The 57,083-nt window shown below is 66.8% G+C and carries 49 protein-coding genes and 1 pseudogene (1 of these 50 cut by a window edge); 16 read left to right on the top strand and 34 right to left on the bottom strand.

From position 1 onward, the window contains the following. Positions 1 to 48: 48 nt before the first annotated feature. Both LJ656_RS06655 and LJ656_RS06650 read right to left on the bottom strand, forming a co-directional pair. The gene (locus LJ656_RS06655) at positions 49 to 1,911 is read right to left on the bottom strand and encodes an HAD family hydrolase (RefSeq protein ID WP_230508479.1); all 1,863 of its coding nucleotides are present in this window, start codon (positions 1,909 to 1,911) and stop codon (positions 49 to 51) included. A gap of 61 nt (positions 1,912 to 1,972) precedes the next feature. Beyond that, positions 1,973 to 2,278 (bottom strand): hypothetical protein, encoded by a 306-nt coding sequence (locus LJ656_RS06650; RefSeq protein WP_230508478.1) that lies wholly within the window; start codon positions 2,276 to 2,278, stop codon positions 1,973 to 1,975. Between the two features lie 198 nt (positions 2,279 to 2,476). Between LJ656_RS06650 and LJ656_RS06645 the strand changes: the two genes are divergently transcribed. Genes LJ656_RS06645 through LJ656_RS06635 form a run of 3 tightly spaced genes read left to right on the top strand, consistent with a single transcriptional unit; the run spans position 2,477 to position 5,013 of the window. Continuing rightward, positions 2,477 to 3,907 (top strand): cytochrome ubiquinol oxidase subunit I, encoded by a 1,431-nt coding sequence (locus LJ656_RS06645; RefSeq protein ID WP_230508477.1) that lies wholly within the window; start codon positions 2,477 to 2,479, stop codon positions 3,905 to 3,907. Then, positions 3,888 to 4,904, top strand: coding sequence for a cytochrome d ubiquinol oxidase subunit II (cydB, locus tag LJ656_RS06640; RefSeq protein WP_230508476.1), 1,017 nt, complete (start codon positions 3,888 to 3,890; stop codon positions 4,902 to 4,904). The genes LJ656_RS06645 and cydB overlap by 20 nt, the downstream gene beginning before the upstream one ends. Position 4,905: 1 nt before the next feature. After that, entirely contained in the window at positions 4,906 to 5,013 is a 108-nt protein-coding gene (locus LJ656_RS06635; RefSeq protein WP_230508475.1) for a DUF2474 domain-containing protein, read from the top strand. Positions 5,014 to 5,052: 39 nt separating this feature from the next. Here LJ656_RS06635 and LJ656_RS06630 read toward each other — a convergent pair whose 3' ends face one another. After that, entirely contained in the window at positions 5,053 to 5,274 is a 222-nt protein-coding gene (locus LJ656_RS06630) for a DUF2795 domain-containing protein (RefSeq protein WP_230508474.1), read from the bottom strand. A gap of 258 nt (positions 5,275 to 5,532) precedes the next feature. Here LJ656_RS06630 and LJ656_RS06625 point away from each other — a divergent pair, with 258 nt between their 5' ends. From LJ656_RS06625 to LJ656_RS06615, 3 genes are all read left to right on the top strand, one after another. After that, entirely contained in the window at positions 5,533 to 6,033 is a 501-nt protein-coding gene (locus tag LJ656_RS06625) for a YciE/YciF ferroxidase family protein (RefSeq protein WP_230508473.1), read from the top strand. Between the two features lie 413 nt (positions 6,034 to 6,446). After that, positions 6,447 to 6,746 (top strand): hypothetical protein, encoded by a 300-nt coding sequence (locus tag LJ656_RS06620; protein WP_230508472.1) that lies wholly within the window; start codon positions 6,447 to 6,449, stop codon positions 6,744 to 6,746. Positions 6,747 to 6,890: 144 nt separating this feature from the next. Beyond that, complete coding sequence (locus tag LJ656_RS06615; protein ID WP_230508471.1) at positions 6,891 to 7,433, top strand: DUF4142 domain-containing protein; 543 nt, start codon at positions 6,891 to 6,893, stop codon at positions 7,431 to 7,433. Positions 7,434 to 7,590: 157 nt separating this feature from the next. Here LJ656_RS06615 and LJ656_RS06610 read toward each other — a convergent pair whose 3' ends face one another. Next, a complete protein-coding gene (locus tag LJ656_RS06610) occupies positions 7,591 to 7,794 on the bottom strand; it encodes a CsbD family protein (RefSeq protein ID WP_230508470.1) in 204 nt (67 codons plus the stop codon). Between the two features lie 303 nt (positions 7,795 to 8,097). On the opposite strand from LJ656_RS06610, the gene LJ656_RS06605 reads away from it, so the two are divergent. The 3 genes from LJ656_RS06605 (at position 8,098) to LJ656_RS06595 (ending at position 9,778) form a co-directional block, all read left to right on the top strand. Further along, the gene (locus tag LJ656_RS06605) at positions 8,098 to 8,817 is read left to right on the top strand and encodes a hypothetical protein (protein ID WP_230508469.1); all 720 of its coding nucleotides are present in this window, start codon (positions 8,098 to 8,100) and stop codon (positions 8,815 to 8,817) included. A gap of 136 nt (positions 8,818 to 8,953) precedes the next feature. Continuing rightward, a complete protein-coding gene (locus LJ656_RS06600; protein ID WP_230508468.1) occupies positions 8,954 to 9,424 on the top strand; it encodes a DUF3597 domain-containing protein in 471 nt (156 codons plus the stop codon). Between the two features lie 81 nt (positions 9,425 to 9,505). After that, entirely contained in the window at positions 9,506 to 9,778 is a 273-nt protein-coding gene (locus LJ656_RS06595; protein ID WP_230508467.1) for a hypothetical protein, read from the top strand. A gap of 68 nt (positions 9,779 to 9,846) precedes the next feature. Here the strand turns inward: LJ656_RS06595 and LJ656_RS06590 are convergent, their stop codons facing one another. The 5 genes from LJ656_RS06590 to LJ656_RS06570 form a co-directional block, all read right to left on the bottom strand. Further along, positions 9,847 to 10,641: a DeoR/GlpR family DNA-binding transcription regulator gene (locus LJ656_RS06590; RefSeq protein ID WP_230508466.1), complete on the bottom strand. Its 795-nt coding sequence runs from the start codon at positions 10,639 to 10,641 to the stop codon at positions 9,847 to 9,849. Positions 10,642 to 10,715: 74 nt separating this feature from the next. Beyond that, positions 10,716 to 11,717: a 4-hydroxythreonine-4-phosphate dehydrogenase PdxA gene (pdxA, locus tag LJ656_RS06585; protein WP_230508465.1), complete on the bottom strand. Its 1,002-nt coding sequence runs from the start codon at positions 11,715 to 11,717 to the stop codon at positions 10,716 to 10,718. A gap of 50 nt (positions 11,718 to 11,767) precedes the next feature. Further along, entirely contained in the window at positions 11,768 to 13,048 is a 1,281-nt protein-coding gene (locus tag LJ656_RS06580) for a four-carbon acid sugar kinase family protein (protein ID WP_230508464.1), read from the bottom strand. Beyond that, positions 13,045 to 14,043, bottom strand: coding sequence for a 2-keto-3-deoxygluconate permease (locus tag LJ656_RS06575; RefSeq protein ID WP_230508463.1), 999 nt, complete (start codon positions 14,041 to 14,043; stop codon positions 13,045 to 13,047). Before LJ656_RS06575 ends, LJ656_RS06580 begins: the two co-directional genes overlap by 4 nt. A gap of 236 nt (positions 14,044 to 14,279) precedes the next feature. Next, on the bottom strand, positions 14,280 to 15,524 hold the full coding sequence (locus LJ656_RS06570) for a J domain-containing protein (protein WP_230508462.1): 1,245 nt from the start codon (positions 15,522 to 15,524) through the stop codon (positions 14,280 to 14,282). A 69-nt stretch (positions 15,525 to 15,593) separates the two neighbouring features. On the opposite strand from LJ656_RS06570, the gene LJ656_RS06565 reads away from it, so the two are divergent. Both LJ656_RS06565 and LJ656_RS06560 read left to right on the top strand, forming a co-directional pair. Further along, positions 15,594 to 15,887, top strand: a complete 294-nt coding sequence (locus tag LJ656_RS06565) for a CppA family protein (protein ID WP_230508461.1) — start codon at positions 15,594 to 15,596, stop codon at positions 15,885 to 15,887. 209 nt (positions 15,888 to 16,096) lie between these two features. Next, the gene (locus LJ656_RS06560; protein ID WP_230508460.1) at positions 16,097 to 16,363 is read left to right on the top strand and encodes a hypothetical protein; all 267 of its coding nucleotides are present in this window, start codon (positions 16,097 to 16,099) and stop codon (positions 16,361 to 16,363) included. Positions 16,364 to 16,372: 9 nt separating this feature from the next. Here LJ656_RS06560 and rpoD read toward each other — a convergent pair whose 3' ends face one another. The 3 genes from rpoD to LJ656_RS06545 form a co-directional block, all read right to left on the bottom strand. Continuing rightward, positions 16,373 to 18,370 (bottom strand): RNA polymerase sigma factor RpoD, encoded by a 1,998-nt coding sequence (gene rpoD / locus LJ656_RS06555; RefSeq protein WP_230508459.1) that lies wholly within the window; start codon positions 18,368 to 18,370, stop codon positions 16,373 to 16,375. Positions 18,371 to 18,673: 303 nt separating this feature from the next. Continuing rightward, positions 18,674 to 18,928 carry a hypothetical protein gene (locus tag LJ656_RS06550; RefSeq protein ID WP_230508458.1) on the bottom strand — a complete coding sequence of 85 codons (255 nt, stop codon included), beginning with the start codon at positions 18,926 to 18,928 and terminating at the stop codon, positions 18,674 to 18,676. 60 nt (positions 18,929 to 18,988) lie between these two features. Further along, a complete protein-coding gene (locus LJ656_RS06545; RefSeq protein WP_230508457.1) occupies positions 18,989 to 20,221 on the bottom strand; it encodes an acyltransferase family protein in 1,233 nt (410 codons plus the stop codon). A gap of 306 nt (positions 20,222 to 20,527) precedes the next feature. Between LJ656_RS06545 and LJ656_RS06540 the strand changes: the two genes are divergently transcribed. Continuing rightward, entirely contained in the window at positions 20,528 to 21,112 is a 585-nt protein-coding gene (locus LJ656_RS06540) for a glutathione binding-like protein (RefSeq protein WP_230508857.1), read from the top strand. Positions 21,113 to 21,118: 6 nt separating this feature from the next. Beyond that, positions 21,119 to 21,334, top strand: a pseudogene (locus tag LJ656_RS06535) (MFS transporter); the annotation flags it as partial. A 43-nt stretch (positions 21,335 to 21,377) separates the two neighbouring features. On the opposite strand, the gene LJ656_RS06530 reads toward LJ656_RS06535, so the two are convergent. The 17 genes from LJ656_RS06530 to LJ656_RS06450 form a co-directional block, all read right to left on the bottom strand. Beyond that, positions 21,378 to 22,283 carry a LysR family transcriptional regulator gene (locus LJ656_RS06530; protein WP_230508456.1) on the bottom strand — a complete coding sequence of 302 codons (906 nt, stop codon included), beginning with the start codon at positions 22,281 to 22,283 and terminating at the stop codon, positions 21,378 to 21,380. A 77-nt stretch (positions 22,284 to 22,360) separates the two neighbouring features. Then, on the bottom strand, positions 22,361 to 25,027 hold the full coding sequence (locus LJ656_RS06525) for an excinuclease ABC subunit UvrA (protein ID WP_230508455.1): 2,667 nt from the start codon (positions 25,025 to 25,027) through the stop codon (positions 22,361 to 22,363). A 207-nt stretch (positions 25,028 to 25,234) separates the two neighbouring features. Beyond that, complete coding sequence (locus LJ656_RS06520) at positions 25,235 to 26,323, bottom strand: lactonase family protein (protein WP_230508454.1); 1,089 nt, start codon at positions 26,321 to 26,323, stop codon at positions 25,235 to 25,237. Between the two features lie 118 nt (positions 26,324 to 26,441). After that, positions 26,442 to 28,748, bottom strand: coding sequence for a putative bifunctional diguanylate cyclase/phosphodiesterase (locus LJ656_RS06515; RefSeq protein ID WP_230508453.1), 2,307 nt, complete (start codon positions 28,746 to 28,748; stop codon positions 26,442 to 26,444). A gap of 469 nt (positions 28,749 to 29,217) precedes the next feature. Then, a complete protein-coding gene (locus LJ656_RS06510) occupies positions 29,218 to 29,661 on the bottom strand; it encodes a DUF6691 family protein (RefSeq protein WP_230508452.1) in 444 nt (147 codons plus the stop codon). A gap of 1 nt (position 29,662) precedes the next feature. Further along, entirely contained in the window at positions 29,663 to 30,097 is a 435-nt protein-coding gene (locus LJ656_RS06505) for a YeeE/YedE family protein (protein WP_230508856.1), read from the bottom strand. 124 nt (positions 30,098 to 30,221) lie between these two features. After that, a complete protein-coding gene (locus LJ656_RS06500) occupies positions 30,222 to 30,533 on the bottom strand; it encodes a hypothetical protein (protein ID WP_230508451.1) in 312 nt (103 codons plus the stop codon). A 66-nt stretch (positions 30,534 to 30,599) separates the two neighbouring features. Further along, a complete protein-coding gene (locus tag LJ656_RS06495; protein ID WP_425605906.1) occupies positions 30,600 to 32,039 on the bottom strand; it encodes an alginate export family protein in 1,440 nt (479 codons plus the stop codon). 5 nt (positions 32,040 to 32,044) lie between these two features. Further along, positions 32,045 to 32,980 (bottom strand): VOC family protein, encoded by a 936-nt coding sequence (locus LJ656_RS06490; protein WP_230508450.1) that lies wholly within the window; start codon positions 32,978 to 32,980, stop codon positions 32,045 to 32,047. Between the two features lie 48 nt (positions 32,981 to 33,028). Further along, positions 33,029 to 33,754, bottom strand: coding sequence for a YoaK family protein (locus LJ656_RS06485; protein WP_230508449.1), 726 nt, complete (start codon positions 33,752 to 33,754; stop codon positions 33,029 to 33,031). After that, a complete protein-coding gene (locus LJ656_RS06480) occupies positions 33,736 to 33,990 on the bottom strand; it encodes a DUF1427 family protein (RefSeq protein ID WP_230508448.1) in 255 nt (84 codons plus the stop codon). The genes LJ656_RS06485 and LJ656_RS06480 overlap by 19 nt, the downstream gene beginning before the upstream one ends. Positions 33,991 to 34,059: 69 nt before the next feature. Further along, positions 34,060 to 34,722 (bottom strand): HD domain-containing protein, encoded by a 663-nt coding sequence (locus LJ656_RS06475; protein ID WP_230508447.1) that lies wholly within the window; start codon positions 34,720 to 34,722, stop codon positions 34,060 to 34,062. A gap of 50 nt (positions 34,723 to 34,772) precedes the next feature. After that, positions 34,773 to 35,183 carry a DoxX family protein gene (locus LJ656_RS06470; protein ID WP_230508446.1) on the bottom strand — a complete coding sequence of 137 codons (411 nt, stop codon included), beginning with the start codon at positions 35,181 to 35,183 and terminating at the stop codon, positions 34,773 to 34,775. A 17-nt stretch (positions 35,184 to 35,200) separates the two neighbouring features. Next, on the bottom strand, positions 35,201 to 37,093 hold the full coding sequence (locus LJ656_RS06465; RefSeq protein WP_230508445.1) for an amidohydrolase: 1,893 nt from the start codon (positions 37,091 to 37,093) through the stop codon (positions 35,201 to 35,203). 90 nt (positions 37,094 to 37,183) lie between these two features. Further along, positions 37,184 to 37,819, bottom strand: a complete 636-nt coding sequence (locus LJ656_RS06460) for a hydrolase (protein ID WP_230508444.1) — start codon at positions 37,817 to 37,819, stop codon at positions 37,184 to 37,186. Positions 37,820 to 38,080: 261 nt separating this feature from the next. After that, the gene (locus LJ656_RS06455) at positions 38,081 to 39,073 is read right to left on the bottom strand and encodes an alpha/beta fold hydrolase (protein WP_230508443.1); all 993 of its coding nucleotides are present in this window, start codon (positions 39,071 to 39,073) and stop codon (positions 38,081 to 38,083) included. Between the two features lie 211 nt (positions 39,074 to 39,284). Then, entirely contained in the window at positions 39,285 to 42,206 is a 2,922-nt protein-coding gene (locus LJ656_RS06450; protein WP_230508442.1) for an ATP-binding protein, read from the bottom strand. A gap of 273 nt (positions 42,207 to 42,479) precedes the next feature. Here LJ656_RS06450 and LJ656_RS06445 point away from each other — a divergent pair, with 273 nt between their 5' ends. Further along, complete coding sequence (locus LJ656_RS06445) at positions 42,480 to 44,060, top strand: cation:proton antiporter (protein WP_230508441.1); 1,581 nt, start codon at positions 42,480 to 42,482, stop codon at positions 44,058 to 44,060. A gap of 14 nt (positions 44,061 to 44,074) precedes the next feature. On the opposite strand, the gene LJ656_RS06440 is transcribed toward LJ656_RS06445, so the two are convergent. Beyond that, the gene (locus LJ656_RS06440) at positions 44,075 to 45,778 is read right to left on the bottom strand and encodes an FAD-dependent oxidoreductase (protein WP_230508440.1); all 1,704 of its coding nucleotides are present in this window, start codon (positions 45,776 to 45,778) and stop codon (positions 44,075 to 44,077) included. Between the two features lie 333 nt (positions 45,779 to 46,111). On the opposite strand from LJ656_RS06440, the gene LJ656_RS06435 reads away from it, so the two are divergent. Next, on the top strand, positions 46,112 to 47,026 hold the full coding sequence (locus LJ656_RS06435) for a helix-turn-helix transcriptional regulator (protein WP_230508439.1): 915 nt from the start codon (positions 46,112 to 46,114) through the stop codon (positions 47,024 to 47,026). A gap of 58 nt (positions 47,027 to 47,084) precedes the next feature. Here LJ656_RS06435 and LJ656_RS06430 read toward each other — a convergent pair whose 3' ends face one another. The 4 genes from LJ656_RS06430 to LJ656_RS06415 are packed head-to-tail and all read right to left on the bottom strand — an operon-like array spanning position 47,085 to position 56,507. Further along, positions 47,085 to 48,254 carry a hybrid sensor histidine kinase/response regulator gene (locus LJ656_RS06430; RefSeq protein ID WP_230508438.1) on the bottom strand — a complete coding sequence of 390 codons (1,170 nt, stop codon included), beginning with the start codon at positions 48,252 to 48,254 and terminating at the stop codon, positions 47,085 to 47,087. Then, on the bottom strand, positions 48,251 to 50,761 hold the full coding sequence (locus LJ656_RS06425) for a PAS domain S-box protein (protein WP_230508437.1): 2,511 nt from the start codon (positions 50,759 to 50,761) through the stop codon (positions 48,251 to 48,253). The genes LJ656_RS06430 and LJ656_RS06425 overlap by 4 nt, the downstream gene beginning before the upstream one ends. A 32-nt stretch (positions 50,762 to 50,793) precedes the next feature. Further along, on the bottom strand, positions 50,794 to 55,812 hold the full coding sequence (locus LJ656_RS06420) for an AAA family ATPase (RefSeq protein WP_230508436.1): 5,019 nt from the start codon (positions 55,810 to 55,812) through the stop codon (positions 50,794 to 50,796). Between the two features lie 14 nt (positions 55,813 to 55,826). Next, the gene (locus LJ656_RS06415; protein ID WP_230508435.1) at positions 55,827 to 56,507 is read right to left on the bottom strand and encodes a response regulator transcription factor; all 681 of its coding nucleotides are present in this window, start codon (positions 56,505 to 56,507) and stop codon (positions 55,827 to 55,829) included. 350 nt (positions 56,508 to 56,857) lie between these two features. Between LJ656_RS06415 and LJ656_RS06410 the strand changes: the two genes are divergently transcribed. Continuing rightward, a protein-coding gene (locus LJ656_RS06410; protein ID WP_230508434.1) for an ATP-binding protein crosses the window boundary here: on the top strand, positions 56,858 to 57,083 show its 5' portion. 1,268 nt of this gene lie beyond the right edge of the window; 226 of the gene's 1,494 nt are visible here — the first part of the coding sequence; its start codon is at positions 56,858 to 56,860; its stop codon lies off the right edge, out of view.

Here is a 57,083-nt window from a genome sequence, read left to right as displayed (position 1 = left end):
GATGCGCGGCGAGCACTGCGGATTTCACTGTGAATTTCGCTGCGGATTTCACTCCGCCGAATCGAGCGGCGGCGCTTGCGACTGCGGCTCGTCCGGCGCGCCTGTCAGCACGGCGGGCAGCGACGGATTTTCCGGCTGCGTATAGCGCTCGTGAATCGCGGCGCGGATCCGCGCGAGGCTCTCAGCGGCATCGAGCGAATCGTCCTGCTCGATCGTGCGCGCGTCGGCGGCGAGTTCCGCATCGCCGATTTCCTGTTCGAACCAGCGCGAGTAGTCGCCGCGTCGTCGATGGAATTGCCACGTATCCGGGTCCACTCCTTCGGCGATTTCGATGAACAGCACGAGGTTGTGCGCGCGCAGATTCAGCGCGTTGTGCTCGCCGCGAAAATAGAAACTGCGCTCGGGAATCAGCAGTCCCTCCGCGTATTTGCGGCGATGCCGGCGCTTTTCCTTGCGCCCCGGTTCGAGCCGTACGAGTTGCGGTGGCTCGGCGGCGCCGACCCGCCACCACAATGCGTCGCCCTTCGCGAGCGGCGGGTCATTCCCGCTCGACGGTGGCGGCGCCTGACCGCTCGCCGCCGCGAAGCGCTGCAACGCCGCGCCGGCGTCCTCGCCCATCGCGAGCACGGTGCCGACCTGGCGCAACAGCGCGGGTGCAAGCTGTTCGGGTGTGACCGTGACGACGAGTGCGGTTTCGAGCACGTCAGGCAGCGCCTGGTTGGCGCCCGCCCACACCGCCGGGAACAGATGGTGCGCCTCTTCGAACACCAGCCAATGCGGGCGCCCGGTACGGGTACGCAGACGCTGCACCTGCAGCAGCAGGTTCGCGCAGAACGCCGGCCGGTCGGACGCCGGCACGCGCAGCAGATTGACCGCGACCGCCGCCCGGCCAGGACGGGTGAGCAGTTGAACCGCTTCCTCAAGCGACGGCGCGCTGCGCGCATCGCCGATCGCAATCGTGTCGTCGTCGCTGCCGTAGTCGCCCTCGGGATCGACGATGCACAGCTGACAGCCCGCCGCGCCGAGCCGCTCCAGCAGCCCGGCGGTCGCGGTCGACTTGCCGCAACCGGACGAGCCGACCAGCAACGCGACCGTGCCGTACGTGGGCAGCCACGCTAGTTCGGGCTCCTTTGCTTCGCCGGCGGCGGCGATGCTGGTTGCGGCTGCGCCGGTCGCCGGCGCGTGCGCATCGCGCCGCGTGCCGAGCAGCACGCGGTTGCGCGGCGACGCGTCGGCCACGCTGCGCAGATCGTCGGCGAGCAGCGCGTCGACCAGTTCCGCGACACCCGCGCCCGCCGCCGCATGCGTGACGTAGTCGGCGTGCTTCTTCAGCTCCGGCAGCGCGTTCGCGACCGCGACCGCGACCCCGCACGCGCGCAGCAGCGCGTGATCGTTCTCGGCGTCGCCGATCCCCACCACGTTCAGCGCCGACAGTTCGAGATCGGCGAGCGCCGCGCCGAGCCCGCTCGCCTTCGACACGCCCGGCGCGACGATCATCACCGCGTCGCCGTTAAAGACGATCTGTAGTTCGAGGCCGAGGTCGCGAATCACGTCGAGCGCGACATGCTCATGCGGCTTCACGGTCGCGACCAGCGTCTCGCTGATGCTGTACGCACGCGGCGCGCGGCGCCGCAATTCGGCGACGAAACTCTCGGGCGGCGCCGGCGCGAGTAGCCGCCGCGAACCGTCGTCCGGGCAATACAGCACGCCGCCGTTTTCCGCGACCACACGCGAAAACAGTTCGAGCCGCGGGCAGATGGTGAGCAGGTCGTCGAGTTCGCGGCCGCTCACCAGAATCGCGTGACGGCCGGACGCGCGCAGCCGTTCGAGCGCCGCCCAGGTCGACTCGGCGACCTGGCCGTCGGTTGCGAGCGTGTTGTCGTAATCGGTCGCGAGGGCGAAAAAGCGCATGGCGGATCCTTCGCGTTGGGGTTGCGGTTGGCGGGTTGCGGTTGCGCGGTTGAACGTGCGACTACAGCGGTCCCGGCAGATTGCCGGCTGCATCCGGTTGGTCGCGTTCGTCGGCGTTGCCGAGAGAGTGATCGTGCAGCTTCGTTTCGTCGCGATCGCGCGGCACGAGCTTGTCGACGTCCTGTTCGGCGACGTCGTTCAGCTTGTTGCCACCCGGAGCGCGCGGCTTCGCTTGTTCGGCAGGTTCGGCAGGTTCGGCGTTGCCGGATGGTTCGGTGCCGCTCTGCCGCGCTTCGTCATCCTGACGATCGGCGCGCTGGTCCCGCGGCTCGCGCGGGGTGTCCGAGGCGTTGGTGGTGTCTTTCATCACGGCTCCTGAAGGCAAGTCATACCGCGCTCGAGCAAGCGCTATACCGCGCAACGCGTTCAAACGGTATGACGCTTGCTCGCCTGCATGCTTGCCAGCTTGCGCACCCCGCCGCGCGAGGCAGGCATAACCGCCGCCACCGCGCGGCACCGCGTATTTCCGCTTCGCGGATGCGCGTCACCTGGTGCCACGACGTCGATGCCCGTTACCGCCGTCACCCTCGCCCGCGCGCAATTCGGCTTCACGATTGCGTTTCACATCATCTTCCCGGCGATGTCGATCGGCCTCGCGAGCTATCTCGCGGTGCTCGAAGGCGCGTGGCTCGCCACAAAAAGGCCGGTGTTTCTCGCGGTTTACCGCTACTGGCTGACGATCTTCGCGGTCGTGTTCGGCATCGGCGTGGTTTCGGGCCTCGTGATGTCGTACGAATTCGGCACCAACTGGGCCGGCTTCGCGTTTCGCGCGGGCCCGGTGGTCGGCCCGCTGATGGGCTACGAGGTGCTGACCGCGTTCTTTCTCGAATCGGGATTTCTCGGCGTCATGCTGTTCGGGATGAAACGGGTCGGCCCGCGTCTGCACTTTGTCGCCACACTGCTGGTCGCGCTCGGCACGCTGACGAGCGCGTTCTGGATCCTCGCGGTCAATTCGTGGATGCAGACGCCGCAGGGCTATACGATCGTCGAGGGCCGCTTCTTCCCGGCCGACTGGTCGCGCATTATTTTCAATCCGTCGTTTCCGTTCCGGCTCGCGCATATGGTGCTGGCCGCGTATTTAAGTGTTGCGTTCGTGGTCGGCGCGGTCGGCGCATGGCATCTGTTGCGCGAGCCGCGCAACGAATGCGCGCGGCTGATGGCGTCGATGGCGCTGTGGATGGCCTGCATCGTCGCGCCGGTGCAGATGCTGGTCGGCGACGCGCACGGGATCAACACGCTGAAGCATCAGCCCGCGAAAATCGCCGCGCTCGAAGGCGACTGGACCGCGCGCCCCGGCCAGCCGCTGATTCTGTTCGGGATGCCGAACATGCGCACGGAGACGACCGATTACGCGGTTGAGATTCCGCACCTGGGCGCGCTCGTTCTCACGCACACGTGGAGCGGCTCGATTGCCGGACTCAAATCGTTCCCGCGCGACGAGCGGCCGTTCTCGCCGGTGGTGTTCTGGGCGTTTCGCGTGATGGTCGGGCTCGGCATCCTGATGACGCTGCTCGGCCTGACGAGTCTCCTGCTGCGCTGGCGCAAAACGCTCTACAGCGCGCGCTGGCTGCATCACCTGCTGGTCGCGATGGGACCGGCCGGGCTGATCGCGCTGCTGTGCGGCTGGACCGTCACCGAGGTCGGCCGTCAGCCGTATACCGTCTACGGTCTGCTGCGCACCGCAGACAGCGTGTCGCCGATCGCGGCGCCTGGAGTCGCGGTCTCGCTCGCGAGTTTCGGCATCGTCTATGCGATCGTGTTCGGCGCGGCGGTCGTATTCCTGTTCCGGCTGATGGCGGTGCGGCCCACGCTGGAAACACCGGGACCGGCGAAGACCAAACCGCATCGCAGCGCCGGCATCACCCCCGGCCCCGCGCAACAGCAAGCGGGTTCGTCCAATCCAGCAGAGGCCACCGATGACGACCGGAATCTTTGATCTCGCGATGGTATGGGCCGCGATCCTCGCGTTCGCGGTACTCGCGTACGTGCTGCTCGACGGCTTCGATCTGGGCGTGGGCATCCTCTTCGTGGTCGAGCATCGGCGCGACGATCGCGACGTCATGGTCAATTCGATCGCGCCGGTGTGGGACGGCAACGAGACGTGGCTGGTCCTCGGCGGCGGCGGACTGTTCGCGGTGTTCCCGCTCGCTTACGGCGTGATCATGCCGGCGCTGTATCCGCCGGTCATCGCAATGCTGCTCGCGCTGGTGTTTCGCGGTGTCGCGTTCGAATTCCGCTTCCGCGCGATCGGACGCGGCCGCGCGTGGTGGGACCTCGCGTTCTGCGGCGGCTCGGCGCTCGCCGCGCTCTGCCAGGGCCTCGTGCTCGGCGGACTGCTGCAAGGCATTCAGGTGTCCGGCTATTCATACGTGGGCGGCTGGTGGGACTGGTTGACCGGCTTTACCGTATTGTGCGGTCTCGCGGTGATGGCCGGTTACACGCTGCTCGGCTCGTGCTGGCTGATCTGGCGCACCGAGGGCGGCCTGCACGAGCGTTGCCGCCGGCACGCGCGCGCGATGGCGGTGACAGTGCTCGCGCTGATCGTGATCGTCAGTCTGTGGACCCCGATGCTGAAAAACTCGCTGTCCGCGCGCTGGTTCCGCTGGCCCGATCTGCTGTTCACCGCATGGGTGCCGGTCCTCGTCGCGCTGCTCGCGTTCGGCTTTTTCCGCAGCCTGTCCGCACGACGTCATCTCGCGCCGCTGCTGTTCTCGTACGGCATCTTCGTGCTGTGTTACGTGGGACTGCTGATCAGTCTCTATCCGTACCTGGTGCCGCCGTCGATTTCGTTCCGCGATGCCGCCGCGCCGCACGCGAGCCTGCTATTCCTGCTGGTCGGCGCCGCGATCACGGTGTCGATGATCATCGCCTACACCGTGTACGGCTATTCGGTGTTCAAGGGAAAAATGCGCGCGGGCGAGGGGTACCACTGAGATGTGGCGCCGCCTCGCATGGTTCGGCGGATTGTGGCTGGCCGGCGTGGTTGCGGTCGCGACCGTGGCCGGCCTGTTGAAGTTGCTGCTGCATGCGGCTACGCACTAGGCCACGCACCCGGCGGCGGGTCCTGCGGGAGTCGGAACGCTATTCGTTGCCGACGCCTTTCGAAACGTCCGCGGGGCTTTGATACTGCTGGTCCGGCAGGCCCTGCAAGCGACGCATCGTTTCTTCATCGGCGCCGTTCGCCTGCGCGGTCTCGATCAGGCTGTTCTTGTCGGCTGGATACGACGCGCCTTTGAGCGCCTTTTGCACGTCGATATACGGATTGAGCGGGCGTTCGCCCGTGGTCGAGCGGGATTCGGTCATTTCGTTCCCTGATTGAATGGGTTGGATTGCAGCGATTCCTGTTGCGGATCGCCGATAGCCGGCGTTTCTGGAATGGGCGTCTATTACATCGCTGTCTCCGTGGCCGGATGGGACGGCGCCGCGGCTCGACAGCGAGCATTCGCGGCGATGTCCGGGCCGCGCATCCGCCGTGCCTGTCACGCGACGCGCGCGCATCGGTGCGATGGGGCACGCGATCTGCTCAACAGCGTTCTCACACTTTTCCCGAGGAGATGAACCATGACTCAGCGCAAGACGGTCGACGACCTTTTCGTTCACATGCTCTCCGACATCTACAGCGCGGAAAAACAGCTCACCCGCGCGCTCGCCAAGCTGTCGCGAACCGCATCGGATCCGCAGCTGTCCGACGCGTTCAAGACGCACCTCGAAGAAACGCAAGGCCAGGTCGAGCGTATCGATCAGGTTGTAGAAAAAACCGGTATCAAGCTGAAAAGAATGAAGTGCGTCGCAATGGAAGGCCTGATCGAAGAGGCGGCGGAACTCATCGATGAAATGGAGAAGGGACCGGTGCTCGATGCCGGACTCGTGGCGGCCGCGCAAAAAGTCGAGCATTACGAAATCGCTTCATACGGTAGCCTGTGCGCGCTCGGCAAGCAGCTCGGCCAGATGGAGGCGGTCGAACTGCTGAGGGCGACGCTCGAGGAAGAAAAAGCCACCGACCTGAAGCTCTCCGAGTTCGCCGAAAAGGCCGGTAACGAGAAGGCAAAGCAACAGAAGTAACGCCTGGCTCGCAAGCGGGCGCGCGTCACTGCGCGCCCGCTTCGTCGTTTACGGGTGCCGGCCCGCGCCGGGGACCGCAACATAAACACGGCAAAAACACGGCAAAAAAAGCGGTCAGTCGACACTCGACATGACCGCATCGATACTTCTAGAGAACGAGGTTCCCCGGAGTCCAGTCAGGGAACACCTTCAGTGTAGAAGAGCGTGCGAGGTATTGCAGCGTCCGTATCTCGCGGCAAACGAACGGCAGCGCGATCGTTTGCTGTACGCGATTTCGGCAGCGCTTCAGCGATTGGACGTGCATCTGGAACGGATGCCTATCCCGGACAGACGTGCTCCGCGTTGCGCCCCCCTTGTGCGCCCCTATCATGCGGCGCTGGCCAAGCGCTTCGCGCGTGTCCGCGGCACGCGGTATGCGCGACGATGCGATGCGCCCGGCCGGATTTACCCGTCGCCGGGCGTATCTCGGAGTCGTCGACGCCATGCTGCTGCAATTGACCATCTATCACGCGGGAGCGCCGCGACTGCTCGCGTTGTGCAGGGCGCTGGAACTGCGGGGCGTGCGTATCTGCGGCCGGATCGAACAGCGCAGCGAACGCCACATCGACGTGCGGATCGTGACCTCCGACAGTTCCACGGTCAGTACGGTGTGCCGGCAGCTCGTCGAATGCGGACTCGCCCAGACGGTACTCGCTCAGCGGCTCGACGTTTGATCGAACGCGTCGACGCTGACGCTCAGCCCGCCATCGTGCGTGCCGTTCACGATCTAACCGAAGGTACGCCGCTTGCGCAGCTTTCAGCGAAGCGCGTCACCTGTCCGCTTCAATTCCCCCTCTGACTTCGTCCAAGGAGAAAACATGAAGCGCATTACCGCAATTGCCGCCATCTGCTGCGGCCTCGCCGCCGTTCCGCAGATTGTCGTCGCGCAGACTCAGGCGGCCTCGACCACCGCGGCCAATCCGCTACCGTCGCCCGACAAGGATTTCGTGCAGGCCGCGAGCATGTCGTCATCGACCGAGATCGACGCGGCCAAGCTCGCGTCGAAGAACTCCAGCGATAAGGACGTCAAATCGTTCGCGCATCACATGATGCTCGATCACACCAAGCTGACGATGCAATTGAAGATGGCCGCGCCGCATGGCGTCACCGTGCCGAAAGACAATTCCGACCAGGCAGTACTCGACTCGCTAAAAAATCTGAAAGGCAAGGACTTCGATACCGCCTACATCCAGAAGGTCGGTTTGCAGGGACACGAGCAGGCGCTGACCGCGTTCAAAAAGCAGATTTCGGACGGCCAGAACGCGGACCTGAAGAAGGCCGCGCAAAAAGCGCTGCCGACCATCGAAGAGCACTACAAGATGGCGCAGGATCTGGCAGCCAAGAAAGGCGTCACGCAGTAGCAGCGTTCGGATATTCGTCGCTAACTCGTGGAAGCCCGGTTCGGACGACGCACCGCCGCCGGGTGCGCAACGGGCCGGCGACGCTTGCCGGAGAAGCTCCGCCGATGCGTCGCCGCGCGCCCGTGACCGCCTCAGATGCTGACGGCGCGGCGCCCGATCAAAGATTCGACGGATTGCCCGGATCGACCTTACCCTTGTCGATGTTCTCTTTCTGATCGCCGAGATCCTTGCGGTTATCGCCGTTCGTGATTTGCACTTCGCCTTTCACTTTGCGGTCCTCGTTGCCGGTAATCGAGCCGACGCCCTTGTTGACGTAACCCTTTACCTCTTCCTTGAGGCCTTCTCGCTGGTCCTTGTTCATCACATCTCCCGGTTAAAAATGGTATTGGCTAGCGGCGCCTGCGGCAGCCTCCGCTGTCACGCCGACAGGTCGTCTTTGCTATCCGGCTCGACGTCCTTCGGATTGTCGAGATAACCGCGCGAAACAAGCGCTGACGAGCGGGCTGAACACTGCCGGGACGCTCCGCTATTCCCAGCAACCGGCGTGCCCCCAGGTTCAGCAAGATCACCTTCGCGATGTCGTGCGGCGTCGCCTTTTAGCGGCACAGCAGTTGCTCGTCAGCAGCGCCGGCACCGACGCGGTGTCTTTACCTGGGAGAACATCATGAGACTCTTGACGACCAGCGACGGCCTGCCACGGCTGTCATGGGGGGCCATCATCGCGGGGGTGATCCTGTCGATGATCGTATATCTGGTGTTGACCGTACTCGGTACCGCCATCGGCGCCACGCTGATCTCGCCGATGTCCAGGCCCGACACATTGCGCGGCTTCGGATTCGGCTCCGGTGTGTGGGTCATCGTCACGACGGTGCTCGCCGTGTTCGTGGGTTCTTATTACGCGGGCCGCTGCGCAATCGTGCTCGGATGGCTTCATGGGCTGCTCGCGTGGGCTGTGATGACGCTTCTGGTCGTCTATGGGATGACGTCGCTGATCACCGGCGCGGTAAGCACCGCGGGCAGCATTGCGGCGACCGGCGCGCAAGTGGGTGCGCAAGTGGGCGCGGCCACCGCGAATCAGACGGCCGGCGGCAATCAGGCGATCGACAACGCGAAGCAGCAGCTTCAGGCCGCTGTCGCATCGGCGGCTTCGGCCGCGTCGGGTCCGGATGCGGAACAGAATGCGCGGCAGGCAGCGGAGACCGCCGCGCGCGGCGTCGCACGCGCCAGCTGGTTCTCGTTTGCTGCGCTGATCGTCGGCGCGATCATCGCGATCGTTTCGGGAGCCGCAGGCTTTCGTCATCAGCCGCTTGTCGAGGAAGGCGGCGGCTCAGCGCCCGAGCGCGCCGCGCGCCGCGCAGCCGCTGCGCAGCCGCGGGGCGGCTGAACCGCGCAGACGCCGGCTCGTGCCCGGGGGTCGTCACGCGCGTGAGTTCTGCGCCTGTCGCGGCGTCGCCGCGGCACGATCGTTGCGAACCGGAAAGTCCGGCCGGACAGCCTCCACACTTAGCAAGGAGCGACACATGAGCATCTTCTCGACGATCCTGAACAAGATTTTTCCGCACGACCATCCCGCCAATACAGGGTCCGCAGCCACTACGCCTGGCGCAAGCTCAACCGCGGCCGCGGCCGCACCCGCATCAGCGCCAGGCAGCGCCGCCGCGTCCAACACCGGAGCATCGACACCATCAACCGCCCAGGCCCAGGCTACCCGCCCGTCCGTCACCCCGATGCCCGAGGTCGACGTCGAAGCGGTTCTGGTGAAGATGCAGGCAAGCAGCGGACAACAACTGAACTGGCGCACATCGATCGTCGACCTGCTGAAATTGCTGGGACTCGACAGCAGTCTCGAAGCACGCAAGCAGTTGGCGTCGGAGCTGCACTACACGGGCAATCAGGAGGACTCCGCAGCAATGAACGTCTGGTTGCATCGGCAGGTGATGCAAAAGCTCGAGGAAAACGGCGGAAAGTTGCCCGACGGGCTGAAAAGCTGAACGCGCGTGACGGCGGCCCGGCGCAATCAGTATTCCGCTGCGCCGCGTTTCACGCCTGGGAGAAGAGCTATGAAGCAAGCTATGAAGCAAGCCATGAAGCGGATCACGATAGCAGCGAATGTCGGTGCGATGATTTTCAGTACTTGCGTGTTTGCTCAGACCGGCAACAACGCAAAGTCGGCGAGCCACGGCACGCAACAGACCCAACCGGGGCGGGCCGGCGAAGACATGAGCCGGGCCGCGGATCCCGCCAAGCCGCAGGCCGCGAGCGGGACTTTGATGGACAAGCGGCAGAAAGCCATGTCAGCGGAGGGAGCGTCCGGGGCTAGCGCAACGGGACAGATGAAACAATAAGGACCGCAAAGCAGGCACGCGACCTGACGCGCCCGGCACAACTTGTCGAAGTGCGCGCATCACACAGATCAGGAAATTGCCGACACCCCAATTGCCCCCGCCAATTCAACCGTCACCTCGTCGCGCTCGCGAAACGGCGCCAGCGAAGCTTCGTCCGCCAGCGCCGAGGTGAGCAGCCGCCAGTCACGTAGCAGCGGCGTCCAGTGCTGCTGACGCGCGCGGCCAAGCTTTGTCGAATCGGCGAGCACGATCACTTCCGCGGCGCGGGCAATGATGCACTCCTTCAGCCACGCCTGCTGCGCCGATGCCTCGCACAAACCGAATTGCGCGACCACGCCGTCGGCACCGAGGAACGCCGCATCGATCGTGAGCCGGCCCAGCGTGAGTTCGGCGATCGGCCCGAGCGTGCTCATACTCGAACTGCGCAGTTCGCCGCCGATCAGCGTCAGCCGTACGCCCGGCGCATTCGCAAGCGCCATCACCGCGAGCAGGTTGTTGGTGACGACATGCAGATCCGCACGGGTCGCCAGATGGCGCGCCAGCGCGGCGCAGGTCGTGCCGCCGTCGAGCAGCACGGTCGCGCCTTCGCGAACGTGGGCGGCGGCGGCCTGCGCAATCGCTTCCTTCTGCTCGCGTTGCGCCCCCTTGCGCTCCTCGAGCGACGCTTCCGGCTCGTGAATACCGACCTGCGCGGTCGCGCCGCCGTATGTGCGCACGAGCCGCCGCTGTTTTGCGAGCACCGTCAGGTCGCGCCGGATCGTCGCTTCCGACACATCCAGCGCGGCGCACAACTCTTCGACGCTGGCGTCGCGAGCCCTGACAAATTCAAGAATGGCCTGATGGCGTTCGATGGTCTTTTTCACTTCGTCAGCAGCGTCTCAAGGGGGTTCGATTCTACCCGAGCCGCGACGCGCGCCTGGCCGTGGCGGCCGTGGCTTCAGTGACGCCGCGTCGCCAGTTCCGCGCCCTGGCGCAGCGCTTCGAGCATGCTGCCTTCGTCGACGATGCCCTTGCCCGCGATATCGAACGCCGTGCCGTGATCGACCGAAGTACGGATCACGTCGAGCCCCACCGTGACGTTCACGCCCGCTTCGAGGCCGAGCACCTTCACCGGGCCGTGCCCCTGGTCGTGATACATCGCGACGACCAGATCGAAGTCGCCCCGGCCCGCGCGGAAGAACAGCGTGTCGGCCGGCAGCGGGCCGGTCACGTCGAGACCTCGCTCCTGCAACAGCTTGACCGCCGGGATGATCTTCTCTTCCTCTTCGCCATAACCGAACAGGCCATTTTCGCCCGCGTGAGGATTGATCCCGCACACGCCGATGCGCGGCTTCGCGATACCCGCCTTCACGAGCGTTGCGTTGCCGCGCTCGATGGTCCGTTGCACGAGACCCGGCTCGATCTTGCGGATCGCGTCGATGATGCCGATGTGCGTGGTCACGTGGATCACGCGCAGTTGCGGCGCGACCAGCATCATCGACACTTCGTCGACGCCGGTCAGATGCGCGAGCATTTCCGTATGCCCCGGATACTTGTGACCGCCCGCATGCAGCGCTTCCTTGTTCAGCGGCGCGGTGCAGATCGCATCGATCACGCCCGCCTGCGCGAACTGCGCCGCGCGCTTGATGTACTGATACGCGGCATCGCCGGCCACCGCGGACAGCTGTCCGAACGGCAGATCGTCGGGAATCAGCCCGAGGTCGATGCAGTCGATCGTGCCCTGCTCGTAGCGCGCCTGCGCGGGATCGTCGATACGGCGCACTTTCATCTGGCCGCCGACGATTTCGTTGGCGAGTTCGAGGCGCTTCGCGTCGCCGATCACGAGCGGACGGCATTGCGCGTAGACCGACTGATGCGCGAGGCTCTTGACGACGACTTCAGCGCCGACGCCAGCCGCATCGCCCATCGTGATGCCGATTACAGGAAGGTAGTTGCTCATGATGTGATCTCGTTATGCCTGAGGGTTTGCTGCTTTTTCATTCACGGACATCAGCGCGGTGCTGCGCCCGGTTCGGTTTCGTTACGCAAGGTCAGCCATGCCGCGTACAACGCGTGATCGGTGCCGAATGCGCCGGCCTTCGTGACGATGCCGGGGCAATGTTCGCGCGCGCCGCCGAGCGGACGCGCGACGGCGACGCCGGCCTCGACCTCGGCCAGCAGTTGCAGACTGCCGATTTGCGCGGCCGCGAGCATCGCGCGCGCGGTCTCGCCGCCGGTCGCAATCAGTCCGCCGGCCTTCGTAAAGTGCGGCGCGACCAGTTGCGCGAGCGCCGTCGACAGTTGCATGCCTTCGGCGGGATCGAAGCCGTCGTCGCGGCCGATGCGCAGTAGCAGATCGCAACCGGCGCGCAGCGACACGGCGATCTGCTGCTGCAACGCATGCCAGTCGGGATGGCTCGCGCCCGAGCGCAGCACGGGCGGCGGCACGATCAGTTCCTCGACGCCGCCCCGCTCGCGCAGCAACGCGCACTGGCGCTCGCTCACCGCTGACAGGCTGCCGACCAGGATCAGGATCGGCCCACCGGGAAATGCTGCTTGGCCGGGGGCACCACCGGCCGCGCAACCGGCCGTGCCGTCCGCCCGGTCACGCGTTTCGAGCGTCGCGATCTCGCGCGCAAGACCGCCGGAGCCGACCCAGAAAAACGGCGCCCGGCTGCGCAGGCAGGCCGTCGCCAGGGTATGCAGCGCCTGCTCGGTCTGCGTATCGACGACCAGCGCCTCGACGCCGCGCGCGGCCAGCGCGTCGATGCGCAGCGCCAGTTCCTGCGGCTGCTCGCGCAGCGCCTCAGCGTCCAGCCACTGCGTGAGCAGACCCGCCTGCGTCAACTGGGTGGCGATATCGGCGGACACACCCGCATGTTCGAGTTGCCAGGTGGCCGTCGTTTCGAGCGGCTCGCCGTGGACGAACACGCGACCGCCCTGCACCGTGCGCCCCATCGCCGGAAACGCGGGCGCGACGATCGCCACCCCGGCGAGCGGCTGCAGGCCCGCTACTTCGGCCGCCCAGTTGCCGCGCAGCGTCGAATCGATTTTCTTGTAGAGCCGCTGGTCCGACGAGCTCATCTCCGCATAGGCGGCGCGCGTGCGCGCGGCCGCGGCGTCGGGCGTCAGACGACGCGTATCGGTGTCGACGGCGATCGTGTCGACGCCTTCATGCGCGTGCTCGCGCGTCGCCCGCAGCGTGACGACCGTGCGATGCCCGGCGTGCGCAAAGCCGATTGCGCAGTCCGCGGCACCCGACAGGTCGTCCGCGATGATCAGCAATTTCATCGCGCGAGCCCCGGGCGATTCTCCGCGCGAAGCCGCGCCTGGCGCTGCTGATAGCGCTTTGCGATCGACGCGGTCAGGATCGGCGACAGGATCGCCGTCACGACCACGCAGGCGGCGACCAGCAGCGTCGCGCTCTTGGCCGCTTCGTTGTACACAGGATTGGCCGCGGCGACCAGCGCCGGCACGGCGGCCGCATTGCCCGCCGTATTGGCGGCGGCCACGCCCGCGACGCCGGTGCCGCCCGTCAGACGGTCGGCCAGATACAGCGGAATGCCTGTCACGATCACGACCGCGATGCCCAGGCCGATTCCAAGCAGACCCGCCTGCCACACCTTGTGCAGATCGAGCCCCGCGCCGAGCGCGAGCGCAAAGAACGGAATCATCACCGGTACGGCCTTCGCGAGAAAGTCGCGCATGTCGCGATCGAGGTTGCCGAGCAGCATGCCGAGCGCGAGCGGCAGGATGCTGCCGACCAGCGTTTGCCACGGAAACGCGGACAGGCCCGCGACGCCGAGCGACACCATGGTCAGGAACGGTCCCGATTCGAGCGACATCAGCGTGTACGCGCCGACGTCTTCGGATTTGCCGTACTGGCCCATCAGCGCCATGTAGAGGCCGCCGTTCGTGTCGTTCATCGCCGCGACGACCGCAAGGGTCGAAATGCCGGCGAAGAGCCCCGACGAAATCGGCTGTTCGCCGATCAGGCGGCCGAGAATCACGCCGACGAGCATCGCCGCGCCGACCTTCGTCGCGAGCAGCGCGCCGCCCTTCTTCAGCAGATACGGCGTCGCTTTCACACTGATGCTCGCCCCCATGCACACATAGAACACCGCGAGGATCGGCAACGCGCCCGTGAACAGCGCATTGGTGAACGAGCCGAAGAATTTCGGCATGCCGGGCAGGAACGTCGCCACCATCGAGCCGATCAGCAAAGGCACGATCATCATGCCGCCGGGAACGCGCTCTATCGAGCGTTTAATAGGAATCTGGGCCATGCATGTCTCCTGGCGTTATTCGGCGCGTTGATTGTTCCGCGCACGGAAGCTATGTGGAAGTGATCGAACCGATCAAACCCAAGTGTAATCGTCGCAGGCTGAATGCGCAAATCAATCACCAGGATGATCGCAACGATCATCCTGGTGAGGGGTGACTGGTTAAAGGGGGACAGGAAGGCGGGAAGGATGCGGCCGGGACGCGACCTCAACGGCGCCGTTGCCGCACGGATGGTCCGTCAGAAATCCGCTTCGGCGATGGGCACCGGCCGCGCGGTGCCGTCGGCCGCCGGGTACAGCGTGATCCTCGGACCGGCGGCCTCGGCTTCCGACGCCGCGCCTTGCTCGGGCAGATTGAACGTTTCCGACTTGAACAGGCTGCCCGTCATCACGTCCTGATAGCGGATGTCGTAGTTCCCGGGCGTGATATCCGACAGCGTGAAGCTGGCGCCCGCGGGAATGTAGAACTGGCGCACCGGAACGTGCGCGATGCTGTCGACCCACGTCAGCTTCGCAAACACGCCGAAGTCGTTGCGCGCGTTATCGACCGTCACCTGCCAGTGCCCGCTGTTTTGCCGGATCGCCTCGCCCTCGATATAGCCCGCCTCGGTCGGCCACGCCGTCCCGTTCGGCGCAATGGGCCGCGCCGGTGGGACAGCAGGCGTGGCGGCGGCGGCCGCCGCTGCCAGCGCCGCCGCCTCGATGCTCGCCGGCGACACCGCTGCGTGAGTTGCGGCGTCGGTCCCGGCGTGCTTCCGGTCTTCGTTGGAGGCTGCGGGCGCCGGCAGCGCGGCCGTCGCTCCCCGGCTCGGATCGTACTGGGTCGGGCGTACGTCGAGCGTTGGCGCCTCGTCCAGTACCAACGCCTTGACTCCGACAATCCCGAGCAGAGCGAGCGGAATCCACAGCCGCGGCCCAACCGGGAACCTGAAACGGCGCGTGCGATGGGAATGCTTAGTCGTCCACGTCCACGTCGACCTCGGCTTCTGCCCCGGCCCCGGCCTGGACCTCGCGCCGCGGGCGTGCGGTGCCGGTCGCGGCCTGATCGGAGCTTGCGGCGACGCATAGGATTCGTCGGCCAGATCGAGGAACGGAGGCGGCGCTGCCGGTATCGCGTGCGTCGCGGCCTCGCGTTCTTTGCGCGCCAGCCACTCGTCGTGGGCCCGGCGTTTGACCGGATCGCTTAGCACTTCGTAGGAGCCGTTGATGATCTTCATCACGTTGACCGCGTCCGGATCGTCGGGACGCCGGTCAGGGTGATGTTTCTGGCTCAGTGTCTTGTAGGCAGCACGAATCACCTCCGGCGGCGCGTCGCGCGACACCTTGAGGTTGTCGTAGTGACTGTGAATTTTCTCGCCCACGCGCTTGCCCCGGTGGTTGTAATCATTTTCGCGGGATTCTACTCGCGGAGGTTTTGTTTCAATGGGCGCTCGACCGCACTGAAACTGTGATTTATCCAGCGCGTGCGTGCTGTGGCCGAACACTTGCCTTTCGGGATAAAGCTGTATAAATTAACAGTACTGTGTTTTTATACAGTAATACCGGAGGGCGCAATGGAACATCTGGTCAGGGTCTACAACGAGAAGGACCGTCGAACGCTGGAATGGCTTCGCCGGCATGTTGGGGATGCGGCGCTTGTCAGCGCTATCGAGCGATGTGCGGGACCGGGCAAACCGTATCTGTCGGCAGTTTGCAGACGCCTCGGGGTGCGAGCGCCGGAGCTTTCCAGCGCGCGTCCCACCCCGAGCGTAATCGCCGAACATTCGCTGGCCACCATGCGCAGCATTCTGGCCACTCGCGCAGCGTCGGCAAAACACGGCACCGCCGGAACCGGCCATTTTCGTTGAGGCGCAGTGCTTTTATGTCTTTAGAACCGGCCGCTCGACTTTGATTAGTTGAGCGATCCATTTTTGCGGTCGTCAGCCGCTTGCCTGGCAGAAGTGCGGGAACAATCCATCGAGCATCGAATGGCTCAGCGTCAGGGATTTCACCAAGTATTCGTGAACTGGCCGTCGTGCCAATCTAGGCACAAGTGCCTTTCCCAATGGAGACCGGCATGCAAGGTGAAACGCTCAAGAACGTCAGGGCCGCCGCTTTTTTACGTTGGTCGGCGCTATGTCTGCTGATGCTGCCGGTTACCGGCCTTCTCTGGGCGTCGAATGCCTCTCCACCACAGAGTGCGGCCTGGCTCTGTTTTTCCTTCGTGGTCTATCTCTGGCCTTTGGCCGGCATCCTGCTGGTCATCTCAGCGGGATTCGACAGCGCCCGGCGCACCCCATACCCCGAAAAAGACGCAATCTGGCGTGAGGCGCACGGACGCTAACGTCGCGGCTTACTGGTCGAGAAATTGACGCAGTTTGTCGGCGCGGCTCGGGTGCATCAGCTTGCGCATCGCCTTGCTTTCGATCTGCCGGACCCGTTCGCGCGTCAAATCGAACTGCTTGCCCAGTTCCTCGAGGGTATGGTCCGACGCGGTATCGATCCCGAAGCGCATCCGCAGCACCTTTGCCTCGCGCGGCGACAGCGCGTTGAGCGCCTCGTCGATCGCGCTGCGCATGTTCGCATCCACAGCGGCCTGCGCGGGCGACGCCGCCAGCGGATCTTCGATCATGTCGCCGAGCGTCGCGTCGGCATCCTCGCCGACCGGCGTCTCGAGCGACACCGGCTGCCGCGCGACCTTCAACATGCTGCGCACCTTCTCTTCCGACAGCTCCATGCGTTCGGCCAACACGGACGGATGCGCTTCCTGCCCGGTCTGCTGCAGGATCTCGCGTGAAATGCGGTTGAGCTTGTTGATCGACTCGATCATGTGCACCGGCACGCGAATCGTGCGCGCCTGATCCGCGAGCGCGCGCGTGACGGCTTGACGGACCCACCACGTCGCGTAGGTCGAAAATTTCCAGCCGCGCCGGTACTCGAATTTGTCGACTGCTTTCATCAGGCCGATATTGCCTTCCTGAATCAGATCGAGAAAATGCATGCCGCGATTCACGTACTTCTTCGCGATCGAAATCACGAGACGCAGGTTGGCCTCGATCATTTCGCCCTTCGCCTGACGCATTTTCGATTCGGCCACCACCATCTGCCGGTTGATCTGCTTCAGCTGTTGCAGCGGCAGTCCGGTATTCGCTTCGATCTCGATCAGCTTCTGCTGTTCGGCGTGAATCGCCGGAAGACTGCGTTCGAGCGCGGCGCCGTACTTGCGCGATGCCGCGGCGGTGCGCTGCCCCCAGTCCAGATCGGTTTCGTGGCCCGGAAACGACTCGACGAACTTGTCGCGCGGCATCGCGCAACGATCGACCGCGATCGCGAGAATACGGCGCTCGACCGCGCGCGCCTGCGCGACCTGGTTCTGCACGTCGCTGCACAGCCGGTCGATGGTCCGCGCGGTGAAGCGAATCGGCGCCAGCTCGCGCTGGATCGCCGCACACGCGCGCGTGAACGCTGCTTTGCCCTTGCCATGCGCGGCGCCGGCACGCAAAACCGGTTCGGCCAATTTGCGCACGCGCGCAAAGATCACGAGGCTGTCGTTCGTCAGCTGTTTGAGCCGCGCCGCGTTCGCCTTCGCCGAATCTTCCTCGGTCATCTCGCCGTCGTCGTCTTCGCCGTCGTCTTCGTCGTCGCTGCCGGTGGCATCGGCCGCTTCGAGGTCCGTGATATCGGCCGGCTCAACCGCTTCGGCGTCGTCGTTCAGACCGTCGACCAGCTCGTCGATGCGCAGCTCGCCCGCCTCGATCTGATCGACGCTCGCGAGAATCGCGCGGACCGTGGCCGGACACGCGGCAATCGCCTGGATCATTTCCTGAAGGCCCGCTTCGATGCGCTTGGCGATCTCCACTTCGCCCGCGCGGGTCAGCAGTTCGGTCGCGCCCATCTCACGCATGTACATCCGGACCGGATCGGTGGTGCGGCCGAATTCGGAATCGACCGTGGAAAGCGCCACTTCGGCTTCTTCGTCGGCCTGCTCGTCCGACACCGCGGCCGGCGCGGCATCGTTCAGCAGCAACGTCTCCGCGCTGGGCGCCTGCTCGTACACCGCGACGCCCATGTCGTTAAAGGTGCTGACGATGGTTTCGATCGCGGCGGTCTGCGCGAAGTTATCCGGCAAGTGATCGTTGATATCGGCGTGCGTGAGATAGCCGCGCTCCCTGCCAAGCTGGATCAGCGCGCGCATCTGCCGTTGCCGTTCTTCGTCCTGCAACTGGCTCGACGCCGCGTCTACCGGCGGCACGACCGCGGCGGCCTTGTCCTTCGTCGCGCGCCGCGCCAACGTCTTGTGCATGAATGCGACCGTGTCTCGGCCCGAATCATCCCGAACGGAACTTGCCATATTTTCTCCTCGACAGATTTGCCCGGCGATAGCGCGACCAATGGCTACTGCGCACCGCAGCCGGTGAACCACATACACTCATGTGCTTCAGGTGGGGGGCAATTGCAGAATCGCAACGAGCAGGAAACGCGGCCAGCTCGAAAAGCGGACCGGTTGAAATAGCGCAACCAACAAGGAACAGCGCAGGGAAAAACCACTGCCTAAAATTATAGCATAAATTGTTGCGCCGCACCAATGGCGGGCGTTCCGGCCGCTGGCAGCGGGCCGAAATAGGATCAGCGGTGCGTCGCGGTGGCGAGCGAATTACCCGGACGCCCCCGCTCCATGCTGATCGTGGTCGCCGCCCTGGTTCAGATAACGGAGTTCGAGTTCGAGCACACGACCGACATCGCGCACGAACTCTTCCATCGCCGCGAAGCATTCGGCACTTCCCAACGGAAAGTCCTCGGGATTGCGCTTCCCCTGAGCCCGCCGGATGGCCCGGATGCTGGCCTCGAGAGCACGCGCTTCGGCCAGGATCGGGTCGTCGCCCGGAAAGTTCGGTAGTTCATCCGTCATGCAAGGAATTTCGGCCTGGGGCGGGCAAACTTTAGCGACCGGCTCGTCCGCGCCTGTGCTTTACACACGAGCCGATCCCGCGTCGGCCTTTTCCGGCTGTTCGTTGGCTAGCAACTTGCGCCGGATCAGATTGCGCAGCGGTGCGACGACACGCTCCTGGAAGTAGACCGCCGCGATCGCGGTAACCGCCAGATACAACGGCAAGCTCCACATAGTGGGCACCACATCTCTCGACGCAATAGCGCATGCGGAGAAATTGGCCGCGCATTCCAGCGGCGATACCTGCATCGACAGCAGCTTGCTGGCCTTGATCATCAGCAGAAACACCGGTGCGTGAATTGCGAAAACGGATAGCGCGGAATTGCCGAGCCGCGCCGCGGGGCGCTCCCCTCGAGCCGGCACGCGAGCCGAAGTACACAGCGCGATCAAAACCATTTGCGCCGGCAGCATCGCACCGTTGTGCACGAGATAACGCCAGTAGATTGGCCCGTGAGCGATCAACCAGGCACCGCAGAAAAAACAGCCGGCAATGAATGCGCTTGCAACGATGCGTCGAGTGGCCGACGCTGTGACGAACGCCAGCGCGCCCTCGCGATACAACCCGTACAGAACAATGCCGGCGAAAAATTCGGGCAGGCGCAAAAGCGGGTTACGCATGACCGTGCCGACGGCCACGGGTCCGAACCAGTGCAGCGCGCTTGCGAGAATGGGCGGGACCAGATAAAGCACCAGCAGCACCACCATGATCGCCAGCTTGTTACGCACGGCCAGCAGGCGCGGTGCCGCGAATGGAAACGTCAGATAGAAAAACAGCAGCACCGACAACGACCACGACGACGGATTGATAGAACCGTACACCGGGTTCCAGACCTGCAGCAACAGCACGTTGAGCGCGATATTCCAGGCCGCCGCCGCGGGGGCGAGCGCAACGGTGCGATCGGGGCCATCGTCGAGCGACATCAATGTGAACGCGGTAATCGCATTCGTGCTCACGACACTCACCGCGAAAAACAGCGCAAGACCGATGAAGTGAATGACGTAGAGATTCGAGAACCGATTAACAAAAAATTTGCGCACACCGCCACGCATCGGCCCAAGGTCGCGAAAGTAGACGTGCGTGAGGATAAAGCCGGACAGCACGAAGAATGTGCTGGTTACGAAACCGCCCATTCCGGCGACCTCGATCAACGGAATATCACGGCTTTGCGGGTATTGATGAATCGAATGGAAAACGGTCAGGTAGAGCGCGAGCGCGAACCGCAAGATGTCGAGAACAGGGAATTTCTCTTTCATGACGCGCGCCTCGGCGATGGTCGATGAGCGTCGGCGAAACGCCGTCAGATTCAGACCGATTGCAGCGATGCCCGCTCAATCCGGTGCACCGCTCCCGATCTCCAGAAACAAGCATAGGGTTAGGCTCGCGTGCAAAAACATATACGACGCGAAATCCGGACCTTTTGGCGCTTCGTGCGCTATGCATGCGCGCGGCGCAGGCATTCGTCATACCAGCATCGAATGTGTGGCCTCTCTCATCCGAACGCGGCACGTGGGTTGCTGCGTTTGCAACGATCGAGTCATCCCGAGGAAGAGGCCCTTACCATGAAGCTCTACTATTCCCCCGGCGCGTGCAGCCTCGCCGACCATATCGCGATGCATGAGGCCGGTCTGACGTTCGACCGCGTTCGCGTCGACCTGGCGACCAAGCAAACGGAAACGGGCGAGCAATTCAACCAGATCAATCCGAAGAGTTATGTCCCGACCGTTGAAATGGACGATGGACAGCGGCTTACCGAGAATGTCGCGATCCTTTCGTGGGTCGCGCAGCGCAAACCCGCGCTCGCTCCGAACGGTGAACCCGGCAGTTTGCGGCTCCTCGAAATGCTCGCTTTCATTTCGACGGAAATTCACAAGCAGTTCGGCCGGGTTTTCAAGCCCACGTCGGATGCAGAAGCGGCGGCGGCGCGCGAGAAGCTCGATCAACGTTTCCAGTTGATCGCCGCCATGTTCGCCGGCGATTATCTGTTCGGCAGCGATGTGAGTGTCGCCGATGCCTACCTGTTCACGATGCTGCGGTGGGCAAACCACGTGGGCATCGAAGTCCCGGCGAAATTGAACGAGTTCGCCGAGCGGATGCGTACGCGTCCGGCCGTCCAGCTTGCGCTCAAGCATGAGGGACTGGATTGACGATCACAGATCTACGCACTCGATCCGGCGAGCCGCAATCGTCTGAACGCGCTCTATGTGACGAGCATTTTCGTGGGCGGCGCGCTCGGCTCCGGGCTCGCGAGCGTGCTGTTCGAGCGCGGCGGCTGGCCGCTCCTCGCCGATGTCGCGTTGAGCTTTCCGCTGCTCGCGCTGGTGCACTTCGTGGCGGTGGGACGAAGCCATGCCCGCGTGAACCGCTGAACCGCTGAAGCGCCCGCGTCGCCCGCGGCGCGCGGGCGACGCGTTACTGCAGCCGCGTTTCGATGAACTGCAGGAACGCCCGCACTTTCAGCGATTGACGCCGGTTCGGCAGGAACGCGGCGAACACGACCGCCGCATCGTCGTGCGGAGTGACTCGCTGATCCGCGAACAACGCGCTCAGTTGCCCCGTCCGCAGATGCGGTTCGACCAGCCAGCGCGGCAACAGCGCGATCCCTTGCGCTGCGAGCACCGCCGAGAGCAGCATATCGAGGCTGTTGGTCACGAGCCGTCCGCGCACGTTGACCCGCTCCTGCTCACCGGCGTGCGTGAACGTCCATGCCTGACGCGCACGATAGCTGCCGCCGTACGCGATCCGCAGACATTGATGGTCGGCCAGGTCGGCGGGCGCGGCCGGCGCGCCGTGACGTTGCAGATAGTCAGGACTCGCGACGACCAGCCGCGGATTCTCGGCCAGTACCTTCGCGACGAGCTGGGGATTGTCGGCCGGCACGCCGATACGAATGGCCACGTCGATCCGGTCGAGCGCAAGATCGACCATCTGGTCCGCTACGACCACGTCGAGCGCAACGTTCGGTTGCTCGCGCATGAAGGCCGCGAGGTGCGGCGCGAGCACGACGCGATTGTAAGTCGCCGGCACCGTCAGCCGGAGCGTACCGACCGGCACCGTGCCGCTATCGAGAATGCTTTCGTCCGCTTCGGCCAGTCCGTCGAGCACGGCGGCGATGCGCTCCACGTAGTTCGCGCCGGCGTCGGTGAGACTGACGCGCCTCGAGGTGCGCGTCAGCAACGCAGTGCCGAGATCGGCCTCGAGCGCATCCATCAGCCGGGCAACCGATGATGTGGCGACCCCCATCCGTTTTGCCGCCTTGGCGAAGCCCTCGGCATCGGCTACTTCGAGCAATGTTTTGAGGGCGACGAGTTTGTCCATGACTCCTTGGTCCACGCACCGTGCGTAATGTCGCGGTAGCTTACACGTGAACGCGGGCCCGTGCGGTTGCCGTCGCGTCAGACCTGAAGTTGCTGCCGCAAATACACCGCGGTCCGGCTGTCCGGCTCACTCGCGACTTCGCGCGGCGCGCCGCTCGCGACGATTTTCCCGCCCTCGTCGCCGGCGCCCGGGCCCACGTCGATCACCCAGTCGCTCTGGATCGCCACCCGCATATCGTGTTCGACCAGCACCACCGTATTGCCCGCGTCGACGAGTCCCTGCAGTTGCGCCATCAGACGATCGACGTCGGCCGGATGCAGCCCGGTGGTCGGTTCGTCGAGGATATACAGCGTGTCGGCGCGCTGCGCGCGTTGCAATTCGGTGGCGAGCTTGATGCGCTGCGCTTCGCCGCCCGACAGCTCGGTGGCCGGCTGACCGAGCCGCAGATAACCGAGGCCCAGCTCGCGCAGTGCCGCCAGCGCGCGCATCACCGCCGCTTCGTCCGCGAACAATTCGCACGCCGCCTCCACGGTCAGGCTCAGCACGTCCGCGATGTTCTTGCCGCGCCACGTGATTTCCAGCGTCGCCGCGTTGTAGCGCGTGCCGTTACAGGTCGTGCACGGCGCATACACGCTCGGCAGAAACAGCAGTTCGACACTGACGAAGCCCTCGCCTTCGCAGGTCGGGCAACGCCCTTGCGCGACATTGAACGAAAAGCGGCCGGCGCTGTAACGGCGCTTGCGGGCGGCGGGCGTCTCCGCGAACAGCTTGCGCACGTGGTCGAACAGGCCGGTATACGTCGCGAGATTCGAGCGCGGCGTACGGCCGATCGGCTTCTGGTCGACCCGCACCAGACGTTTGATCGCTTCCATTCCGCCGGCGATATGGCCGCCGGTGCGCGCCGCCGCGGTGACGAACAGCGGGTTTTCTTCGTCGTCCTCTGCGTTGTCGATCGTCTTGCCGAGCCGGCTCGCGACCAGTTCCGGCAGCGCCTGGCTGACGAGGCTCGACTTGCCGGAGCCCGATACGCCGGTCACCGTACTCAGGCAGCCGAGCGGAAACGCGACGTCCAGGTCGTGCAGGTTGTTGCGGGTGATCCTCGCGAGCTTCAGCCAGCCGGCGGCCGCGCGCGGCGTGCGTTCCAGCGGAGTCGGCGCGGCGAACAGATGGCGGCGCGTCTGCGACGCGTCGATGCTCGCGAGCCCGTCCGGCGGTCCGCTATACAGCACCTGCCCGCCGCCTTCGCCGGCGCCCGGGCCGACATCGACCAGCCAGTCCGCACGCCGCATCATCTGCAAATCGTGCTCGACGATGAACAGCGAATTGCCCGCTGCTTTCAACGCCTGAAGCGCGCTGAACAGCGCCTCGCCATCGGCGGGATGCAGGCCGGCCGATGGCTCGTCGAGCACGTACACCACGCCGAACAGTTGCGAAGACAACTGCGTGCCCAGTCGCAGCCGCTGCAATTCGCCCGACGACAGCGTCGGCGTGCTGCGATCGAGCGTCAGATAACCGAGGCCGAGATCGATCAGCGTGGTCAGCCGCTCCAGCAACTCGGCCGCGATGCGTTGCGCGGCGAGCCGCTTCTCCTCCGACATGTTCGGCGTGCGCCGCACATCCGGCGAGGCCTTGTGCGCCGAGCCGCCGGCGGACACGCGCTTTTCCACGGCTTCGCGCATCGCGCTCCTGCTTAGGACATTAGCCTTGCCCGCGACCGCCCCGGCTGCGTCGGCCGCATCGGGCCATGCGCCGCGCGCGATCGGTTCGAGCATCGCGGCCAGCGCCGCGAGCGGCAACCGCGACAGCTCGGCGATATCGAGCCCGGCGAACTTCACCGACAGCGCCTCTTTTTTCAGCCGCTTGCCGCGGCACTCCGGGCAGTCGCTGCCGACCATGTACTGCGACACGCGCTTTTTCATCAGCGCGCTTTGCGTGTTGGCAAAGGTATGGAGTACGTAGCGGCGCGCGCCGCTAAAGGTGCCCTGATAGCTTGGCTCGTCCTTGCGTTTGAGCGCCGCGCGGGTTTCTTTCGGGGTGAGGCCCGCGTAGACGGGCACGGTCGGCTGCTCGTCGGTAAACAGGATCCAGTCGCGGTCTTTTTTCGGCAGGTCGCGCCACGGCGTATCGACGTCGTAGCCGAGCGTGACCAGGATGTCGCGCAGATTCTGGCCGTGCCATGCGGGCGGCCACGCGGCGATCGCGCGCTCGCGGATGGTCAGCGAGTCGTCGGGCACAAGCGATTTTTCGGTGACCTCGTACACGCGGCCGAGGCCGTGACAGGTCGGACACGCGCCTTGCACCGTGTTCGGCGAGAAGTCCTCGGCGAACAGCATCGGCTGCTTCGGTGGATAGGTGCCGGTGCGCGAATAGAGCATCCGCACCAGGCTCGACAGCGTGGTCACGCTGCCCACCGACGAGCGCGCGCCCGGCGTGCCGCGTTGCTGTTGCAACGCCACCGCCGGCGGCAAGCCTTCGATCGCATCGACTTCCGGCACGCCCACCTGTTCGATCAGCCGCCGCGCGTACGGCGCGACCGATTCGAAGTAGCGGCGCTGTGCCTCCGCGTACAAGGTGCCGAACGCGAGCGACGACTTGCCCGAACCGGACACGCCGGTGAACACGACGAGCGCGTCGCGCGGGATCTGTACGTCGATGTTCTTGAGGTTGTGTTCGCGGGCGCCGCGCACCTGCACGAACCCTTCTAACGGCGGCGACGAAGCGGCTTTGCGGGCAATGGCGTCCATGTTCGATCGATGGCGGATGGGCGGGGCGTGCGCTGCGATAGTAGCAGCGCGGCTGCAACCCAGCACAGCCGCACGAATCGTGCCCAGCGAGGTAGGCCAGCAGCCCCTCCTGCGCCTCTCGCGTGTCGCGGCCGAGTTCGGCCAGACCGAGCGTGCGGGTCGAGCCGGGACTGCCGTGAAGGATGCTGAATATTTATGAAATGGCGCTCACGCGAACTGGACGCACACCGCGTTGCGGATCGGGTAATCGTGGCCGGTGAATTCCAGCTCGCCGGTTTGCGGATCGATCGAAAACACCCGGATGAAGCCGTCATTCTGCGACGCGGCGAGCAGATAACGGCCATCCGGCGATACCGCGAGATCACGCGGCGCCGCGCCGCCCGCCGGCCAGTGGCCGAGCGGCGTCAGCGTACCGGCCTGTTCGTCGACGCGCGCGGCGAACACCGAATCATCGCCGCGATTGCCGACGTAGACGATGCGGCCCGACGGATGCAGCCGTATCGCACTCGCGTAACTGACGCCGTCGAAGCCGGTCGGCAGACTCGAAATTTCGCTGCTGAGCGACGCCGCGCCGTCCGCGTCGAGCCGGTACATCCGCAACGTCGACGACAGTTCGTAATTGACCAGCAGGCAGCGGCCCGCGGGGCCGAACGCGAGGTGGCGCGGCCCCGCGCCGGGCGCCGCGGGCAACACCAGGTCGGGCTCCTGACGCGGCATGCCGGAGCCGCCGGCCAACGGGTGGCGGGTCACACGGTCGGCGCCGAGGTCCGCGATATAAACGTGGCGACGATCCGGGCTGACGAGTGCGCAGTGCGCATGCGGCCCGTCCTGGCGCTCGGCGTTCGGGCCGGTTCCCGCGCCGGCGAGGACCGCCGGCGCACCCGCCGGCACGCGTTGCGCATCCAGCGGCAGCGCCAGCACTTCGCCGCTCAGATAGTTCGATACGAGCAGCAGCGGCAAACTATCGTCGACCGACACGTGACAGGGCCAACTCCCCGGCGTCGGCGTGTCGCGCAGCAGGGTCAACGTGCCGCGCGCGGTATCGAGCGCATAAGTGCTCACGCCCGCGCCGACTTTGGCGGTCACTTCGCGCACCGCGTATACGCGGCTGCGATCCGCCGATACCGCCAGATAGGTCGGATTGACGGCCGCTTGCACCGTGACCGGACTGAGTTGTCCGCTCGCCGTATCGAAGTTGAGCAGGTGGATGCCCTCGCCCTTGCCTTCGACGTGCGGCATCGACTGTGTATAGGTGCCCACTACGACGGTGAAGTTGTTGCTTTGCGGATCGGTCACGCTCATCTCCATTTTTCTCGAATCATAACGGCAATAAGCACGGCGGCGTCCTGATCACGCCACGCAACAGGCGTGCATGCGACACGCGGACGTCGCGACGCGCGGCCCTCACTCCGCCTCACTCATCCTCACACGCCGCCAGCCCCGCCGCGAATCTCAACCGCCCGCCGCCCAGATACGCACTCGCGGCGGCCGCGTCGGCCGGCCGCGCGAACCAGAACCCCTGCACTTCATCGCAGCCGTTCTCGACGAGGAAGTCGAGTTGCTCGCGCGTTTCGACGCCTTCGGCGACCACCCGCATCCCGAGCGTCTGCCCGAGCGCGAGCACCGCTTTGACGATCGCCTCGTCCGCGCGCGAGCGGCCGATCCCCCGCACGAACGACATATCCAGCTTCAGGCGGTCGGCCATGAAGCTGCGGATATACGCGAGACTCGAATAGCCGGAACCGAAGTCGTCGATCGCAATCGAGATGCCCTGCTCGCGCAACGCTCGCAGCGTGCCGAGCGAGCGCGGCGCCATCAGCACGCCTTCGGTCACCTCCAGTTCGAGATTGCGCGCGCCGACGCCGGTGCGCTGCAACGCGCTCGCGACCAGCGCGGGCAGATCGGAACGCTCGAACTGCACCGGCGACACGTTCACCGACACCACCAGCTCCGGATACTGCCGAGCCCAGATCGCGATCTGCCGGCACGCACGCTCGAGCACCCACGCGCCGATCTGCACGATCAAGCCGGTTTCCTCGGCGAGCGGAATGAACTGCGCGGGACTGACGTCGCCCTGCTCCGGATCGCGCCACCGCAGCAGCGCCTCGAAGCCGCGCGTCGTGCCCGTCACCGGATCGACGCGCGGCTGATACACGAGCGAGAACTGTTCGCCGGCCACCGCGCGCCGCAGCGCATGCGCGAGCAGCGCGCGGCGGCTGGTCTGGATCGCGATCTGCTGGCTGAACACCTGAATGCTGTTGGCGCCCCTCGACTTGGCCCGGTACATCGCCGCGTCCGCGTATTTCAGCAAGGTGTCGGGGTCGCTCGAATGATCGGGATAGACCGCGATGCCGACACTCGCATGCGGGACGATCAGTTTGTCGCCGACCGACAAGCCGCGATTGAGCGCGTCTTTCATCCGCGTCGCGGCCGCCACGAAACTGTCGATATCGCCGCGCCCGCGCAGCACCGCGACGAACTCGTCGCCCGCGTAACGGACCACCAGCTCGTCGCGCGCGACGGACTCCGACAGCCGCCGCGCAACTTCGCACAACACCTCGTCGCCGGCCGTGTGGCCGAGCGAGTCGTTGATCTCCTTGAACTGATCGATGTCGATGAACACCAGCGCGAGGCGGGTGCCGTGGTGCGCGGCGTTCGCGACGATATCGGCGAGCCGCGACTTCAGTCCGAGCCGGTTCGGCAGATGCGTGAGCGCATCTTCGTACGCCTGGGTCCGCAACTTCTCCTTCACCGCTTCGTGCTCGGTCACGTCGTGGGCGGTGATGAAGCACGCGCGGCGGCCCGCGAAATCCAGCAGGTGATAAGTGACGTCCGCATAAAAGACCGTGCCGTCCGCGTGTTTGTGACGGCGCACGCCGCCCAGCCCGCCCGTTCTTCCCGACGCGAGATAGCCTTGCAGGTCGCGCCTGAAACCGTCGACGTCCGCGCTCGGACGGATCTGCTCGATCGAGGTCGCGCGCAACTGCTGCAACGTCGCGCCGTATTGAATCTGCGCGGCGGCATTGGCGGTCAGGATCTCGAACGTATTGACGTCGAAGATCAGCATCGCGACCGGGTGCCGCTCGAAGTATTCCTTGAAGCGCCGCTGCGCCTCGGTGGCGACGATCGTCGACGCGACTTTCGCGAGCTGCGCGCGTTGCCGCGTCAACAGCGCGAACAGCAGCAGCAACACGCCGGCCGCCGACGCGACCGCCAACCAGATCTTTTGCCTGACCAGCTGGTCCTGCGCGGCGAACTGCATGTCGGCGATTCGCTGACGCTCGTCCGCGGCCAGTTGCGCGAGCTGCACCATGATCGCGCCGAGGGTCTTGTTGGCCTGTTCGAGCAGCGCCGGCTCGATCTGCGCGGAGCCGGCATGGGCCAGCGACACGTTGTTCGCCGCGCCATCGAGTTGCACCGGCCACACGGTGCTCAGGTGTCGCAGGCTCCGCAGTTTGTCCGTCGCGCCCCGCACTTCGGCGAGGCCGCTCTGCAGCCGGTCGTAGATGTGCGCGACCGCGGCCGCGCGGCTGACCGGCCAGCCGCGCGAACTGTAGCCGGCGACGCCGACGCCTTGCAGAAAGTCGCTGTTGGCCGCGACGTGCAGATCGAGCAGCGTTTCGAGATCGACCGTCACCGCGAGCGCGTTGCGTAGCCGCAGGTCTTCGGCGTTATGCGACAGCGTCGCGTTGATCGACGCGCCAATGGCAATGTAGATCACCACCACGGCGAGCAGGGCGATTGCGGCAGTTCCGCTCAGGTGGCGTGCTGGCTCTGAGCCAGCGTGACTGTTACTACCAGCTTGATTCATTCTCGGGGACGACTTTTCTGTGCATCACATCGACGCTAGCGGCCTTCACGCGTGACTGGGTAGTGCGTGAGAGCCGGCGTAGCCGCCGTATCGAAACAGGGTGCCAGGAAAAGGCCCGGATGCGGACGTGAGCGTCCTCGGAAAAGCGGGAGCGGTCTGCGATCGAGCTTTGCAACGCTTTAACGGGCGTTGGCCGCTCGAGTTTGATGGGCGTTAACACCTAACGGCGGTAATTGCGTATTGCGGATTGCGTATTGCGTCTTGCGCTTGCCCGGCCGCAACCCGCGGGTTGCCCGGCTCCGGCTACGGCAAGCGCCTTCACGTGGCGACGCGCCGCGAGCCGGCAATGCAAGGCATGAGCTTGAGCTGCGATTCCGGCTTACGCCCGGCGCGTACCCGCCCGCGCGCGCTCGATCACTTCGAACACCAGCATCCCCGCCACCATCGCCGCGACGAAGCCGATGCCCTTCGGATAGCCGGCGCCGAGCGCGACCAGCGCGGGGCCCGGGCAAAAGCCCGCCAGCCCCCAACCGACCCCGAACAGCGCGCTGCCGGCCAGCAAGCGCGTGGTGATGGCCGTGGTGGCCGGAATTTGCAGCGGCAGCCCGAGATAGGAACGCGTGCGCCGTCTGGCCACAAAAAAGGCCACCGAGCCGACCGCGATCGCGCCGGCCATCACGAACGCGAGCGACGGGTCCCAGTTGCCCGCGAGATCGAGAAAGTCGAGCACCTTGGCCGGATTCGCCATACCGGAAACCATCAGCCCGAGACCGAACAGCAAACCCGAAACAAGCGCGACCAGAGGAACGAGAAAAGCCGCCATCTCAGCCTCCGGCCAGATGCCGTTGCACGAACACGGTCACGAAGCCGGTCGCCATGAACGTCGCGGTGGCGGCCAGCGAGCGGATCGAGCCGCGCGACAGACCGCACACGCCGTGGCCGCTGGTACAGCCGCTCGCGTAGCGGGTGCCCAGGCCGACCAGGAAACCTGCGGTGAGCACCGTGCCCCACGTCGAGTCGATCTCCACGTGAACCGGCATGCCGAACCATGCGGCAAGCACCGGCGCCGCGAGCAGACCGATCAGGAACGCGAGCCGCCAGTCGACGTCACGGCGCGGCAAGCTCAACAGCCCGCCGACAATGCCGCTGATACCGGCGATACGCCCGGCGAACAGCAGCAGCACGGCCGCCGCGAGCCCGATCAGCAAGCCGCCGGTCAGCGACAGGCCGGGCGTGAAGCGAGTCAGGTCGATCGTGATCATGGTGTCCTCGATGCGTGGGATGGAACGGCCGGGACGCGGCAGATCCCCCAGCCGATCCCGCAGCCGATCCGATAGTGCGCGAATTCGCCGAACTAGTCGAGCCTGCGCGCGACCACGGTCCCTAACTGACCCGCGCCCCCAGCGCGACACCTGGCTTGGCCGAGCGTTTGCGGCGACGGACCAACGCGACCGGCGCGCGCGGAATATCGAGCCACCGGTGCGCGGCGACCCGCACCGCGCGATCGAACGATTCGTCCTCCACCGTGCAATGCTCGTCGACCGTGATCTGCCAGCCGCTGCGCGTGCGCGTGCAGCGCACCCGGCCGTCCTCCATCAGATCGGCGTACCAGCGCCACACGCTCGCGTCGTCGAGGTTCGCGCGCACCGCCGCGCGCAAACGCGTGAGTTCCAGTTCGTGCATCAGCATGTTCATCAACTCTCCCCTGTCGTATTGCGCCGAAGCCCGGCGCATGCCCGCCAATCCGCGCGACTTTCCCGCTCACCAGCCGAACTTCGCTTCCACGCCGACATAGTCGGCATTGCGTGCGCCCAGCGCGCGCAGCGAATCGCCGACCGTGAAATGCACCGCTTCGAGCGCGAGCGCGACGTTATCGCTCACCGCCCAGTCGGCGCGCAGCTGCGCATACATCCCGGTCCAGCGGCTGCCCTTGCCCGCGGTGCCCGGCACGGCCGCCATCCCCTGCCCGTAGACCGCGTCCGCGGTCGTGTCGCGCCACTGGAAACCGAGCGCGGTGAGCAGCGTCACTTTGGGCGTGACCTTGAAGGTCAACGACGGCTTCACGTGAATCAGGTTGGTGTAGCCCGTATAGCCGGCCAGCGTGAAGTAATAGCCGTTCGGAAACAGCGGATTGAACGTTTGCAGATGGCCGTCGCCGGGGTGCCGGTCGCCCGATGCGCCGTCGACCTGCAAGCCCAGGCGCGGCGTGCCCGGCAACGCCGCGAAGGTATAGCCGCCGAGCGCGCCGAACGCCCACGCGTCCACCGAAGCGGCGCCGATACTGCCGGTCTGCAGCATCGCCTCGACGTCCCAGTCGAACGCCGCCTGCTTGCCCGCGTAGCGCGCGTCGAACACATCGCGCCGCTCGTTGCCGGCGGCGTCGAGAAAGCGCGCGTTGTCGCGCTGGTAGCGCGACCAGTACGCGGACAGATCGCCCGGGCCGGTGTTCGCGCGCTCCACCCGCAGGCCGCTGAACTTCAGATGGCCGTTCGAGACGTCGTCGAAGACTTCGGCGTCGCGGTTCTGCACCGGCTGCGTCAGGTAGCCGATGAAGCGCCATTTGCCGGTCTCGTAGTCGGCCCAGAGCGCGTCGAACCCCTGGCGCACGTTCGGGCCGTCGCGCACCGACACGAAGCGTTGCAGGTCGAACGCCATCTGCTGACGGCCGATCCGCGCCTTGAAGGTGCCGCCGCCGACGCCGTAGACGAACGCGACGAATGCCTGTTCGAGATCGAGCGGGTTTTTGTCGACCGGCGTGACGGAATCCTTGCCGAACGGGCGCGCGTCTGTGAGTTGCACGAAGGCCTGCACATGCTCGCCGAAGCGCGCATCGGCATGGACTTGCGCGCGCTGGATCAGCCAGCTGTCCGGTTGCGCGGCGCCCAGACCGAACAGCGGCGTATTGTTCAGCTCGAAGCGCTCGCGCAGATTCGCGCCGAGCGACAGATACCAGCTCGGGTCGCTCGATAACGGCAGGTACTTCAGCGAATCGAGCGGCTTGCGCGGCACGCACGGATTGGCGAGCACGCCCCAGTTTTCCTGCCAGCGGTTAAAGCCCGGTACCGGGCGCTTCACGTTGCAGGCGGCATCGTCCGCGCTCCCGGCGAACGCCCCGCCCGCCTGAATCGCGACGAGCGCGGCCAGCGCCGCGCGCGCGTACTTCGTTCGGCGCCTCAACGCGCCAGCGATGCAATTACGCATGCCGGTTACTTCGCGCGCTGATGCAGTTCCGCGACGTAGCCGCCCGGAAACTCGACCATCGCGGTGCGGCCTTCGACGTTCGGCGCCGGCGCCACCAGCACCTTGACGCCGCTCGCTTGCGCCTTCGCGAGCGTCGCGTCGAGATCGGCAACCTCGTAGCCGGTGGTCTCGCGGCCATACGGGTAAGGCAGCTTGCCGTCCGTCACGAACACCAGCATGTTGCCGAAGCCCGACTGGATCCGCACGCGGCGGATCGCTTCACCGGTCTTGCCGATTTCCGCGCCGTCCGCGTGGCGGCTGTCGGACAGCACCTTGCCGTGCGAGAAGCGCACGAAGCGTTTGATGAAATTGTTCGCCTCGTACTTCGACACGTACACGCGATTGTCCGGCACCCGTTCGAGCGGCGCATAGGACGGTGCTTTGGTGTGCCAATAAAGCTGCATCGTCAGACCGCCCGGCCACTGGATGACGGCGTCCTTGCCGATCGGGTCGTCGAACGTTTCGACCAGCACGTCGGCGCCCGCCGAGCGCGCAGCGCGCACCGCCTTGTCGATGTCGGTCACCAGATAGCCGGTGCGCTCGTTGCCGAACGGGTACGGCACCGGCGTTTCGAACGCGAATACCGACAGCATCCCGACCGGCGTCTGCACGTATTGCGAAGCCGTCCTGCTCGGCGTCGGCGTGACCGTAAACACCGCGCGCGGCGACGCCTTGCCGCCGAAGGTCGCAACGAAGCTGTTCACGAACGCGTCGATATCGTTGCCCGACACGTACACGTGCGTGGTGTCGTATTGCGCGCCGACGGAGACGTCCGGGGCCTGAACCGGCTGCGGGGTGTACGAGTACGCGGCATTGTCCGCGAACGCGCCGGTGACCGGCAGCGACAGCGCGACGGCGATGCTCGCGGCGAGCAGCGAACGGCTAAAAGTAGAGAAGTTCAACGCAGACTCCTTGAGGATCCCGGAAGATCCAGAGAAAGAAAAAGAGGGTTACGCGCGCGATGCGCGCCAGCTCAGCACAGCGAGCAGAACGAGCGGCACCGTCAACGCCCAGAACGAAGCGCTCAGCCAGCCGAGCGCGCCGCCGCCCGCGCCGAGCGCGAACGCGAGCACCGGCGGCAACGTGCGCACCAGCCGCGCGCCGGCCTCGTTGCGATCGGTGTGCGCGGTGCCGGGCGCGAGCAGATCGAATGCATCGATCACGGCCTGCGTGACGTTGCCGGTCATCACCGTATTGGCCGCCACGCCGCGCGTGGCGAGCCGCGCGTGGGCGTTCTGCACGCCCATGCCGGCCGCGCCCAGCAAGCCGCACACGATGGTTGCCGGCGCATTCGGATCCGTAATCGGCAGCGCGGCGAGGCCGGTCAGCATGAACGCGACCAGCAACGCGATCTGCAACGCGTAGAGGCCGACCGCGCGGGTCCCCTCCGGCCGGCCGCGCATTGTGTCGTCGAGCAGCCGCGCGACGACGATGCCGAGCACGAACGCCGGAAACGCGAGCAGCTTGATCGACAGCCCGCTGCCCGCGCCCGCGAGTCCCGAGCCGATCAGGATGAAGTTGCCGGTCACGTGCGCGGTGAACAGCCCGTACAGCGCGACGAAGCCGAGCGTATCGACGTAGCCGGCGACGAACGCCAGCAGACCGTTCTCGCCGAGCAGCGAATCGAGCACGCGGCCGGCCAGGCCCGGGCGTGGGGTCAGTGCTGGTTGTTGCATGATGCGTCGCTCGCAACCGAGGCAGTGGTCGTGGTGGCGGGCGTGTGCTGCACGTTCGAGCTCTGAGCCTGCGGCGCGCGCAGTTGCGCCTGCACGAACGGAATCGCGTGCTCGCCGATCACGATGCCGAGCAGGCCGACCAGCGCGACGAGCGGCGGCGCCGGCGACTGCACGCGCGAGAAGTAATAGAGCAGGCCGACGACCAGACCGGCGCCGAGTGAAATCAGATAAGACATGTTGCTTTCTCCATGCGTTGCGAACCGAAACACGGCGCGCTGTTCAAATCACCATCGGCGTTCAGCGCGCTAGTCCGGCCACGGCGAGCCCAATATCTGCCCGCAGAAATTGACACGGCGGTAATCCGGATCGAGCCGTTCGAGTACGTCCGCGTTCTGCGTTCCGGCCGCCGTGTGCGGCCGGCACGCGAGCCCGCGTCCGAGTGCGCCGATGACCTCGCGCCCGTAGCTGCTGCCGCGCGGGAACGCGGCGAGCAGCGTCGCGCGCTCGCGCTCCGTGTACAGATGCAGGTGTGCGCCGGTCAGATCGGTGCGGACCGCGGCCGCGAGCAGCTCCGCGAGCGGCGTCACGCGCGCCGGAATACCCGGCGACGTGTGCAACGCAATTGCGAGCCACGCGTCGTGCTGCAGCTGCGGGTTCATCCCGTAGTGATGCAGCAGATGCCGCGCGGCGTCCGCGCTGTCGAGTTCGTAGCGCGCCGCCGAGTGCGAATACGCGGGACTCAAACCCATGTTCGCGTACATCGCGCTCACATACAGCGCATCGGTATCGCAGCTCAGGCCGCCCCGGCGGGCCCGCAACATCGCCAGCACGAACACCCGGTTCGCGTGCCCGAGCAGCACCGCGGGCAGCGTCGCGCGCGCGCTTTCGACCGCGGCGGTCGCCACCGGCGTGCGCGGAATCCGCACGCCGGCGACTTCACTGAGCTGGTGCCACGACGCCGTCTGCATAGTTTCCTTTGCGCTGGTTAGTCAGGTACGGATGCATCGGCGCGCCCCGCTCACGCCGCCTCGCCCGAGGCCAGCGACCGGCCCGGCCAGCGCACGCGATAACGCCCCGCCCCGCCGATCGCGACGGTGCCGAACGCAATCAGCAGCAGCCACGCGAACTGCCCTTGCTCGATGCTCCAGTCGGGATGGACCAGCGCGAGCGCCACCACACAGACGACGAGAATCGGCAACGCGGCGAGCCGCGTGAACAACCCGGCGATCATCAGCAGCGGACACACGACTTCCGCGAAAATCGCGAAGCCGAGCGTAAACGCGGTGCCCAGATGCAACGGGTCCTCGATCGCGCTCAACTGCGCATGCATATGGAGCAGCTTCGGCAAGCCGTGCACGATCAGCACGAGCACGCTCGCGCTCACGCGCAGGAACAGCAGCGCAAGGTCGTTGGTGTCGATGCGTTTCATCGCGGCGCGCTCCCCGTTCAGAACGCGAAGCAGCTGCAGCCGAGCGCACCCCAGAACCCGTTCGAGTCCGAGGCCGGCACGTTGCTGCGCCACGCCCAGCCGTGCGCATGCTGATGGATCCCGCACAGGTTCACGCACGCGTCGCTGCACGACTGCGCGGGCACCGTCGCGTTGAGTGCCGGCACCGGCTTGTAGCGCGCGTACCCGCCGAATTCGGCGACCGGCGACCACGTCGGACTGACCGGCAGCGCGGGCGGGCTCAGTGCATCGAACTCGCCTTGCGCATACACGATGCGTCCGCCCACCACGGTCAGCACCGATTCCAGATGCTTGATCGCGTCTTCGTCGATCGTGAAGAAGTCGTCGCTGAGCACCGCGAAGTCGGCGAACTGGCCGGGTACCAGCGCGCCCTTCTTCGCTTCGTCGTTCGAGAACCAGGCGCTGCCCACCGTATAGCGGCGCAGCGCTTCCATCCGTTCGAGCCGGTCGCGTTGCGCATACATCGGCGTGCCGCCGACCGTGCGCCCCGACACCAGCCAGTACAGCGACACGAACGGGTTGTAGCTGGCGACCCGGGTCGCGTCGGTGCCCGCGCCGACCGGCAGTCCGGCGGCCAGCATCTTGCGCACCGGCGGCGTTTGCGCGGCGGCCTCGGCGCCGTAGCGCGCGATGAAGTACTCGCCCTGATAGGCCATCCGGTGCTGCACGGCGATGCCGCCGCCGAGCGCCGCGATCCGTTCGATGTTGCGATCCGAGATCGTCTCGCAGTGGTCGAAGAACCAGCGCAGTCCGTTAAACGGCGTGTCCGCGTTCACGCGCTCGAACACGTCGAGAAAGCGGCTGATCGATTCGTCGTAGGTCGCATGCAGGCGCCACGGCCAGCGGTTTTGCACCAGCAGGCGCACCACGCCTTCCAGCTCCTTCTCCATCCCTTCGGGCAGATCGGGACGCGGCTCCAGGAAGTCCTCGAAGTCGGCCGCGGAAAACACCAGCATCTCGCCCGCGCCGTTGACCTTCAGGAAATCGTCGCCGTCGCCGGGACGGGTCGCCTTCACCCACTTCGCGAAGTCCTCGATCTCGCGCTTCGCGTTCTGCGTGAACAGGTTGTACGCGATGCGGATCGTCAGCTGCTCGCGTCGCGCGAGTTCCATGATCACCGCGTAGTCGTCGGGGTACGCCTGGTAGCCGCCGCCCGCGTCGATCGCGCTGGTCACGCCCAGGCGATTCAGCTCGCGCATGAACTGGCGCGACGAGTTCATCTGGTCGTCGAGCGGCAGCTTCGGGCCTTTTGCGAGCGTTGCATACAGCAGCCCCGCGTTCGGCCGCGCGATCAGCATGCCGGTCGGATTGCCGCGCCGGTCGCGCTGGATTTCGCCGCCGGGCGGATTGGGTGTGTCGCGCGTGTAGCCGACCGCGCGCAGCGCCGCCGCGTTCAGCAGCGCGCTGTCGTACAGATGCAGGATGAACACCGGCGTGTCCGGTGCGATCGCGTTGATTTCTTCGAGCGTGGGACCGCGCTTCTCGACGAACTGGAATTCGTTCCAGCCGCCGACCACCCGCACCCATTGCGGCGCCGGCGTGCGCGCGACCTGCTCGCGCAGCATCCGCAACGCGTCGTGCAGCGACGGCACGCCGTCCCAGCGCAATTCCATATTGAAGTTCAGGCCGCCGCGGATCACGTGCAGGTGCGAGTCGTTCAGCCCCGGGATCACGGTGCGGCCATTGAGGTCGATGCGACGCGCGTCGTCGCGCGCCCATTGCATCACGTCGCGCTCGTTGCCGCTGGCGACGATCTTGCCGTCGGCCACCGCGAGCGCCGTCACGAACGAGCGGCGCTCGTCCTGGGTCGCGATCTTGCCGTTGTAGATCACCAGGTCGGCAATACGCTGAGGTTGGTCGGATGCGCTCATCGACGCTCTCCCGTGTCTGTGAATCGATTGATTAGTAGGGCGAAGCGCGCGCGGCACTCGTAGCGTGCCGCGCGCGGGATCATGCGGGTATTAGCCCGCCTCGCTCGCGTGTTCGCCGAGAATCTGCTTCGCGTAGCGCACGCCGATCCCATACGCGCTGTGCGCCTTGAAGATCTCCATGCAGCCGTCGTAGGTCTCGCCGCGCGCCCAGTCGCGTTGCAGTTCGCACATGAACTGCAGCGAGTTCATCGGCACCGCGCCGGCCTGCACGATGCGCTGCACCGCGCGCTCGTGCGCCTCTTCGGTGATGTCGCCGCACGCGTCGGTCGGCACGTAGATCTCGAAGCCTTCGGCCAGCATCTGCACGGTCGGGAACGTCACGCACACTTCCGTCCACAGGCCGGCGATCACGATCTTCTTGCGGCCGGTCGCCTTGATCGCCGCGCGAAAGCCCGCGTCTTCCCACGAGTTCATCGACGTGCGGTCGATCGGCTTGATCTCCGGGAACACCGACTGCACTTCCGGCAGCAGGTGGCCGCTGAACGAATCGGCGGCGATGGTCGTGAGGATGGTCGGCACCTTGAAGAGCTTCGCGGCCTTCGCGAGGATCTGCACGTTGTGCAGAACCGTGGTGCGCTCGTGCGAGTGCGTGCCGAAGAACATCTGCGGCTGGTGGTCGATCAGCGCGAGTGCGCAGGTTTCGGGAGTCAGCAGTTCAAAAGCCATTAGCGGCTCCAATCAAATGGGTTAAAGGTCGTTGCAGCGGAGGATTCATCGCGACTTTCCAAACAGGCTTCGCGAAGGTGCTCACTTTAGGCAGCGCGCACCTGAAAGTCCTTTGGAAAGCCTGAAGTTTTCTGATGACGTTCTGAAATTGCCGCGGTCGCGGGACGCGCAAATGAATCGCGCCGCCGCGGCGGCGCGAATTCAGGCAACGGTGCGGGGCGGAAAGAATGCTTGCCGGCGAAAACACCGCAAGCGCCGCTATTAGCCCTTCAGAAACGCGAGCAGATCCGCGTTGACCTTGTCGACGTGCGTGCTGCACATACCGTGCGGCGCGCCCGCGTAGACCTTCAGCGTCGCGTTGCGGACGATCTTCGCGGACAGCTTCGCGGAGTTGTCGATCGGCACGATCTGGTCGTCGTCGCCGTGCAGGATCAGCGTCGGCACGCTGATCTTTTTCAGGTCTTCGGTGTAGTCGACTTCCGAGAACTGCTTGATGCACTCGTACTGGCCTTTGATCGAACCGGCCATCCCCTGGCGCCAGAAGTCCTGCACGAGGCCTTGCGAGACCTTCGCGTCCGGGCGGTTGAAACCGTAGAACGGCGTCGCGAGATCGAGGTAGAACTGCGAGCGGTTCGCGGCGACGCCGTCGCGGATGCCGTCGAACACCGACATCGGCAGACCGTTCGGGTTGCCGGCCGTCTTCAGCATCAGCGGCGGCACCGCGCCGATCAGCACCGCCTTGGCGACGCGCTTCTCGCCGTGACGGCCGATGTAATGCGCGACTTCGCCGCCGCCGGTCGAATGGCCGACCAGCATCGCGCCCTTCACGTCGAGCGCGTCGAGCACCGCGGCGAGGTCGTCCGCGTAGGTGTTCATGTCGTTGCCCGCCGACGGCTGGCCCGAGCGGCCGTGGCCGCGGCGGTCATGCGCGATCACCCGGTAGCCCTGATTGACGAGGAACAGCATCTGCGCGTCCCACGCGTCGGCCGACAGCGGCCAGCCGTGCGAGAACACCACCGGCGTACCGGTGCCCCAGTCCTTGTAGAAGATCTGCGTGCCGTCTTTCGCGCTCACGAAACCGCCGCCGTTATGGTGGCCGGTGCCGTGCGGCTGCGCGTTCGCGCCGGCCGAGCCGGCCGCGCCGGCCGGCAGGCTCGTCATCGCGGCCACCGCGCCGGCCACGCCCGCGCTGGCGGAAAGAAGGCGCCGGCGCGCGGCGAAATTGGTTTGCGTCGTGGTTTGTTGCGTAGTCATGGTTCTCTCCGTCGTTGCCTCGTTGCGGCCAGGCCGCGCGAGGTCGCTGCTGATGAGCGATTAGGCTGATCGCGATGGGCGGGGCGGACCGCAGCGCTGCAGGCGGTCCACCATTCGATTTCGCCCGCGCAGTCTAGCGACGGAAAAAAACCAAGTCCTTTGGGAAAGCTGAATAAATCTGAAAGCGCGCTCAAATGCTCGAGCGCTGGCGCTAATCGGCGCCGAGCGCGGCCCCTAGCGCGGCGTTGAGCGCGGCGTCCATGCCGATGGCCGCAACGCACTGAGGCATCGCCAGTTCGCGCCGCAACGCGGCCAGTTGCGCCGCTTCGGGCAGGCGCGCGCGCTCGCCGCAGCCGGCAAGCTGCGCGTCGAAGCGGGTCAATGACGCGAGCTGCTCCGCGGCCTCGCGCCGCGCGCCGTCCAGCAGCAACGATGCAGCGAGTTCCAGCGCGGCGCGCAACTCGAACAGCCACGCCTGTTGCTCGCGCGCCAGTTCGCGCGCCTGCGCGAGCTTGCGATGGCCGTTGCCGAGCCGGCGCGCGCGCGCCGGCTCGCCGGCGGCGTAACCGGTGCGCGCACGGGCGAGGTCGATTACACCGCTCACGCGCAGCAGTTCCGCCTCGAACGCATGGTCGCCGCGCGCGCCGCTCTGGCGCTGCGCGTCTTCGATGTGCGCGAGCGCCTCGTCGAGCCGCCCGTCGAGAATCAGCGCCTGCGCGAGACTCAGGATCAGCGGGATCGTCAGCCGGCGGAAGTTGCGCGCTTGCAGTCCGGCGAGACCGGCTTCGAGCTGCGCCACGCCTTCGGCGCGGCGTCCCGCGGCCAGCGCCAGCTGACCGGCGAGGCAGTCGCCGTAGTCCTGCCAGCCGTCGAAGCGATTGAGCGCGGCTTGCGAGCGCAGCAGCCCCAGATGACGCGCGGCCAGCTCCGCTTCGCCGCAGGCCAGTGTGACCGGCACCGCGACGACCGCGAGCAGGTGGCACAGCGACGGCTCCAGCAGGTCCGCGCGCACCAGGTTGATGCTGCGCTCGACCAGTTCCAGCGCGAGCCCGGCTTCACCCTGCATCCACGCGATGCGGGCCAGCGTGCCGGTGCCGAAGATGCGCGGGTCGATCGCCAGTTCGGTATCCGGCTGGCTGTACGGCGCGAGCGCGTCGAGCGCCGCCAACGTGCGCTCGAGCCGCTCGCGCGCCTGCGCGTGTTCGCCGAAGCAATGCAGCGACGCCGCCAGCGTGGCGCTCGCACAGAGTTTTTGCCACGCGGAGCCGCTGCTTAGCGCGCGCGACTCGAAGCGGGTCGCGAAGCGCAGTGACGCATGAATGTCGCCGGCGGTCATCGCCGCGTTCCACAGCCCCCACATCGCGCGAGCCTCGAAGGCCGCGTCGCCGCTCGCGACCGCGCGCGCCTGCACGCGCCGCCACAGCGCGGCGGCATCCGCGGCGGCGCCGTCCGTCATCAGCAGCGCGGCCGCGTAGGCGGAGCACACGCGCATCTCGCAGGTTGCATCGACGCTGCCGTGCGGCAACGCATCGAGCGTTTCGAGCGCGCGTTGCGCGCGCTCGCGGCATTCGTGCACCAGCGACGCATCGAGCAGCCGGCCGACCAGCGCGCCCGCCAGCGCCACCCCGAGCGTCGCGTCGCCCTGCGCCGAAAACGCCCAGTCCCACGCGCTGCGGGCGGCGTCGAGCGGCGCGTGCGCGCCGTCTGCCTGGCCGCGGTGCGGGACCAGCGCCGAGCGGTCTTCGATCTGCCGCTGCAGATAGCGCAGATGGCGCTGCGCGACGCGTTGCAGTTCGCCCTCGTCGCGCAGCTTTTCCATCGCATACGCGCGGGTCGATTCGGTGAGCCGGTACAGCGCGATCGCGCCATGAAATTCGACCGTCAACAGCGATTTGGCGGACAGTTCGCCGAGCGCGGCGATCGTCGACGCGATCGGCGCGCCGGGCTCGATCGCCACCGCGCACACCGCGTCGAACGCGAAGCTGCCGGCGAAGAACGCCAGACTGCGGAACAACGCCTTCGCGTCCGCATCGAGCAGCGCGTAGCTCCAGTCGAAGGTCGCCCGCAAGGTCTGGTGGCGCGGCAGCGCCAGACGCAAGCCGCCGCTCAGAAGATCGAGCCGGTCGTCCAGCCGCGCGGCGACGCCGTCGATACCGAGCGTCGCGACCCGCGCCGCCGCCAGTTCGATCGCCAGCGGCAAGCCCTCCAGGCGCCGGCAGATTTCGCTGACCGCGCGCACGCAGGCCGCGTCCGCCGCGCAGGCGGGCGCGAGATCGCGCGCCCGCTGCAAGAAGAGCTGCACCGCGCCGCGCGCGAGCATCGTCTCGAGCGGCTCGTCGGCGGCCGGCACGTCGAGCGGCTCGACCCGGTAGACGGTCTCCGCGCGGATCGTCAGCGGCTCGCGGCTGGTCACGAGCACACGCAGCCAATGCGCGTGCGCGACCAGCGCTTCGACCACTTCGGCCACCTCGCCGACCACCTGCTCGGCATTGTCGAGCACCAGCAGCACGCCATCGGGCGACATCTTCGCGAGCAGCGCGCACGGGTCCTGCATCACGTCGGCCGGCGTCGCCTGCAAGGCCAGCGCAAGCGTGGCCAGCAGCGACGCGCGCGAACTGGCGCAGGCCAGTTCGACGAAACAGACCGTGCGCCCGAAACGCTGCTGCACGGCCTCGGCGACGCACAGTGCGAGCGAGGTCTTGCCGATCCCGCCCGCGCCCACCAGCGTGACGACGGCCGACTGCGCGAGCTTGGCCGCCACGTTTTCGACGTCGTGATCGCGCCCGACCAGCGCCGGCGCGCGGCCGGGCAGCCGGGTGGCGAGCGCGGCCGGCGCCGCGGCCGGCAACTGCGGCAGCAGGATATAGCCGCGTCCCGACACCGTCTTGATCAGTTCGCGATCCGCCTCCAACGCCTTGCGCAGCGCCGCGATATGCACTTGCAGGCGGTTCTCCTCGACGATCTGGTCGGGCCATACGGAGTCGATCAATTCGTCCTTGCTGACGATCGAACCGTTGGCGCGAAACAGCACTTCCAGAATGTCGAATGCGCGCGCGCTGATGCGCAGCGGCAAGCCGTGACGCAGAATTTCACGCTGCTCGAAGTTGACGAGCAAAGCGCCAATTTTGATCATGGATGCCTCCTTGAGCCGCCGAAGTGTGGCGTGATGACTGCGGATACCAGCACGTCGATAAGGTCGTCGATGTAATGACGAGAGGAAATTGTAAGCGTTGCGCATGCCGCGAGTCTTGCAGAAAAATGCCCCCGCGCAGCGCTGCGAAACATCCGTCATACCTCCGTCATACATCCGCCATGCATCGCGGCCCGTGCTTAAGGACACGCGGATTCGAACTGATATATGCTGCCGTCCCCTTCGAGCACTCAACGGCCGCCGGAACCGCGCATCATGACCAACGTCGAATTTTTTCACTACCTGCTGTTGCTTATTTGCGGCGCGAGCGCGCTGACCTGGCTTGCCGAACGCATCGCGATTCCGCCGGCGGTCGTGCTGCTGTTCGGCGGCTGCGTGATCGCGCTCGCCGGCAGGCGTGTGCCGCAGACCGACCCGGCACTGCTGCTGGCGGCGATCATGCCGCCGCTCCTGATGTCGAGTGCCTTCTATACCGCATGGAAAGAGTTTCGCGACGGGCTCGGCACGATCGTGTCGCTCGTGCTCGGCGCGGTCACCTTCACGACCGTGGCCGTCGCGCTCACCGTGCACGCGTTCAATCCCGCGCTGCCCTGGGCAGCCTGCTTCACGCTCGGCGCGATCGTGTCGCCGCCCGACGCGGTCGCGGCCAAAGCGATCCTGCAACGCTATCCGCTGCCCGCGCGCCTCGTCGCCGTGCTCGAAGGCGAAAGCCTCGTCAACGACGCATCGGGTCTGCTGCTATATCAGATGGCGGTGTCCGCGGCGCTCGCCGCCACCATCACGTGGCGCAGCGGCACCGCGCTGTTCGTCACGCTGATGCTCGTCGGCGTCGCAGTCGGGTTGCTGTGCGGCCAGGCGATGTGCTGGGTGCTGCCGCGCTTGCGCGAACCGATGCTGGGCATCGTCGTGACCTTCGTGATGGCGTGGGCGAGCTACGGGATCGCCGACGCGTTGGGCGGCTCGGGCGTGTTGTCGGTGGTCACCTGCGGGCTGGTGCTCGGCATCCGTCAGCATCGCGTGTTCAGCGCCGATCTGCGCATCAAGGCCAAGGGCACGTGGCAAGCGGTGGTGTTCGTGCTCGACGCGCTGGTCTTCATCATGATCGGCCTCGCGCTGCACGAGATCCTCGTGCGCGTCAATCACGAAAGCGCACTGGTGCTGGCCGGTCTGCGGGTCGCGTTGCCGGCGACCGCGGCGGCGATCGTCGCGCGGCTGGTGTGGGTGCTCGCCGTGATCTGGCTGCCGGGCCGCTTGCGCGCGCGGCGCACCGGGCGGCCCGCGTGGTCGTTCGCGGAAGCGCTGGTGATGGGCTGGGCCGGCATGCGCGGCGTCGTCAGTCTGGCGGCCGCGCTCGCGCTACCGGAGAGTTTTCCCGGCCGCGACCTGATCGTCTTCAGCACCTTCGTGCTGATCATCGCGACGCTGGTCGTGCAAGGCGGCAGCCTCGCGCCGCTGATCCGCTGGCTGCGGCTGCGCCCCGCCGCGCGCCACACGATGTCCGAGCACGAGGCGCGGGCGCATTCGTTCGGCGCCGCGCTGGCCGTGCTCAACGCGCCCGGCAAACGGCTGCCGCAGATTCCGGGCGACAAGCGCGAACGGCTGATCGCCGAATACCGTGCGCGGGTCAGCGCGAACCAGGATGCGCATCTGACCGGCGCGCCGCGCATCGAGGACCGCGCGCAGTTGTTGCGCGTCGAACTGGACCTCGTGGGCGTGACCCGCAATGCATTGCTCGATCTGCATCGCCATGGCCGGGTGGACGACGCGGTGCTGCATCGGCTCGAATCGGAACTTGATTTCGAGGAGATGCGGCTCGTGCGGCTGCTGGAACCGTAGCCGCGCGCGGGTCTTCAGACCGGCTCGCGCCGGCTCAGGTGCGCGTGGATCTGACTGACCACCGCCGCGCCGTCGCCGACCGCCGACGCCACGCGCTTCGCGGATTCGGCGCGCACGTCGCCGATCGCGAACAGGCCCGGCACGCTGGTCTCCAACGGCAACCGTGAGGGGTCGCTCGCGGCCTCGGCGGCATGGGTCTTCACGAAACCATGCGGATCGAGTTCGACACCGCTCATCGCGAGCCACTGCGTTTCAGGATCGGCGCCGATGAACAGGAACAGATGGCGGGTCTCGATGGTCTCGTCCTCGCAGCCGTTCGCAAGTTGCCGGCGCACCTGCAGCCGCGCGAGACCGGCCGCGTCGCCCGCGAGTCCGGTCAGCGAACAGCGCGTGCACAGCGTCACGTTCGGCAACGAGCCGATCCGCTCGATCAGATAACGCGACATGCTGGCGTCCAGGTCCGCCGCGCGAATCAGCATACGGATGCTGCGCGCGAAGTTCGCCAGATAGACGACCGCCTGGCCCGCCGAATTGCCGCCGCCGATCAGCACGATGTCCTGCCCCTTCACCAGCCTCGCCTCGATCGCCGACGCCCAGTAGTAGACCCCGCAGCCGTCGAACTGCTCGAAGCCGGGCACGCGCGGCTTGCGATACGACGCGCCGCTCGCGGCCACCACCGTGCGGGCGCTCACGCGCTGGCCGTCGGTCAGCGTCAATACGAAGCGCTGCGCGTCGCGTTCCACGCACTGCACCTGCCCCGGAATCGCCAGATGCGCGCCGAACTTCAGCGCCTGCTGGAACGCGCGGGCCGCCAGCGCCTGCCCCGAAATGCCGGTCGGAAAACCCAGGTAGTTCTCGATCCGCGCGCTCGCGCCCGCCTGGCCGCCCGGCGCGCGCTGATCGAAGACCGCGACGGACAAGCCCTCGGTCGCCGCATACACCGACGCCGCGAGCCCGGCCGGGCCCGCGCCGACGATCGCGACGTCGTACACGTGCGACTGCTCGAAGGCCGGCACGAGGCCGAGGCAAGACGCGAGCCGCGCTTCATCGGGCGCGCGCAGCACGGAGCCGTTCGGGCAGAACACCAGCGGGAAATCGTCGGCGCTCGCGGCGATCCCTTCCAGCAGCGTGAGCGCTTCCGGATCGGTGCGCGCGTCGACGACCGTGGCCGGATACGCGTTGCGCCGCAGAAAGCCTTGCAGGCTGACGAGCCGCGCGTCATTGGCGTTGCCGACGATGATCGGCCCCAGCCCCTGCTCGATCAGTCCCAGACGGCGCAGGATCAGCGCGCGCATGATGTGCTCGCCGAGTTGCGCGTCGGCGACGATCAGCGCGCGCAGCCGCTCGGGCTCGATCACCAGCGTGTCGATGTCGGTCAGCGCGATCCCGTCGATCAGCGCAGGCTTGCCCGATAGTTGCGCCATCTCGGCCATGAAGTGACCGTCGTCATGTTCGGTGACGAGCGTCGAGCGTCCGAAGCTGTCGCGCGATTCGATTCGCACCCGCCCGCGCAGCAGCACGAACAGACCCGGCGCGACCTTGCCGGTTTCGAAAATGCGCTCTCCGCGCCGGAACTGCAACGGCCGCGCGAAGCGGCGCACGCTGTCGATCTGGCTCGGCGACAGGCGCGGAAACATCTGGTGCTGCCGGTATTCGAGCGACGAAAACGGCACTTCCAGCTCGGCCGGCAGCGTGCCGGGAATAAATGGTGGGATCATCAGACGCTCCATCACAGACTTAAGCGGCCGGACTTGCATCCGGCGTCGAGGTTCGTGCGCGGATTCGTGCGCGGCGCAACTCGGGCCGAGTCTAAAAGCCAGCGGCTGAAGCGTCCTTGGCCGCGGGGCTTAAATTTTCTGAAAGCGGGCAGCGTGGCAGCGCGTGCGCGTGGCCACGCTTCAAAATAGCAACGACGCGCGAACGGCTTACGGACGCCTTATTGCTGTGGTAACGTCTTTCGCTGCCATTGCGCTCACACTCTGCTCGTACTCCGGTCACTACGGTCGCGTCAGCGCGTAACGACGGATCCCGACGCGAACAGGTTGCTCATCATGCTCGACATTCACAACGCACTTGCACCCGACGCGTTCCCGCACCAGGACTCCCTCGGCTGCGTCGCGAACCGGCTGCGCAAAGATCTCGAACTCAACGCGGGCGAATTCACCGTGCATCGCAAATGCACGCAGAACGACATGCCGAGCGTCGTCGCGACGCCCGCATCCGGGCGCGGCTTTCTGCTCGGCGTCGCGCTCCAGGGCGGTCACCGGCGCCGCATCTTCAAGGGCAAACGCTCGTCGCTGTACAGCTTCGACCAACACGCCATCTACCTGCGCGATTTCGCCGACGACTATCGCGCGGATCTGCAAAGCGGTTTCGACTTCGTGCTGGTCGAACTGTCGCGCGGCTTCATCGCCAATGCGCATGAACAACGGGAGAGCCTGGGCAGCGCCAGTTTCGATGTGAAGCCCGGCACCCGCGACCCGGTGCTCGGCCACCTCGCGCAGGTGCTCGCGCACACGCTCGACGGTGGGCGGGAAACGCATCCGCTGTTCGTCGAACAGTTGGGGCTCGCGATCGGCACGCACCTGCTCGATCAATACGGACACGCGCCGGCGCGCACGCCGAAGCTGCCGCGCCGACTGTCGCCGCGCCAGCATGCGCAAGCGACCGAGATGCTGCTCGCAACGACTCAGACGCCGATGTCCATCGAGCAAATCGCCGGTGCGTGCGGACTGTCGCGCGCGTATTTCATCCGCGCGTTCAAGCACACCACCGCGCGAACGCCGTATCAGTGGCTGCTCGAGCAGCGCATCGAGCGCGCGCGCGAGTTGCTGAGCGGCTCGCAACGGCCGATCACCGAAATCGCCGTCACGTGCGGCTTTTCGGATCAGAGCCACTTCACGCGCGTGTTCTCGCAGATGACCGGCACGCCGCCCGCGGCCTGGCGCCGTCAGGCCGCCGGTTGAATTCGCCGGCGCCGCGCGGGGAGCACTGCGGGGAGCACTTTTCGTCAAAACGGCGCGCTCAGCCCGCCGCGCTGTCGCCACCGCCAATCGTGAGGCTCGCGACCAGCCCCGGGTGATTGTCCGCGAGGCTCAGCGTGCCGTGATGCAGCGTCGCGACCGCCTTCACCAGCGCGAGTCCGAGCCCCACGCCGGGCGTGCCGCGGCTCGCGTCGCCGCGATAGAAGCGTTCGGTGACCTTGGGCAGTTCCGCCGCCGGAATGCCGGGCCCGTCGTCCGCTACCTCGATGCACACGCCCGTTGCGGTCGCCCGCGCGACGACGCTGACGTCGCCGTTCTCACGCGCGAACTTCAGTGCGTTGTCGATCAGGTTGCCGACCGCCTGCGCGATCAGCAACGGGTCCGCGACCGCGTTCAGCCGCGCGCACGCGCGAAGCGTCAGCGTGAGCCCGCGCAATTCCGCGACCGGCTGATAGAACTCCACCGCTTCCTCGACGAGCGCGCCGAGATCGCACGCGACAAAGCCCGCGCGCCGCACGCCCGCGTCGATTTCCGCGAGGCGCAGCAGCGCGTTGAAGATGCCGATCACCCGGTCCACGTCCGCGAGCGCGGTTTCGAGTTGCGTCAGCACGCGCTCGTCGCCCTGCTTGCGCAATTCGAGTATCAGCACTTCGAGACGCGAACGCACTTCGGTGAGCGGCGTGCGCAGATCGTGAGCGATCGCGTTGGACACGTTGCGCACGCCGTTGATCATTTCCAGCAGCGCTTCCTGCGCCTGCTTGCGGCTGTTGACCTCTTCCTGCAGCCGCGCGTTCTGCTCCTGCTGCAAGGTCTGCAACGCGCGCAGCTTCAGATGCGTATTCACGCGCGCGGCCACCTCTTCCATCTGCAGCGGCTTGGTGACGAAGTCGACCGCGCCCGCGCGAAAGCCGGTGACCTTGTCCGCGGTGCGGGTGAGCGAGGTCATGAAGATCACCGGAATTTCGCGCGTGAGCGGATTGGCCTTCAGCAGACGGCAGGTTTCGAAGCCGTCGAGCTCCGGCATCATCACGTCGAGCAAGATCAGATCGGGCTGCACCAGTTCGGCGCGCCTGAGCGCTTCGCAGCCGTCGCGGGCGACCGTCACGCGCAGGTTGTTGCTTTCCAGCGCATCGACGACGAGACCGAGATTGGTCGCCGTGTCGTCGACGACGAGCACGACCGGCGGGGCGATATCGAGCGAATGAATCATGCCTGGGACCCCTGAACCAGATGCGCTTCGATCAGCGCGAGCAGCGCCTGCGACTCGTACGCGGCGGCCAGCGCGCGCAGACGCGCGGCGAACCCTTCGTAACGGCTATCGAGCGCGACCAGATGCTGGGCCCGCTCGACGATGTCGCGCATCGAACCGAGCAGCGCGAAGCGGTGCAATTGCGCCATTTCGTGCGGCGGCGGCACGACGAACCTGCCGGCCGGCTCGGGCGCGATCCGCAACGGCGCGGCCACCGGCGCGGCGGGCGCCGGGACCGTCGGCGCATCGAGTTCGAACCAGAACGCGCTGCCCGCGCCGAGCGAACTCGCCACCCGCAGATCGTCGCCCATCATGCGCACCAGTTGACGGCTGATCGCAAGACCGAGCCCCGCGCCGCCGCTGCGCCGCGTCAGTTCGCCGGCCTGTTCGAACGGCTCGAAGATCGCGTCGCGGCGGTCGGCGCTGATGCCGATGCCGCTGTCCGTCACTTCGAAGCGCAGCCGCCCCGGCCGCACCGGCGTGACCGCGAGCGTGACTTCGCCGTGATCGGTGAACTTGACCGCATTGGCGAGCAGGTTCAGCAGCACCTGGCGCAGCCGCTTTTCGTCCACGCTGATCGCGTTGGGCAGATCCGGCGCCGCGCGATAGTGCAGCACGAGGCCTTTTTCCTGCGCGCGGACCCGCACGATCTCGGCGATCACATCGAGAAACGGCGCGAGCGGCACGTCGCGCACCTGTAGTTCGAGCTTGCCCGCGCCGATCCGCGCGAAGTCCAGCAGGTCGTTGATCAGCAACAGCAGATGTTCGCCGCTTTGCTCGATCACGCCGAGGCTCGCCAGTTGCCGCGCGTCGAGCCCGGCGTCGCGCCGCAGGATCTGCGCATAGCCGAGAATGCCGTTGAGCGGCGTGCGCAACTCGTGACTGATGTTGGCGAGAAACTGGTCTTTCGCCTGATTGGCCGCCTCGGCCGCGTCCTTCGCGACCCGCACCGCGTCTTCGAGCGCCTTGCGCGCCGAAATGTCCTGAATGATCGCGATGATGTGGCTGGTGTGGCCGGCCTCGTCGAATTGCAGCGCGACCGACAGGTTGGCCCACACGCGCATGCCGTCGCGCCGCACCAGCACCTGGTCTTCCGAAAAATGCGACGCGCCCGCCTCGCTCGGCACCCCAAAGCGCCGCAGCAGCGCCGCGCAGAAATCGCCGTGCGTGAGGTCCTGCAAGCGCCGTTCGAGCAACGCGTCGCGCTCGTAGCCGACGATCTCGCAGGCGCGTTGATTCACGCGCAGGAAACGCCCGGCGAGATCGCAATGCGCGATGCCCACCGCGGCATTCTCGAAGGTCCCGCGAAAGCGTTCCTCGCTCACGCGCAGCTCCTGCTCGGCGTGCTTCAGTTGCGTGATGTCGACCACGCTGCCGATGAAATGCACCGGCTTGCCGCTCGCATCGCAGCGCGCGGTGCCGCGCACCAGCACCTTGCGGTCGCTGCCGTCGTGGTGCAGCAGCCGGTTCTCGATCTCGAACACGCCGTCGGGCTGCGCGAGAAAGCGCTGCATCGCTTCCTCGGTCGCCGCCCGCTCGTCCGGATGGACCACGCTCATATACGCGTCGTAGTCGAGCAGCGGCGCCTTGCCGGTATAGCCGAGCCATTCCCACACGTTCGCGAAGCGCGCGGTGCCGCGCCGGAAATCGCCATCGGGCATGTCGATCGCCCACACGCCGACGTTCGAGCCGCACATCGCGGTTTCGAAGCGCGCGTTGATTTCGCGCAGCACCTCGGCTTCCTCCGCGCGGCGGCGTTCCGTGACGTCGCGAAACACCAGCACCACGCCGATCACTTCGCGCTGGTCGTCGACGATCGGCGAGCCGTTGCTTTCCACCGGCACCCGGCCGCCGTCGCGCGCGACCAGCAGCCGGCGATGCAGCGCGGGGTCGCCGGCGGGGTCGTCGATCAGCCGGAACACGTCGCCGAGCGAACGGCCGAGCGCTTCCGCGCGCCGCCAGCCGGTCAGCGCCTGCGCGACCGGATTGATGAAGTCGATGCGGCCGTCGGCATCGGTGGCGATCACCCCCTCGCCGATGCTCGACAGCGTCACCGCGTAGCGTTCCTCGCTCGCGCGCAGCCGGCGTTCTGCGCCGTGCTTGTAGAGCGCCATTTCGACCATGGTGCGCAACTGGTTGTCGTCGAACGGCTTGAGCACGTAGCCGAACGGTTCCGCGGTGGTCGCGCGCCGCACGGTGTCCTCGTCCGCGTACGCGGTCAGGAACACCACCGCCAGATCGAACTGGTCGCGCAGCAGCCGGGCAGCGTCGATCCCGTCGAGCTCGCCTTCGAGCCGCACGTCCATCAGCACCAGCTCGGGCTGGGTGTCGCGCGCGAGCACGAGCGCGTCCTCGCCGCGCGTCGTGGTGCCGACCACCGTATGACCGACGCGGGTCATCTGCTGGGCAATGTCGCGAGCGACGATGCGATCGTCCTCGACTATCAATATGCGTGCGGGTGTCATCATGCGTTCATCGGGTGCGGCCTGGCCGGGCCGGGTCAGCCGCCCTCGGCCGGAAATTCGATTGTGAAGGTGGCGCCGCGGCCCGCGTGCGTGCTGCCGGTGTCGACGCTGCCGTGCAGTTGGCGCGCGAGATCGTGGACGAGTTGCAGACCGAGCGTGTCGGCACTGGCGAGGCGAAAGTGCGGCCCGAGACCGGGGCCGTCGTCGGCGATCGAAAGACGGCAACGCGCGTCGCCGCTGTGGCGCAGCTCGATCAGCAACTGCCCGCCCCGGCCGTCGGCGAACGCATGCTTGAACGCGTTCGACACCAGTTCGTTGATGATCAGCCCGCACGACACCGCGCGGTTCATGTCGAGTTGCAGTTCGTCCACCGTGACCCGCAGGTCGACGCCGAGCCGGCGCACATCGTACGCCTGCGCGAGGTGGCCGCACAGATTGCGCACGTGCGGGGCCATCATGATGCGCGCGAAGTTGCCCGCGCGGTACAGGTTCTCGTGCACCAGCGCCATCGAGCGCACGCGGTTGCGGCTTTCCTTGAAGAGTTCCGCGACCGCGCGGTCCGGCACGCGCGAGGCCTGCAGGTTCAGCAGGCTGCTGATCAGTTGCAGGTTGTTCTTCACGCGATGGTGCACCTCGTGCAGCAACGCTTCCTTTTCTTCGAGCAGCGCTTCCTTGTGCTCGAGGGACGCGTTGTGCAGCGAAATCGCCGCTTGCGACGCCAGCAGCGCGAGCACCGTCAGCCGCGCGGGCGAGAACACGCCCGGCGCGAGATCGTTTTCCAGATACAGCACGCCGACCAGCTTCGCCTGCTTGACGATCGGCAGCGCCAGCAGCGAGCGCGCGCGGTGCTCGTGCAGATAGTCGTCGGCGGAAAACGGATGAGCGCGCAGCGCGTCATCGACGTGTGCGAGTTCGCGCGTGCGCAGGGCCTCGTGCAGCAGCGTGAGCGGCACGTCGCGCGGCGTCAGCGCGCGGCTTTCGATGCTGACCTGCGCACCGTCGCGGCGCGACACCGCCTCGGCCTCGATGCACAGCTTTTCGTCGCGCGGCAGCACCAGCACCGCGCGGCGCGCGCCCGAGTGTTCGAGCACGATCGTCATCAGCGTGCGCATCAGTTTCGCGAGCACGATCTCGCCGGAAATTGCCTGGGATGCCTTGACGACCGTTTCCACGTCCAGGTGCGCGGCGACAATGCCATGGCTCGCGACGCTTTGCGCCCCTTCGTGCAGCAGCTGCGGATAACTCGCGTCGAGCGCGCGGACCTTCGCGAGCGCGCCCCAGCGGATCCACGCGCGGCGCGCATTGCGCAGATACATCTGCGCGGCGTCCGCCAGCTCGCTCGCCAGACAGAAGCGCCCCGCCGCCTCCTGCGCCAATGCTTCGACATGCGCGAAGTGATGCTCGCGCGCAAGCCGGATCGCGCTTTCGTAGTGACGCAGCGCGTCGAACGGGCGTGCCTGGACGCGCGCGAGCTCCGCTTCCACGAGCGCCGCGCGGCCGCCGAAATTGCTCGGGCAATGACGCGCCCACACGCACAGCATGTCGCGATGCTGCAACAGCGCGTCCGCATGCTCCACGCGGCCGCTGTCGTCGACCTCGTCGTGGCGGCGCGCGCGCGCGAGCGCCGCGTAAAAGTGATACTCGGCCAGTTCGAGGTGCCCGGCCGAGGTCCACAACAGCGGACGCGCTTTCTCGCCGACGGCGAGCGCGGCTTCGATCTCGCCGGCGTGATACAGCCATTGCTGCTTGCGGATCCAGTGCCAGCACGCGGCAATCGCGAGGCTCGGATCGCTCTCCAGATGCTCTTCGAAGCGCGCTTCGTCGAAGTTCGGCTCAGCCCCGAGCGCCGGCGGCGTGCCGCGCAGGTGGCCGATCAGCAGCAGTTGCGACGAGATGATGTCGACGATCAGCCCGAAGCGCGCCGCCTTCACGACCGCGAGCCGCTGCCCGGCCTCGCGCTCCAGTTCGACGAGGGGTTCGCCCGCGGCGAGCAGACTCGTCACGTACGAGCAACTGCTGAAACCCATGTACGTGAGATCGCCGCGTTCGCTAGCGACCTCGAACGCGCGCCGCAACAGGCCGAGTTCGCTGCGCACGTGCTGGGTCCACGGCGTCACGTGATACGCGAAGCACATATAGACGCGCGCCTTGAAGCGTTCGAGACCGCGCTGGTCGACCAGCGCGAGTCCCAGCCGGCCGAAGCCGAACGCCGCCTGATAGTCGCCGAACACCGGACCGGCGACCATCCCGAGATACGCATAGCCGAGCGCCGACGCGTCGCTGTTGCCGTGTGCGAGACTCAGATTGGCCATCCGGCACAGCACGAGGCACACCAGATCCTCGTCGCTGAAAAAGGCCGGCGGCAGCACCGCGGTGAGCACGTCCAGGGTCGCCGCCAGTTCCTCGTCGCCGAGCAACGGCAGTTCGAGCAGCGCGTCGATCGGCCGGTCGCCGATCCCTTGCAGCAGGCGGTCGTATTCGCGCCGCGCCGCGTCGCGCCCCGGGTGCGCCGCCCAATCGACGCCGATCTGCCGCAGATAGTCCAGACAGGTCTGAACCGCGAGCGACATTTGATCGAGCGCGGTAAACAGCGTGATGCGCAAAAACGCGACCGCCGCGCGGTCGGGCAGGTTCGCCGCGCGCGCGGCAAGCGCTTCGAGCCGGCGCGCCGCGCTGTCGGTCGCGCCGGTCAGAAACTCGCACTCGGCGCGGCTCGCTTCCAGCGCGAACTTGCGCCGGTAGTCGCCGGCCCACGCCGCGTCGCCGAGCAGCTCGCTGCCGAGCGCCAGATACGTCAGGGCCGAGCCATACGCGGACGAAGCCTTCGCGCGGCGGCCCGCCTCCAGGTTCAGATCGACGATGCGCTCGCGTTCCGCGCGTTCGCTCAAGAGCTGCAACGCGCGGTTGTACTGGTTGGCGATCTCGAACACCTGGCGGCCGGCGTCCGCGGCCGCGTCGAGCGGCGCGGGCGCGCTCAGCATCCGGGCGATGCGCAGGTGCTCGTGCGGCCGCTGTGGCGGCGCGAGCGACGCGTACGCGGCCTCCTGCACCCGGTCGTGGACGAACGCGTAGCCGTCGTCACGCCGATAGATCAGCCCCGCCTGCACCGCTTCGGCAAGCGCCGCGCGCACTTCGCCGACCGGCTCGCCGCTCACGCGCGCAAGCGTCGCGTCGGCAGCCGCGTTGCCGACACACGCGAACTGCCTGAGGCGCTGTTGCGCGCCCGCCGACAGACGGCCGATCCGGCCGATCATCAGGTCCACGATCCCGGCCGCGAACCGCGCGCCGCGAATCTCGCCGACCTCGAAGCGCCACGCGCGTTCGTCGCGATCGAAGCGCACGAGCCCTTCTTCTTCGAGGATGTGCAGGAACTGCACCACGTAGAACGGATTGCCGCCGGTTTGATCGAAGATCGCGGCGGCCAGCGGTGCGGCAGCGGCGGCTTCCACGTGCAGCGTGTCGGCCAGCAGCCGCGCGATGTCCGGCTGTCCGAGCGGCGCGAGCAGGATCGGCTGCACCGGCAGGCCGGCGGCGCGCAGTGTGTCGAGCACTCGCGTCAGCGCGTGCGCGGGGCCGAGTTCGTTGTCGCGATACGCGCCGACCAGCAGCACAGGGCCGGGCGCGGCGTTGTTCGCGAGACCTTCGAGCCAGCCGGCGGTGCCCGCGTCGAGCCATTGCAGGTCGTCGAGAAACAGCACCAGCGGCTGCCCGGGCGCGCAGAAGGTGCCGATGAAGCGCGTCAGCACCGACTGAAAGCGCGCCTGTGCCTCCTGCGGCGGCAGCCTGGGCACCGCCGGCTGCGCACCGATCTCGCGCTCGAGCTGCGGAATCAGCTCGACGATCAGGCCGCCGTTCGCGCCGAGCGCATCGCGCAAACGTTCGTGCCATTGGGCGAGGCCGAAGTTAGGATCCTCGCGCAGCTGGTCGATCAGCGCGCCGAACGCCTGGGCGAGCGTCGCATACGGAATGTCGCGCTGGTACTGGTCGAATTTGCCCGCCGCGAAGCGCGCGTGCGACGGCGCGAGGGTCTTTTGCAACTGCTCGACGAGGCTCGACTTGCCGATCCCCGAATAGCCGGAGATCAGCACCGCCTGGGTGCCACCGTGGCTCACCACCGTGTCGAACGCGGCCGCGAGCGCGGCGCTTTCGCGTTCGCGGCCATACAGCCGCGCCGGCAGCAGCAGGCGCTCCGGCGTGTCCAGCGCGCCCAGCGCGAACGGCTCGATGCGGGCCGAGTCCCGCCACGCTTGCAGGCAACGGCGCAAATCGGCTTCCAGTCCCAGCGCGCTCTGATAGCGGGCCTCGGCGGACTTTGCCAGCAGCCGGCCGACCAGCGCCGCCAGTTGCGCGGGCACCTCGCGGCCGCGCTCGCCGAGCGCGATCGGCTCGCGCGCGATATGACAGTGCAGCCATTCCTGCGGCGACGCCGCGCGGTACGGCAGATGCCCGCTCAGCATTTCGTAGAGGATCACGCCGAGCGAATACAGGTCGCAGCGCGCGTCCACGCCGCGGTTCATCAGTCCGGTCTGCTCGGGCGCGAGGTACGCGAGCGCGTCGACGGTCAGCGCCGGCGGTTCGCTCGACGCTTGCTCGCGGGTCGCGCGCGACGCGCGGCCGAAGCCGGTCAGCGCGACGCGTTCGGCCTCCACGTCGACCAGCACGTTGGCGGGCCGCAGGTCCTTGTGGATGATGCCGCGCGCGTGCAGCAGCCTGAGCGCCGCCGCGAGTTCGGCGGCGAGCGCCAGCACGCTCGCGAGCGGTAGCGAACCGGCCGGCAGCGACGCCAGCGACACCCCGCCGGGGTCGTCGAGCACCAGCGTGGCGACGCCCAGATGCTCGGTCAGCGCGTGCGGGGTGGTCAGCGCCGGGCCCGCGAGCAGCGCGCGCAGCGCATATGCGTGTTCGAGCCGCGTCTGGCTTTCGGCGGCGGGCTGCGCGGCCGGCGGCGCGAGCGCGAGCCACGTCTGCGCGCTGCCCGGTTGCGCGAGCCGCGCCAGCACGAACTCGCCGTCGTCGCACAGCGTGCGTCGTTCGAAAGATCGCAGATCGAGCATGCGCGCGCCTCCCGTCAGCCCTGCGCGGTCAGCATGTAGCCGGAATTGCGCACGGTCAGCAGCAGCGACTTGTCGAAGCCGGTGTCGATCTTCTGGCGCAGCTTGCTCACATGAACGTCGATCACGTTGGTCTGCGGATCGAAGTGATATTCCCAGATGTTCTCGAGCAGCATCGTGCGCGTGACGACCTGTCCGGCATGCCGCATCAGATATTCGAGCAGCTTGAATTCGCGCGGCTTCAGCGAGATTGAACGGCCCGCGCGTGTGACCTTGCGCGACAACAGATCGACGCACAGGTCGCCGACCTTCAGCACCGTTTCCACGAAACTCTCGCCCGAGCGGCGCGCCAGCGCATCGAGCCTGGCGAGTACTTCGCCGAGCGCGAACGGCTTGACCACGTAATCGTCGCCGCCGGCCTTCAGCCCGCGAATGCGCTCGTCGACCTCGCCCAGCGCGCTGAGGATCAGCACCGGCACCTTGTTGCCGGTGGCGCGCAGCGCCGACACGATGCCGAGCCCGTCGATGCCGCCCGGCAGCATCCGGTCGAGCACGATTGCGTCGTAGGCTTCGCTCGCGGCGAAAAACATGCCGTCGCGTCCGTTGTCGGCGCAGTCGACGACATGACCCATTTCGGCGAGCCCCTTGCGCAGGAAGCCGGCGACCTGTTCATTGTCTTCGATGACCAGAATTTTCATTGGATGGCTGTTCTAAAGCGATTGGCGCGCGAACGGGGCCCAGGCCGGCATCCGATGAGCCCGTTGCGGAAATGACGAGAGACGAGGCGCGGCGGCCTCGTGGCGATGCCGGCGCGGCCCGGCGTTGCGCGCGGCCGCAGCTGGCGGCCGCCCATTATGCGTCAGCGGCGCGCGGGCGCGAATTGGCGCCGGATTAATTTTTCTTAATGTCGGCGTGCGCCGGCGGGCCGGGCGTGCCCGCGGCCACACATTAACGAAGCTTAATGTTTCGGTCATCGGGGGCCAATCCGCCCACGCATACGATCGCGGTTCATCCTCAGCCAACCTCGATCATGCGAACCGATCCCTCCTTGAACGCCGGCGCCGACGCGCCGGCGACCGACAGCGGACCGCGCGACGGCGTGATAACCGTCGGCGAGCTCCGGATCGATCTGCACCAGCGCACGTTGCAGCGATGCGACGAGACGCTGCCGATCGGTTCGCGCGCGTTCGACATCCTCGCGGTGCTGGCCCGCGCCGGCGGGCGTCTGGTCAGCAAGGACGAATTGATGAACACGGTGTGGCCGCATACGTTCG

It is taken from the genome of Paraburkholderia sejongensis (assembly GCF_020880815.1).
Classification (GTDB): domain Bacteria; phylum Pseudomonadota; class Gammaproteobacteria; order Burkholderiales; family Burkholderiaceae; genus Paraburkholderia; species Paraburkholderia sejongensis.
The sequence above is the reverse complement of the archived record's forward strand: the minus strand, read 5'-3'. Positions and strand labels throughout refer to the sequence as shown.

Excerpts from the sequence above, each read along its gene's own strand:
- LJ656_RS06480 (WP_230508448.1), bottom strand. The coding sequence starts at position 33,990 with ATGTCTTATCTGATTTCACTCGGCGCCGGTCTGGTCGTCGGCCTGCTC.
- LJ656_RS06610 (WP_230508470.1), bottom strand. The coding sequence starts at position 7,794 with ATGAACAAGGACCAGCGAGAAGGCCTCAAGGAAGAGGTAAAGGGTTAC.
- LJ656_RS06435 (WP_230508439.1), top strand. The coding sequence starts at position 46,112 with ATGCTCGACATTCACAACGCACTTGCACCCGACGCGTTCCCGCACCAG.
- LJ656_RS06455 (WP_230508443.1), bottom strand. The coding sequence starts at position 39,073 with ATGACTACGCAACAAACCACGACGCAAACCAATTTCGCCGCGCGCCGG.
- LJ656_RS06525 (WP_230508455.1), bottom strand. The coding sequence starts at position 25,027 with ATGGACGCCATTGCCCGCAAAGCCGCTTCGTCGCCGCCGTTAGAAGGG.
- LJ656_RS06495 (WP_425605906.1), bottom strand. The coding sequence starts at position 32,039 with ATGCGTAATTGCATCGCTGGCGCGTTGAGGCGCCGAACGAAGTACGCG.
- LJ656_RS06445 (WP_230508441.1), top strand. The coding sequence starts at position 42,480 with ATGACCAACGTCGAATTTTTTCACTACCTGCTGTTGCTTATTTGCGGC.
- LJ656_RS06465 (WP_230508445.1), bottom strand. The coding sequence starts at position 37,093 with ATGAGCGCATCCGACCAACCTCAGCGTATTGCCGACCTGGTGATCTAC.
- LJ656_RS06560 (WP_230508460.1), top strand. The coding sequence starts at position 16,097 with ATGCAAGGTGAAACGCTCAAGAACGTCAGGGCCGCCGCTTTTTTACGT.
- LJ656_RS06545 (WP_230508457.1), bottom strand. The coding sequence starts at position 20,221 with ATGAAAGAGAAATTCCCTGTTCTCGACATCTTGCGGTTCGCGCTCGCG.
- LJ656_RS06550 (WP_230508458.1), bottom strand. The coding sequence starts at position 18,928 with ATGACGGATGAACTACCGAACTTTCCGGGCGACGACCCGATCCTGGCC.
- LJ656_RS06415 (WP_230508435.1), bottom strand. The coding sequence starts at position 56,507 with ATGAAAATTCTGGTCATCGAAGACAATGAACAGGTCGCCGGCTTCCTG.
- LJ656_RS06605 (WP_230508469.1), top strand. The coding sequence starts at position 8,098 with ATGAGACTCTTGACGACCAGCGACGGCCTGCCACGGCTGTCATGGGGG.
- LJ656_RS06510 (WP_230508452.1), bottom strand. The coding sequence starts at position 29,661 with ATGGCGGCTTTTCTCGTTCCTCTGGTCGCGCTTGTTTCGGGTTTGCTG.
- LJ656_RS06615 (WP_230508471.1), top strand. The coding sequence starts at position 6,891 with ATGAAGCGCATTACCGCAATTGCCGCCATCTGCTGCGGCCTCGCCGCC.
- LJ656_RS06630 (WP_230508474.1), bottom strand. The coding sequence starts at position 5,274 with ATGACCGAATCCCGCTCGACCACGGGCGAACGCCCGCTCAATCCGTAT.
- LJ656_RS06425 (WP_230508437.1), bottom strand. The coding sequence starts at position 50,761 with ATGATGACACCCGCACGCATATTGATAGTCGAGGACGATCGCATCGTC.
- LJ656_RS06485 (WP_230508449.1), bottom strand. The coding sequence starts at position 33,754 with ATGCAACAACCAGCACTGACCCCACGCCCGGGCCTGGCCGGCCGCGTG.
- LJ656_RS06430 (WP_230508438.1), bottom strand. The coding sequence starts at position 48,254 with ATGATTCATTCGCTCGATATCGCCCCGCCGGTCGTGCTCGTCGTCGAC.
- LJ656_RS06460 (WP_230508444.1), bottom strand. The coding sequence starts at position 37,819 with ATGGCTTTTGAACTGCTGACTCCCGAAACCTGCGCACTCGCGCTGATC.
- LJ656_RS06655 (WP_230508479.1), bottom strand. The coding sequence starts at position 1,911 with ATGCGCTTTTTCGCCCTCGCGACCGATTACGACAACACGCTCGCAACC.
- LJ656_RS06620 (WP_230508472.1), top strand. The coding sequence starts at position 6,447 with ATGCGCGACGATGCGATGCGCCCGGCCGGATTTACCCGTCGCCGGGCG.
- LJ656_RS06600 (WP_230508468.1), top strand. The coding sequence starts at position 8,954 with ATGAGCATCTTCTCGACGATCCTGAACAAGATTTTTCCGCACGACCAT.
- LJ656_RS06470 (WP_230508446.1), bottom strand. The coding sequence starts at position 35,183 with ATGAAACGCATCGACACCAACGACCTTGCGCTGCTGTTCCTGCGCGTG.
- LJ656_RS06420 (WP_230508436.1), bottom strand. The coding sequence starts at position 55,812 with ATGCTCGATCTGCGATCTTTCGAACGACGCACGCTGTGCGACGACGGC.
- rpoD (WP_230508459.1), bottom strand. The coding sequence starts at position 18,370 with ATGGCAAGTTCCGTTCGGGATGATTCGGGCCGAGACACGGTCGCATTC.
- LJ656_RS06580 (WP_230508464.1), bottom strand. The coding sequence starts at position 13,048 with ATGAAATTGCTGATCATCGCGGACGACCTGTCGGGTGCCGCGGACTGC.
- LJ656_RS06595 (WP_230508467.1), top strand. The coding sequence starts at position 9,506 with ATGAAGCAAGCCATGAAGCGGATCACGATAGCAGCGAATGTCGGTGCG.
- pdxA (WP_230508465.1), bottom strand. The coding sequence starts at position 11,717 with ATGAGCAACTACCTTCCTGTAATCGGCATCACGATGGGCGATGCGGCT.
- LJ656_RS06540 (WP_230508857.1), top strand. The coding sequence starts at position 20,528 with ATGAAGCTCTACTATTCCCCCGGCGCGTGCAGCCTCGCCGACCATATC.
- LJ656_RS06530 (WP_230508456.1), bottom strand. The coding sequence starts at position 22,283 with ATGGACAAACTCGTCGCCCTCAAAACATTGCTCGAAGTAGCCGATGCC.
- LJ656_RS06450 (WP_230508442.1), bottom strand. The coding sequence starts at position 42,206 with ATGATCAAAATTGGCGCTTTGCTCGTCAACTTCGAGCAGCGTGAAATT.
- LJ656_RS06625 (WP_230508473.1), top strand. The coding sequence starts at position 5,533 with ATGACTCAGCGCAAGACGGTCGACGACCTTTTCGTTCACATGCTCTCC.
- LJ656_RS06645 (WP_230508477.1), top strand. The coding sequence starts at position 2,477 with ATGCCCGTTACCGCCGTCACCCTCGCCCGCGCGCAATTCGGCTTCACG.
- LJ656_RS06475 (WP_230508447.1), bottom strand. The coding sequence starts at position 34,722 with ATGCAGACGGCGTCGTGGCACCAGCTCAGTGAAGTCGCCGGCGTGCGG.
- LJ656_RS06500 (WP_230508451.1), bottom strand. The coding sequence starts at position 30,533 with ATGAACATGCTGATGCACGAACTGGAACTCACGCGTTTGCGCGCGGCG.
- LJ656_RS06565 (WP_230508461.1), top strand. The coding sequence starts at position 15,594 with ATGGAACATCTGGTCAGGGTCTACAACGAGAAGGACCGTCGAACGCTG.
- LJ656_RS06575 (WP_230508463.1), bottom strand. The coding sequence starts at position 14,043 with ATGGCCCAGATTCCTATTAAACGCTCGATAGAGCGCGTTCCCGGCGGC.
- LJ656_RS06650 (WP_230508478.1), bottom strand. The coding sequence starts at position 2,278 with ATGAAAGACACCACCAACGCCTCGGACACCCCGCGCGAGCCGCGGGAC.
- cydB (WP_230508476.1), top strand. The coding sequence starts at position 3,888 with ATGACGACCGGAATCTTTGATCTCGCGATGGTATGGGCCGCGATCCTC.
- LJ656_RS06635 (WP_230508475.1), top strand. The coding sequence starts at position 4,906 with ATGTGGCGCCGCCTCGCATGGTTCGGCGGATTGTGGCTGGCCGGCGTG.
- LJ656_RS06440 (WP_230508440.1), bottom strand. The coding sequence starts at position 45,778 with ATGATCCCACCATTTATTCCCGGCACGCTGCCGGCCGAGCTGGAAGTG.